Below are 57,671 nucleotides of genomic sequence, written 5' to 3'. Positions count from 1 at the left end.
GCTGGCCGCGCAGCTGCAGTAAACGCAGAGCAGGAAATGTAAAAAGGCCGGATATCCGGCCTTTTATTTTTTATCAGACGCCGTATTGCTGGCGATACGCCTCTACCGCCGCCAGATGGTTTGCCATCTCCGGTTTCTCTGACAAATAATCAATGAGGTCGTTGAGTGTAATAATGGCAATGACCTGGCAACCGTAATCCCGCTCCACTTCCTGAATCGCGGAGAGTTCGCCGCGTCCGCGCTCCTGCCTGTCCAGCGAAATCATGACGCCCGCAAGCGTCGCGCCATTCGCCTGGATTATCTCCATCGATTCACGGATCGCAGTGCCTGCGGTTATCACGTCATCCACCAGCATGACGCGCCCCTGAAGCGGGCTACCGACCAGGCTGCCGCCCTCGCCGTGATCTTTCGCTTCTTTGCGGTTAAAGCAATACGGCACGTCACGCTCATGATGCTCGGCCAGTGCGACCGCCGTGGTGGTAGCGATAGGGATGCCTTTATACGCAGGGCCGAACAGCAAATCGAAATCGATGCCGGAATCGACCAGCGCCTCAGCATAAAAACGGCCCAGCAGCGCCAGATCGCGCCCGGTATTAAACAAACCGGCGTTAAAGAAGTAAGGGCTCTGACGCCCGGATTTCAGCGTGAACTCACCAAATTTAAGCACCTGTTTGTTAAGGGCGAATTCAATAAACTGGCGCTGATACGGTTTCATGGCTTTGCTCCTCAGATAGCATATTGCAGGCATAAAAAAGGCGACTCTTCAGTCGCCTTAAAAATCAGTTTGCTAACGCCGCCTTCTGCGACGCGATGATCGATTCGATTCCCCCGCGGGCCAGCGCCAGCAAGGTGAGTAACTCCTCATGGGAGAAGGGCTCGCCTTCCGCCGTGCCCTGCACTTCAATCATACGTCCGTCTTCGGTCATAACGACGTTCATGTCGGTTTCTGCGGCAGAATCTTCGACATATTCCAGATCGCACACCGCTTCGCCCTTGACGATACCTACCGATACTGCCGCCACCATGCCTTTCATCGGATTGGTTTTCAGCTTGCCGGCAGCCACCAGCGCGTTCAGCGCGTCGGCCAACGCAACGCAGGCACCGGTAATAGAGGCGGTGCGGGTGCCGCCATCAGCCTGAATCACGTCACAGTCCAGGGTGATGGTGAATTCACCGAGCGCCTTGAGATCTACCGCCGCGCGCAGCGAGCGGGCAATCAGACGCTGGATTTCAAGCGTACGGCCGCCCTGCTTGCCTTTTGCTGCTTCACGGGCGTTACGGGTATGGGTGGAGCGCGGTAACATGCCATATTCGGCGGTGATCCAGCCCTGGCCCTGACCTTTCAAAAAGCGCGGCACGCCTTCTTCAATGGATGCGGTGCAGAGCACTTTGGTATCGCCAAACTCAACCAGCACGGAGCCTTCTGCGTGTTTAGTGTAATGACGGGTCAGGGTAACTGGGCGCACTTCAGATGCGCTACGGCCTGCTGGACGCATGGGCTTATCTCCGGCTTGTTAACGAATGTGGCTGCGCATTATACGGGCTGAAAGCGCTTATTCCTATCATGAGTGACCGGTGGTAGCTATAATCCCCTCATTCATTTCAGAAAACGGGTACTTCTATGATCCGCAGTATGACCGCCTACGCCCGGCGAGAAATTAAGGGCGACTGGGGCAGCGCCACCTGGGAGTTGCGTTCAGTGAACCAGCGCTACCTGGAAACTTATTTCCGTCTGCCGGAGCAGTTCCGCAGCCTGGAGCCCGTGGTGCGCGAACGCATCCGTACCCGTCTGACACGCGGCAAAATCGAGTGTAGCTTGCGCTTTGAACCCGACGCCAGCGCACAGGGTGAATTGATCCTTAACGAAAAACTGGCGAAACAGCTGGTTTCTGCCGCTAACTGGGTAAAACTGCAAAGCGACGAAGGCGAAATTAACCCGGTCGATATTTTGCGCTGGCCTGGCGTGATGGCCGCCCAGGAGCAGGATCTGGACACCATCGCCGCTGAGATCCTCACCGCGCTGGACGGCGCGCTCGACGATTTCATCGTGGCGCGTGAAACCGAAGGCCAGGCGCTGAAAGCGCTTATTGAGCAGCGCCTGGAAGGCGTAAGCGCAGAAGTCGCCAAAGTGCGCGCGCATATGCCGGAAATTCTCCAGTGGCAGCGCGAGCGCCTGGTTTCAAAACTCGAAGAAGCGCAGGTGCAGCTTGAAAATAACCGCCTGGAACAAGAGCTGGTAATGATGGCGCAGCGCATTGATGTCGCTGAAGAGCTCGACCGTCTGGAAGCGCATGTTAAAGAAACCTATAACATCCTGAAGAAAAAAGAAGCGGTAGGCCGCCGGCTGGACTTCATGATGCAGGAGTTTAACCGCGAATCTAACACGCTGGCGTCAAAATCTATTAATGCCGAAGTAACTAACTCCGCCATTGAACTCAAGGTATTGATTGAGCAAATGCGCGAGCAGATCCAGAACATTGAGTAATTCTTAAAGGGCCTGTCAGGGCCCTTTTTTCGCCAGTTATAGTTCCGGGATGCCCTACGCCGTAAACCTTTGCCCCAACCGAAACACGAATTCCTCCTTGCCCTTTCACCTTAGAAAAACTAATCCGAAACTCCTTACTTTAGAAAATATCAATCGTTCCGCCGTGCTCTAATCGTTACCCTTCCCGGGCTGCTACCGGAGGAAACGATGTTATTACATGTGCTGTACCTGATTGGAATTACCGCGGAAGCGATGACCGGCGCACTGGCGGCCGGGCGTCGCCGGATGGACACCTTTGGCGTCATTATTATCGCGACCGCGACCGCGCTTGGCGGCGGCTCTGTCAGAGACATTCTGCTGGGACATTACCCGCTCGGCTGGGTAAAGCACCCGGAATATGTCGTGATCGTTGCCGCGGCGGCAGTCGTTACGACCTTCGTTGCTCCTCTGATGCCTCATCTGCGACGCCTTTTCCTGATTCTGGATGCGCTGGGGCTGGTCGTTTTTTCAATTATCGGCGCGCAAATCGCACTGGATATGGGTGAAGGCCCAATCATCGCTTCCATAGCCGCTGTGGTGACAGGCGTCTTTGGCGGCGTATTGCGGGATATGTTTTGCAAACGCATTCCGCTCGTATTTCAGAAAGAGCTCTACGCCGGTATTTCTTTTGCCTCTGCGGTGTTGTATATCGCGCTGGAGCACTATATCTCCAGTCACGACGTTGTGGTGATAGCAACTCTGCTGTTCGGTTTTACCGCGCGTCTGCTGGCGCTGCGCTTTCGTCTCGGCCTGCCGGTTTTTCATTACCGTGCTGAAACGCACTGACGATTACGCCCGTCACGGTTCTTTCGCCGGTAAAATGAGCCTGAACTGACAAGCCGCATCATCATTCCCGGGCGGGGCCTGGCAGTTCAAACCCAGCGATTTTCTGCCGGGCCAGCCACTGCGCCAGTGCTGTGATATCTGGATGGTGGATATAACTGACAATCTGGCGTGCCCTTTCTGCGCCAACGCCTGGGAGCTGTTGCCAGCTATGCTCATTGCGCGTCTGAAGCTGATGCCAGTTATCGTCAGTGAGAGCCAGCCAGGCACGTGCCGGTAAGGGGAGTCCCAGCGCTTTCACCCAACGCTGAAACGGTTGTCGCCGCGTAAGGTTAAACTGATGCCAGAGCTGTGCTGCGCGACGGGCGCTAAAGCCCGGCGTCTGTTTCAACGTATCGTTACTAAGAGCAAGCCAGGAAAACAGGTGTGCGAAATGGTGGCTGCGCCACAGCTGACGCCATGTCGCCTCACCTGCTCCTTCTATCCCCAGTATGGATTCACCACTAAGCCAGACAAGACGGGCAATAAACTGTTCCTCACACATCTGTGACGCGTATAAACAGCTCAGCGCGTCAAAGCGAGCCGCCGGTAGTTCAGGCTTATTACGCTGCGCGGGCCGCCAGATGACGGCATCAAGCCGTGGGATCCCTTGCCCTGCCAGACTCACCTGTACCTGATCGCCTTCGGCAAGATCCAGTCTCTCCCAGCGCGCCAGAGACCCTATGCTCACTTTCGTGACTTGTTTGTCATCCAGCGCAACGGGCTCAAGCTGGGCTACCACACTTATCTTGCCGGTTCGACCCACGGCAAAACGTAACGCCTTCACTTCCGTAATCTGTTTCACTGGCGGATATTTCCATGCCGCTACCCAAAAACCCTCCCCCGGGCGCCAGCTTTTTCCGGGCGGCTCGTGGGACGCACGAATGACTACGCCATCGGTGACAAACGGCAGCGCCTCACTGAACCACCGTTCACGCCAGCGGGCAACGTCTGCCGCCGTATTGACCGGCTGGCTCCAGGTTTTCGCCAAAGGAAACCCACCTTCCGCCAGTATGGCAAGGCGCGCTTTCATCTCCTGCGGGCCATCCGGCCATGCCCAGATTAAGATATCCAGATCGTCAAGAACCGCAGACGCCGCGTTGCGCATCATCGCACCTGCCACGCGAGCGCGCGCATTAACGCCACCATCGTACTGCTGCCGATGCCCTTCACGCCGCAAAAAGAGCTCACCCTGCAATACGCTGTCGGCAAGCTCGCCACCAACCTGCTGAGGAATAGCAGGAATATGGCGCGCTCGCGCTGTCCAGTCTTCGCCTTGCAGCCCATTGCCACGGCTAATTACCTGCTGGAGCTGGCCATTGCGGTAAACCAGAGAAACAGCCACGCCGTCCACTTTCGGTTGTACCCAAAGATCCGTTTTTCCCTGCATCCATTGGGAAAGCGACGCGGCATCTCTGAGTTTTTGCACACCAGTATGCGCCACGGGATGTGGTGTTCGTCCCGCCGCCACAGACGCAGGGGCATCGTTGACCGTAGCCAGCGAAAAACAGCCCTGCCACTCTTTTAGCCGCTGACGCATACCGTCATACACCGCGTCGCTGACTTTATTTTCGCCCCGCAGCCAGTAGGCCTCCTCCCAGCGCGCCAACTGGCTTTGCAATGCCTTGACCTCCTGTTGCGCCTGCGCAATGGTCCAGTCAGGGCAGACAGCGTGGGCGCAACCACATGTCAGGCTCATCCAGAACAAAGTAATCGTGATGCGCACATTTCACCCCCTTCGCTTTCCTGAAGGGACGGTAATACATGGCGCTTTCCTGAGGCGACACAGACTGTTGGGTTTTACGAGAGGTTTTCCGGGGTATTTCGTCTGTTGCATAAACGAGACAATTTTTCTGGATAATGTCTCGCAAAATCGCGCAAAGAGGCGCTAACCCTGCGACAAAGACTGCGCCAGCGTAGCGCGACGTGTATAATAAGGCGGTATACGCACCTCTATTCGCATACCAACAGACGTAAATACCACATGGCTCAAGGCACGCTTTATATTGTTTCCGCTCCCAGTGGCGCGGGTAAATCCAGCCTTATTCAGGCTTTTTTAAAGACGCAACCGCTCTATGACTCACAAGTGTCGGTGTCGCATACCACCCGCGATCCGCGTCCTGGCGAAGTGCATGGGGAACACTACTTTTTCGTTAATCATGATCGTTTTCGAGCGATGATTGCCGAAGATGCGTTTCTTGAACATGCGGAAGTGTTTGGCAACTATTACGGGACGTCGCGCGCCGCGATTGAACAGGTGCTGGCGACCGGCGTAGATGTTTTCCTGGATATCGACTGGCAGGGCGCGCGGCAAATCCGTGAAAAAATGCCGCACGCGCGCAGTATTTTTATCCTGCCGCCATCAAAGGAAGAGCTTAACCGCCGCCTGCGTGGTCGTGGTCAGGATAGCGAAGAGGTGATTGCAAAGCGTATGGCGCAGGCCGTAGCGGAAATGAGCCACTATGCAGAGTACGATTACCTTATCGTTAACGACGATTTTGATACGGCGCTGTCTGACTTAAAAATCATTCTGCGCGCCGAACGTCTGCGTATGAGCCGCCAGAAGCAGCGACATGACGCTTTAATCACCAAACTATTGGCAGACTGAGCGTAGTTTCAGTATCATGCCCAGTCATTTCTTCACCTGTGGAGCTTTTTAAATATGGCACGCGTAACTGTTCAGGACGCTGTAGAGAAAATTGGTAACCGTTTTGACCTGGTACTGGTCGCCGCGCGTCGCGCTCGTCAGATGCAGGTAGGCGGCAAAGATCCGCTGGTACCGGAAGAAAACGATAAAACCACTGTTATTGCGCTGCGTGAAATTGAAGAAGGTCTGATTAACAACCAGATCCTCGACGTACGTGAGCGCCAGGAGCAGCAGGAGCAGGAAGCCGCAGAACTGCAGGCCGTTACCGCAATCGCTGAAGGCCGTCGTTAATAACTTGTGCGGGTAGCCCTTGTATCTGTTTGAAAGCCTGAATCAACTGATTCAACAATACCTGCCTGCGGACCAGATTAAGCGTCTGCAGCAGGCTTATCTCGTTGCACGTGATGCTCACGAGGGACAGACACGTTCAAGTGGCGAACCCTACATCACTCATCCAGTAGCCGTGGCCTGTATTCTGGCCGAAATGAAACTCGACTATGAAACGTTGATGGCTGCGCTACTGCATGATGTGATTGAAGACACGCCTGCTACCTACCAGGATATGGAACAGCTGTTCGGTAAAAGCGTTGCCGAACTGGTGGAAGGGGTTTCTAAGCTCGATAAGCTGAAATTCCGCGACAAAAAAGAAGCGCAAGCCGAAAACTTTCGCAAAATGATCATGGCGATGGTGCAGGATATCCGCGTCATTCTGATCAAACTCGCTGACCGTACCCATAATATGCGCACGCTGGGCTCGCTTCGCCCGGATAAGCGTCGTCGTATTGCCCGTGAAACCCTTGAGATTTATAGCCCACTGGCTCACCGCCTCGGTATTCATCATCTGAAAACCGAACTGGAAGAGCTGGGTTTCGAAGCGCTCCATCCTAACCGTTACCGCGTTATTAAAGAGGTCGTTAAGGCCGCGCGCGGGAATCGTAAAGAGATGATTCAGAAAATCCTTTCTGAAATCGAAGGACGTTTACAGGAAGCGGGTATTCCATGCCGCGTCAGCGGTCGCGAAAAACACCTCTACTCCATCTATTGCAAGATGGTGCTGAAGGAGCAGCGGTTTCACTCCATTATGGATATCTACGCGTTTCGCGTGATCGTAAAGGATGTCGATACCTGTTACCGCGTGCTTGGCCAGATGCACAGCCTTTACAAGCCTCGCCCCGGCCGAATGAAAGATTACATCGCCATTCCAAAGGCGAACGGCTATCAGTCGCTTCATACCTCCATGATTGGTCCTCATGGCGTGCCTGTCGAGGTGCAAATCCGCACCGAAGATATGGACCAGATGGCAGAAATGGGTGTCGCGGCGCACTGGGCTTATAAAGAGCATGGCGAAAGCAGCACCACTGCGCAGATCCGCGCCCAGCGCTGGATGCAAAGCCTGCTGGAGCTTCAGCAGAGTGCGGGCAGTTCCTTTGAATTTATCGAGAGCGTTAAATCCGATCTTTTCCCGGATGAGATTTACGTTTTCACGCCGGAAGGGCGCATTGTCGAGTTGCCGGCAGGCGCGACGCCGGTCGATTTCGCGTATGCGGTGCATACGGATATCGGCCACGCCTGCGTGGGCGCTCGCGTAGATCGCCAGCCCTATCCGCTCTCCCAGTCGCTTTCCAGCGGTCAGACGGTAGAAATTATCACAGCGCCAGGCGCTCGTCCGAACGCCGCCTGGCTGAACTTTGTCGTGAGCTCCAAAGCGCGTGCCAAAATCCGCCAGATGCTGAAAAACCTCAAGCGCGATGATTCGGTAAGCCTGGGTCGCCGTCTGCTGAACCATGCGCTGGGTGGCAGCCGTAAACTGGCGGAAATCCCGCCGGAACACATCCAGCGTGAACTGGAGCGCATGAAGCTCGCCACGCTTGACGATCTGCTGGCGGAAATCGGCCTTGGCAACGCGATGAGCGTCGTGGTTGCGAAAAACCTGCTGCAGGGCGAAGCGGCCACCAGCAATCAGCCGAGCGTGCCGGCATCAGGTCACAGTCATCTGCCGATTAAAGGCGCGGACGGCGTGTTGATTACCTTCGCTAAATGCTGTCGCCCGATTCCGGGCGACCCGATCGTCGCGCACGTCAGCCCTGGCAAAGGTCTCGTTATCCATCATGAATCCTGTCGAAATATTCGTGGCTACCAGAAAGAGCCTGAGAAATTTATGGCGGTGGAATGGGATAAAGAGACCGAGCAAGAGTTCATCACCGAAATTAAGGTAGATATGTTTAACCACCAGGGCGCACTGGCGAACCTCACTGCGGCAATCAATACCGCAGGTTCTAATATTCAGAGCCTGAACACTGAAGAGAAAGATGGCCGCGTTTACAGCGCCTTCATTCGCCTCACGGCGCGCGATCGCGTTCATCTGGCGAATATCATGCGTAAAATTCGCGTGATGCCGGACGTGATTAAAGTCACTCGTAACAGAAACTAACTTTATGAATTCTCAGCGTTACGCGCGTATCTGCGAGATGCTGGCCCGGCGTCAGCCTGATCTGACCGTCTGCATGGAGCAGGTTCATAAGCCTCATAACGTCTCGGCTATTATCCGTACCGCAGACGCGGTGGGCGTCCATGAAGTCCACGCCGTCTGGCCGGGAAACCGGATGCGTACGATGGCCTCTTCCGCCGCAGGCAGCAACAGCTGGGTGGAAGTCAAAACGCACCGCACTATTAGCGAAGCTGTGGGCCATCTGAAAGCGCGCGGCATGCAGATCCTCGCAACACATCTCTCTGATAAAGCTGTAGATTTTCGCGAAATCGACTATACGCGGCCGACCTGCATCCTGATGGGGCAGGAAAAAACCGGTATCACTGAGGAAGCGCTACGCCTTGCCGACCAGGACATCATCATTCCGATGATCGGCATGGTGCAGTCGCTCAACGTTTCTGTCGCTTCGGCGTTGATCCTTTACGAAGCGCAGCGTCAGCGGCAAAACGCGGGCATGTACCAGCGTGCCAACAGCGCGTTGCCTGAAGATGAGCAGCAACGTCTGCTGTTTGAAGGCGGCTACCCGGTGCTGGCAAACGTGGCGAAGCGTAAAGGCCTGCCCTACCCTCGCGTGAATGAGCAGGGCGAGATCGATGCGCCACAGTCCTGGTGGGCCACCATGCAGGCCGCGGAGTAAGCGATGCGCGGCCGTCTGCTGGATGCCGTACCGTTAAGCTCACTGACCGGCGTGGGCGCCAGCCAGAGCGCAAAGCTCGCAAAAATCGGTCTGCATACCGTACAGGATCTGCTGTTGCATTTTCCTCTGCGCTATGAAGACCGCACCCATCTTTATCCCATCAACGATCTTCTGCCCGGCGTATATGCCACGGTGGAAGGCGAAGTGCTGAACTGCAATATCACGTTTGGTGGCCGTCGTATGATGACCTGCCAGATCAGCGACGGCACCGGTATCCTGACGATGCGCTTTTTCAATTTCAACGCAGCGATGAAAAACAGCCTGTCGGCTGGTCGCCGGGTACTGGCGTATGGCGAAGCGAAACGTGGCAAATTCGGCGCGGAGATGATTCACCCTGAATACCGTATTCAGGGCGATTTGAGTACGCCGGAAATGCAGGAGACCCTGACGCCGGTTTATCCGACCACCGAAGGCGTTCGCCAGGCAACGTTGCGTAAGCTTACCGAGCAGGCGCTGGAGCTGCTGGATACCTGCGCTATCGCTGAGCTGCTGCCGCCAGAGCTATCGCAGGGGCTGATGAGTCTGCCGGAGGCGCTGCGCACACTACACCGCCCGCCGCCGGATATGAAGCTCGAAGATTTAGAAAGCGGTCAACACCCGGCGCAGCGCAGGCTGATTCTTGAAGAACTGTTGGCGCACAACCTGAGCATGCTGGCACTACGCGCCGGTGCACAGCGTTATCATGCGCTGGCGCTCACTGCGAAAGACTCGCTCAAAAACCAGCTGCTCGCCTCGCTGCCCTTCAAACCGACGAACGCTCAGGCGCGCGTAGTGGCGGAAGTCGAACGCGATATGGCGCTGGATATCCCGATGATGCGGCTGGTGCAGGGCGATGTCGGTTCCGGTAAAACGTTAGTGGCCGCGCTTGCCGCGCTGCGCGCGATTGCCAACGGCAAACAGGTGGCGCTGATGGCACCGACAGAGCTCCTGGCCGAGCAGCACGCTAATAACTTTCGCAACTGGTTCGCACCGCTCGGCATTGAAGTCGGCTGGCTGGCGGGTAAGCAGAAAGGGAAAACGCGCCAGGCTCAGCAAGACGCTATCGCAAGCGGTAAGGTATCGATGGTTGTCGGCACTCATGCGATTTTTCAGGAACAGGTGCAGTTCAACGGTCTGGCGCTGGTCATCATTGACGAACAGCATCGCTTTGGCGTGCATCAGCGCCTGGCGCTCTGGGAAAAGGGCCAACAGCAAGGCTTTCATCCCCATCAGCTTATAATGACAGCGACGCCAATTCCCCGAACGCTGGCGATGACTGCGTACGCGGATCTCGACACCTCTGTGATTGATGAACTTCCGCCAGGGCGCACACCGGTCACGACCGTTGCCATCGCGGACACCCGCCGTAGCGAGATTATTGAGCGCGTACGCAGCGCCTGTCAGGAAGGCCGTCAGGCTTACTGGGTCTGTACACTGATAGAAGAGTCGGACCTCCTGGAAGCGCAAGCGGCAGAGGCGACATGGGAAGAGCTTAAAGCCACGTTGCCTAATCTTAATGTGGGGCTGGTGCATGGGCGTATGAAACCTGCAGAAAAGCAGGCGGTGATGCAAGCGTTTAAGCAAGGGGAGATGCATCTTCTTGTGGCGACGACCGTGATTGAAGTTGGTGTGGATGTCCCTAATGCCAGCCTGATGATTATCGAAAATCCGGAGCGTCTCGGTCTCGCGCAGTTACATCAGTTACGTGGACGTGTCGGACGCGGTGCCGTGGCTTCCCACTGCGTACTCCTTTATAAATCTCCATTGTCGAAAACCGCACAACTGCGCCTGCAGGTGCTGCGCGACAGTAATGACGGCTTTGTGATTGCGCAAAAAGATCTGGAAATCCGCGGGCCCGGCGAGCTGCTCGGTACACGCCAGACGGGCAATGCTGAATTTAAAGTTGCGGATTTGTTGCGTGATCAGGCGGTTATCCCGCAAGTGCAGCGTATCGCCCGCCATATCCATGAGCAATATCCGGAACACGCACAAGCGCTGATTGAACGCTGGATGCCGGAAACGGAAAAATACTCGAATGCGTAAACAATGCTTCCTGTTTTGACTCCGAAGCAACATATTTACACCGCAAATAATCTATTCCTTTTTTAGAACATCACCAATCAATCTCATCAATTAAACGCCGTCATTTATTTTTAAAATAAATAAAAGCAGCTACTCCTCCGAAAAACAAGTTTCGATGCGCAGGTTATACATTAATAAACAATCCCATCAAGATAAAAAAGAGAAAAACACATTCAAGAAAATAATATATTTACTTTTTAAGGGGCGCTACGTTACAGGCGGAGTTTGACTAATTTTACGGGCCCATACTATGATCGAAACAGCCTGGTAATCGTAGAGCTGAGCAAGACGAAGTTTGTCATCTGGATTAAATAACTCACGTACAGGGCAGTCGTTATTCAATTACAGGACTCCATGATGAAAAAATTACTGTTAATCGTTGCAGTAGGCAGCGTACTGGCTTCTGCTACAGCTACTGCCGCGGATGATATTCCAGCAACACTAAATATTAGTGGTTCAGTACAGGACAGTACCGGCAGTTGCGCTATAGAGTTGAGCCGATCACTCGTGCATTTACCAAATCAGGATGTTGCCTCTTTACCTGAACAGGGCACTTTCCTCCCGGATGCTGTTGCTCGTGATGCGGTATCTGCCATGTTGACAGGTAGCAACTGCAGTGGTGTTGCGCTTAATTTCATAGGTAATGCTGCCGGAGATGGCTCTGCGCTTAGTAACGCCGATGAAGGGAGTGCCGCTGCCAAAGGTGTTGGCGTAGGTATTTATGATGCAGCAGGCGAAATTATTACGCCGAACGTCAGCTCTCGATATGTCATGCCGGGTGTTAGCAGCTATCCTTTCCACCTGGCGATGGTAAAGCTAAAAAATCAATCCCCCGCTCCCGGTTCAGTGCAAAGCTCATTGACAATTCAAATTGACCGCATGTAAACAGCACAGGCAATACAGTATTGTGCCGTGTTTGTGCAGCAGCAGGATGTCGTAATGAGAGAGTTAACGTTAATTTCCCATAAGGTATAAAAATTCCACTATTATAATTTCCCTTGCGCTGGAATGAAAATTACGGAAAATATCAATAAACCTAACGCCGCTTGCTAATAAAGCGTAAAACAACATTGGAGCATCCCATGTTGTACTTATGCACTGTATGGAAAGTGTACGGTTGTTTATAACGTTTTTCGTAAAGCCAGCGCAAGAGGGCGCGTTACTCTTTTATGTAGAAGTGGAATTTAAACACAAAGTAAATGGTGTTAGTTCAGTACGATTGTTATTAACGGAACAAAATAAAAGGCTCTACTTTTATTTTTATAAACATATACCTGTGAGTTAAATCTTTGATGATGCAATCCACAGGTCTCTCTCAATTTTTATGGATTGAAAATGAAAAAACTGCTGCTGACAACTTTTTTAACTGCGGCTTTCTGGTCAGGAATGTCCAGTGCTGCATTAACCTTAAATGCTGATCGACTGATTTACAATGAAAAAGATGGAGACGCATCTGTTACTGTTCATAGTAATGAAGAGCGAGCCTATCTTATTCAATCGTGGCTGGATGCTGGCGACAGCACGGTTAAAAAAAACCTGCCGTTTGTTGTAACGCCTCCTTTATTTCGCTTAGCGCCTAAAAGCGATAACGTTATACGCATTGTTTATCTGGGCAACGGTTTACCTGCTGACCGTGAGAGCTTGTTCTGGTTGGACGTCAAAGGCGTACCTGGTTTAAATGATGAAGAGTCGAAAGTTGAAAACCGTATGGTGCTGGCGATTAACAACCGCATTAAATTCTTCTTCCGTCCTGAAGGTCTGAAGGGCGATCCGGGTGATGCGGTTAAAAACCTGAGCTGGTCCGTTTCAGGTAATACAGCAAAAGTTGATAATACTTCAGCGTTTTACGTGGTTTTGGACAATATATCTGTAGATAAAGAGTCGATACCGGTTTCCGTTATTGACAATAATACGGTTATCCCACCTTTTGGAAACAAGACTTACCACCTTAAACACACCCCAGCTGCCGGCGCAAATGTCGAGTGGAGTGCTGTTAACGATTTTGGCGTTGCATCCAAAAAATTTACACAACGTCTCAAATAAAAGGGCGTTATGTGCAGCACAAGGATTAAGTGGCTTGCCGCTTTTGTAGCAACGGCAATATTTTCCAGGTCAGTATTAGCAAGTGAATATTTTGACCCGGGCCTGTTACAAGCAGTGAATGGTAACGCAGCTATTAGCGATACCAGCTTGCTGAGCCAAGGTTATCAACCGCCCGGGACTTACCGGGTACACATTAGTGTAAATGGCAGTGTAGCCATGGTCAGTAGCATTCGGTTTGAGTTGAATAAAGAGAAGCAACTTGTTCCATGCCTCTCTTTTAAAACTTATCAGAAGCTGGGGGTGGATATGAGCAAAGTGGATTCCAAAGCACAGGATAATGAAGTTAAAAACACCTGTGAACCGATGGAAGAACAATTGCCGGGTACAAAAACCAGTTTTGATTTCTCAAAAATGGCGCTTGAGATTGCTATCCCCCAAACGGTACTACGTGATGAATCGCTCATGGGCATTCCGGAGGAGGAATGGGACGATGGTATTCCTGCGCTGACCACAATGTACCAACTTTCCGGGCAGCAATATTTATCGCGTAATGACGGCGTTTCAAACTCAGTCTTCGCTAACCTGACTAATGGCGTAAACATAGGACGCTGGCGTTATCGTAATAACTCAACGGTCAGTAATGAGGAAAGCTGGAAGAGCATCAGTAATTATGTTGAAACAGCTATCCACACCTTAAAAGGTGAATTGACTCTGGGCGATGACAGCACAACTGGAGATGTATTTGATAGCTTACTAATTCGAGGTGTACAGCTAAGTTCGGATGATGACATGATCCCGGATCAGCTTACAGGCTTTGCGCCGATTATTCGTGGTATTGCTAAAAGTAATGCGCGTGTAACGGTGCGCGAAAACGGTAACGTTGTTTATCAACGTTCTGTGCCGCCTGGGCCTTTTGTGATTAGCGATCTATCGTCGGTTTCAAATGGCGGAAAACTTGAAGTCGTCGTGACTGAAGCTGACGGCTCTGAGTCACGCAGCACTGTTGCCTATTCCAGCGTCCCACAGCTTCTGCGTACCTGGCAGGTAAAATATAACCTGGCCGTAGGCCACTATCTTTCGTCTTCCGAATCCGGAAATAAAAAACCGGAAATTCTGCAGGCGTCTCTGTCCTGGGGCTTACCGCTTAATACTACTGTGTATGGCGGTAGTCAGTACCATGAAAAATATAAAGCGTTCAGCCTGGGTTTGGGTTTTGATTTTAAGAGCCTGGGCGGTATTGCCGTGGATGTTACGCGTAGCAGAGCGCGCCGTGAAAATACGCCGGAATATACAGGCGACATGGTACGCCTGACTTATCGTAACGATATCCCGGAAACGGATACCCAGATACAACTGGACAGCCGCTATTACCTGCATGACTACTTGTCATTCAGCGACTGGGCAGATTCTGAAACGTTATTTGACGACAAACGCACACGGCGTGAGTACAACCTGACGGTTAACCAGTCGGTAACGGATGCGCATAGTTTCTTTACCACACTGAACCGTAGCGAGAATAAAGATAATTCTGTATCCCGGATGTGGCAGGTTGGCTGGAACGGTTCATACAAAATGCTCAGTTTTTCGCTGGCTTACAGCATGACGCGTAACGAAGGCGATCCGCAATGGGATAAACAGCTGGCGCTGACGCTTTCGCTGCCACTTAGCGAAGTATTCCCGCGCGCTCAGCCAATGGTGAACTATACGGCGACATCAGGTTTGCAGGGCGACTTGTCGAATCAGGTAGGCATCACCGGTAAAGTAGGCGATCGCCAGGATCTGAGCTGGAATACACAACTTTCTTATGCCTCGCAGCATGAGCAGAGTGATACCCAGAGCGGTTCGGCAGGCATCGACTACCAGGGCCAGTATGGCGAGATGAACGTAACCTATAACGCTGATGAAAATCAGTACGTTACCTGGAACGCATCGGGCAGCCTTGTCGCTCATCGTCATGGTATTACCGCTGGCCGTTACTCAAATAACAGCATGGCACTGGTTGCCATTCCAGACACACCAAATGTCGCGCTGGAAGGTGGTCAAAATATCATGACCGATTCGCGAGGTTATGCGCTGGTACCAGATTTACGTGCCTATCACCGCAACTCATTAAGTATCGATACGCGGGCCAGTAAAGAGGTTGATTTTACCAGTACTTCTACTCAGGTCGTGCCAACGAAGGACGCCATTGTAATGGCCCAGTTTGTGGCGATAAGTGGTCGTAAAGCTGTGCTTACCGTTAAATACAACGGTAACTATCTGCCATTTGGTGCGCGCGCGCGCATCGAAGGTAGTGACGAAACTTATTATGTTGGTGACGCAGGTCAGGTGTATTTGAATACCGCGCCCGATAAAGGCGTCGTTCGTTTTACCTGGGGTGATAAGAAACAGTGCACAGCGCCCCTGGAATTACCGGCGAAAAGTGGTGCCAAACTACCGGTCGCCTTATTGAATATCGAGTGCCATTAATGACGATGAAAAAGACAATTTCTCGCTTTGCTAAGGCAGCGATTCTGGCGGCGCTTTTTCATAGCGACCTGACCATGGCGGCAGGGTGCCAAACAGAAAAACGAACCGAGCCGCTTAATTTAACCGTACCGGTTACGGTACAGTTGCCAGCACGTATTGCAACGGAGCCAACCGGCACTGTGCTCTACAGAAAAGAAGCATCCCTGGCACAATTAACCGGCTCGCATCGTGCTATTACCAGCGAATGCCGCGAACAAATCCGTAAGGTATTGAACGGAAGGATAACGGCTTCCCGGAGCGGTTTTAATACATTCTCCACAACCCTGACTGGTTTAGGGCTGCGTCTGACGGTGATTTATGACAAACCAGGCGCTACGCGCAAAGAATGGGTATTACCTTTCAGCGCACCGATTGCTGATTTATCGCACGCCGCTATCACAACCGATGATATTAAGCTTCGCATCGAGGCGGTAAAAACAGGTGAAATCCAGAGTGGTACGCTGAATCTTCGACTGCCGTCGCTGTTATTCCTGAATGATAACTCGCTGGTAGTGAATATGGCGGTAAAAGTATTAGCGGCAAAGGCACACTGTGCTATTCAGGTGTTAAACCCACAGATTGATTTGCCGCCTATTGATGCAACCGCACTGGAAAACAACGGAGCCAGAAAAAGTCATCCTGTAAACGTTAATTTATTATGCCTGAATACTATAAAAGCCAGCATTAATATTGAAGGCGCGAATGATCCAAAACTGCCGTCGGTATTTAAAAATGTAGCTCCAGAAAACCCATCGTCAGGCGTAGGGATAGAAATGCTTTATAACAGCAGCGTGCTATTTCCTGGGAAACCGATGGAAATCCTGTTTCCACAGAAGCAAAGTGGGTTTGATTTACCTCTTTTCGTACGATATGCCAGAACGGGCGAAAAAATCACGAAGGGAAACGTTAAAGCACAAATAACGTTGCACATCAATTACCTTTAAATAATTTTTAAGGAAAAAGAAATATGGAAGTGTAATTACCCTCCTATATAAATAGGATATTGCGCTTCGCCTATTTCACATTCAAGGAAAATATAAGGATATTTATTATGAAAAAGACTGTTTTAGGTTTAGCTATTTCTACACTGTTTATGGTTGGCGCAGCTCAGGCAACAATAAATCCAAATGATGTTTCTGCCACCCTGGCTGTTACTGGTAGCGTTACCGCAACCGAGTCTACGTGCTCTGTAACCCTGTCGGATGCAACAGTAAACCTGACCGAAGATATTTCTACAATGGTTGAAGCTGGGCAAAAACCTAACACGCTGAAAGGCGTTAATTTAAGTGTCAGCGGTGATAATAACTGCACTGATATGCTGGCTCAAGGCAAGCTGGGTTATAAATTCATCGGTACCCCTGACAACGTCGATGGCACTACCCTTGCAAACAGTGCCAGCCAGGAAACAGCTGCAAAAGGTGTTGGCATCGGGATTTACAACATGACTGGCGAAGCGATGAGTATTAATGAAGATACTGTAACTGCAACCACTTCGGCTTACACACTTCAACTGGGCCTGGTGAAGCTGGCAGGCCAGGAACCAACCGTAGGCGCCGTTCAGGGCTCTCTGACCGTTCAGATCGAACGTCTGTAAGCATAACTCAAGCCTTCATGGTTTCATGGAGGCTTTTTGCTTTACATAAGGATAGTGAAAATGAAAAAAGCATTAATGGCATTGGTGCTCTCTTCTTTATTCGCCACTGGCGCTGCCTGTGCTGAAGATAATTCAGCCTCGCTGCAGATTAGTGGCGCCGTTATGAAAGGTAATTCTGACTGCTATATTTATGTTGAATCCTCTGTCTCTCTGACTGGTCAAACTGACCAGCTTATTACGCAAGGGACCAACGCTACCGCACCCAAAAATTTACCTATATCTATCGGTAATGTGGGCGGCTTTTGCCCGGCGCCAGAAAAACTTTCTATCCAATTGCATGCCGTTGCGGATGATGCTGATGGTACGGTAATCGCTAATAATGATGTAAGCGAAAATGGCGCCAAAGGCGTTGGTATCGGTGTGTTTGATAAAAATAAAACACCGCTGAATATCAATGGCGGCGTGATCCCTGTTAACGGGGCGATCGGTGAAATTAATCTCCAACTGGTTAAATTAAATGGGCAAACTCCGACTGAAGGAGGCGTCCATGGCACCCTGACCCTCGATCTTGTGCGTCTGTAAGTCGGTGTCCTACAGGATTAATTCACTTTTATCCAATTTATATATAAAGGGATATTAAAATGAAAAAAGCGATACTTGGTTTATTACTTTCTTCTTGTTTCGTTGTCAGCGCAACGCACGCCGAAGATCGCTCCGCTGTGGTAGATATTAGCGGTGTGTTAAGCGCGCCAAGCGAAGGGGATTGTACAGTTTTTCCTTCAACCACCTCCATCGCACTTGACGATTCAATCGATAAACTCCCGTTACAGGGTAGCAGTGCAGCTCATCTCAAAAGCACTTTTACCGTGACGGTTGGCGGTGATCTGACTTGCATCGATAAAATTGAATCGGGTCGGGTCGGGATTAAATTCACGGGCGCGGTTGATAATGCCAATGGAACAGTGCTTGCCAATATGGCTACCAGCGAAGGCGCTGCGAAAGGTGTAGGGGTTGGTCTCTATAACCCTGACGGCAGTCCGCTCAATATTACTACTTACCGTCCAATTATAAATCCTACTACGCCAATTGGTCTGGGCTTACAAATAGTGCAGCTTGATGGCCAGATGCCGGAAGCAGGCAGTATTCAAAGTGCCATGACAATTGAGGTCGTGCGCCTCTGAAATAAAAACCGACTAAGTAAGCTTATCAGTTTTTTTGAATGAGAAAACTATTATGAAAAAAATGGCATTAAGCCTCGCTCTGGGTGCTACGCTTATTGCCGGTTCAATCCCGGCAGAAGCGCAGGACGACGGGCACGATATGGTTATCTACGGCCGGCTGCAAACCGCTGCAAGCGGCTGCACCGTATTAATGAGTAAATATGTACTCACTCTTCATCATGATGATGAAGCCTTACCTGTTCAGGGGAGCAATATTAACCCTTTCGATGCAGACGATCATGTTTATGTACAATTGGGTGGAAAAAACTGCGATGCCGATGAAGGCTATAAAAATATTGGCCTGAAATTCCTTGGGACTGCGGATAGCATTGAAGGAAACACTCTGGCGAATACGGATACAAGCAGTACTGCCGCACAGGGCGTTGGTATTCAACTCACCGATATGAAACATAATCTTATTACACCCAATGTGACGGTTGCAACTTTCCCGAGTGCAGATGAGAACGGAAAGGCAACCGATTTATCGGCTTCTTTCCCACTCTACCTCTCACTGGTGAACCTGAAAGGCCAGGAAGCTACGCCTGGTAATATTCAGACCAACCTGACAGTGCAGATCGAACGTCTTTAAAGCACGGTTTGGATTACTCAGTTAATCCAGGTTCTCTATCACTTATTAATAAGGATATAATAAATGAAAAAAGTATTATCAGGTCTGATAAGCGCGACGTTGCTTATGGCCAGCGCAGCACAGGCTACAGATATCGCCGCGAATATCGCAATTTCAGGCACGCTGAGACCGGCTGAGTTTTCCTGCAGCGTGGCGCTGAGCGAAAGCTCTGTTTCTATTCTGGAAAACTCAGATACGCTGATTAAGCAGGGTGATAATGCCACTTCCCCCGTTATTGTTCGTGCCAGCGTTTATGGCGGAGCCGAATGCGACAAACTGGTTGAAGAAGGTAAAATTGCCTATAAATTCACCGGCGCTGCCGATGATGCTGATGGCACTGTGCTCACAAACTCTCTTAATGATGAAACGGCGGCAAAAGGCGTCGGGATCGGCATTTTTAACGAGCAGAATGAGCTTGTACCAGTAAATACAGGTCGAATTTCTGCGCAAGGAGGAGGCACCTTTGGCCTGCAAATGGTGCAGTTAAAAAATCAAGAGGCGGTTGCGGGTAATATTAACAGTACAGTTACGGTACAAATTGAAAGACTGTAAACACACTATGCCTGTCTCTGACAGGCATTTTTTTACTGAGGATAGCCGGGCAAACAGGTTATTAACCCCAGCCGAAATTATAGTTTTTTACAACAAGCGTTGTTATCGGTGCGTAATAAAAAACCACCTTATCTGTTAGCTATAACCTGGCCACCAACTGATTTATATTCCCATAAATAAAACGCGCAATCTCTTTTTTATAGAATTGAAACTGAAAAACAGGCAATTAACAAGGAGGTGGCTGGCATAACTAAGCAGAGTGGCATTTGTTATTTTTTTCATCCATTTTTAAGGTGAGTAAAATGAAAAACAAACTTGTCGGTTTCGCGTTAATATCGTTTATTACTCTAAGTACGGCACATGCTGAAGATTCGAGTGCTGTCCTTTCTGTATCAGGGACAGTGACCTCAAGCACGACAGCGTGTCAGGTCACATTGAATAAAAGCAGCGTCAATCTTACTTCTGATATCAGTAATATGATTAAACAAGGGGATAAATCCACCTCTGTTACCCTACTTTCAATGTCGGTTCAGGGTGTAGATAATAACTCCACCTGCGCCCAAAACCTTTGGGATGGCAAAGTGGCGGTCAGGTTCATTGGCACACACGATAATGCTGACGGCACTACATTTGCTAATACCACCACCGGCGAAGACGCCGCCCGTGGTGTCGGTATCGGTTTCTTTGAAACTAACAACACGCCTATTGATATTAATCAGCCCTATTTGCTGGGTGACAGATCTAACGTTGCTGTGAAATATTTAGGGTTACAGCTCGTTAAACTAAATGGTCAGACGGCGACACAAGGCAAAGTAACAGGTGATGTAACTTTCCAGATTGAACGGCTTTAATCAGCGCGGTACGCCCATCATTAAGGTGGGCGTTTTTGATGCTATGCATTTATGCAAACCATAAAGGTAGTCATAAACCGCAGGCTCAGCGTTGCGAAAAGCCATTTCACCACACACGCCCCCAGGCTTTAACCATTTTACCTCATCCCCCCAGCCATAATCCCTGCTATGAATGGATCATGCCAGTAGCCAGCCAGGTTTACGTCAGACAAAACCCTTTTTAATGTTTTTAATGATAGTGGCCTTAACCATGCAATCGTTTGCTTTTAGCAGGCAGTCCGATAAAATGTCCGCTTTGCCACCGTGGGAATGCCGTTAATGTCCGTTAATACTCTGGAATCTGAGAAAGCGCAATCGGTTGCGCCCGCTCACAACAGTGAACTAATTTATCGTCTGGAAGACAGACCGCCATTGCCGCAAACGCTGTTCGCCGCCTGCCAGCATTTGCTGGCGATGTTCGTGGCGGTCATCACACCCGCGCTGTTGATTTGCCAGGCCCTCGGCTTACCGGCACAGGACACGCAGCATATCATCAGCATGTCGCTCTTCGCCTCCGGCGTGGCATCGATTATTCAGATTAAAGCCTGGGGGCCGGTGGGCTCCGGGCTGCTGTCCATTCAGGGCACCAGCTTTAACTTCGTCGCCCCGCTGATTATGGGCGGCACCGCTCTGAAAACCGGCGGAGCCGACGTACCGACGATGATGGCTGCGTTATTCGGCACACTCATGCTGGCAAGCTGCACTGAAATGGTCATCTCCCGTGTCCTGCATCTGGCGCGCCGTATTATTACACCGCTGGTGTCGGGCGTAGTGGTGATGATCATTGGTCTGTCGCTGATCCAGGTCGGTCTGACGTCCATCGGTGGCGGCTATGCGGCGATGAGCGATCACACCTTCGGCGCACCGAAAAACCTGCTGCTGGCAGGCACGGTGCTGGCGGTAATCATTTTGCTCAATCGTCAGCGCAACCCGTACCTGCGCGTCGCGTCTCTGGTGATCGCCATGGCCGTGGGCTATTTGCTGGCGTGGGGCATGGATATGCTGCCTGCGAACAGCACGCCCGCCAACAATGCGCTGATTATGGTGCCAACGCCGCTCTACTATGGCCTCGGCATCGACTGGAGTCTCCTGGTGCCGCTGATGCTGGTCTTTATGATCACCTCGCTGGAAACTATCGGTGATATCACGGCCACCTCTGACGTGTCCGAACAGCCTGTCTCCGGCCCGCTGTATATGAAACGCCTCAAGGGCGGCGTGCTGGCGAACGGCCTGAACTCATTTGTCTCCGCCGTGTTTAACACCTTCCCGAACTCCTGTTTCGGGCAGAACAACGGCGTCATCCAGCTCACCGGCGTTGCCAGCCGCTATGTCGGTTTTGTAGTGGCGCTGATGCTGATTGTGCTGGGCCTGTTCCCGGCGGTCAGCGGTTTTGTGCAGCATATTCCGGAGCCGGTGCTGGGCGGTGCGACCATCGTGATGTTCGGCACCATCGCCGCGTCCGGCGTGCGTATCGTCTCCCGCGAGCCGTTAAACCGCCGGGCTATCATGATTATCGCGCTGTCGCTGGCGGTCGGTCTTGGCGTCTCGCAGCAGCCCCTGATCCTGCAATTTGCCCCGGACTGGGTGAAAAACCTGCTCTCCTCCGGTATCGCCGCGGGCGGCATCACCGCCATTGTGCTGAATCTGATTTTTCCGCCGGAAAAACAGACCGACGCCTGATCCCTTGCCGATGGCGGCGCCCCGCCGCCATCGCAGACACCTTCGTTGACAATCCCCGCCTTGAGCAATTCGCCTGAATAGTGCATAAATCCATCATCGGAAGTTCACAGGATGGAAGACAATGAAATTTCTCGGAAAGCTCATCATTGCGCTGATCGTTGCCGTTCTGCTGATTCTGCTCGCGCTGTACGCGCTGTTGCAAACGCGCTGGGGCGCGGGCTGGCTCACCGGCTGGGTGAACCAGCACAGCGGCTATCACATCACCTTTGATGAAATGGACCACAGCTTTTCCGCGCCTTCGCATCTGGTGCTGAAAAACGTCACGTTCGGGCGCAGCGGGCAGCCCGCCACGCTGGTGGCGCAAAAGGTGGATATCGGCCTGAGCAGCCGTCAGGTCACCGAGCCAATGCATGTCGATACCATTTTGCTCTATAAGGGCACGCTGAATTTATCGCCGTCCACCGCACCGCTACCCTTTCGCGCCGACCGCCTCCAGCTAAGCGATATGGCGTTTAACAGCCCGAAAACGGGCTGGGATCTCAGCGCGCAGCGCGTGAATGGCGGTATCAGTCCGTGGCTGCCTGAAGCCGGGAAAATTCTTGGCAGCAAAGCGGACATCGCACTGAGCGCAGGCTCGCTGACGCTCAACGGCATGCCCGCCAGCAATGTGCTGGTGCAGGGCGAAATCAATAATAATGAAGTGGCTATCACCAATCTCGGTGCCGATATCGCTCGCGGCGCGCTCACCGGCAACGCCCGACGTCTGGCCAACGGCGGCTGGATAGTGGATACCCTGCGCTTGAGCGAAATCCGCCTGCAAACCGATAAATCGGTCAGCGATTTTTTAAAACCGCTGACGACGCTGCCCTCGCTGGCGCTGGGACGTGTCGATATCACCGACGCGCGGCTCGAAGGGCCCGGTTGGGCAGCGACCGATCTGGATATCAGCCTGCGTAACCTGACGCTTGCCAACGGCAGCTGGCAGAGCGACGAGGGGCGGGTGTCGATGAACGCCAGCGAAGTGGTTTATGGCTCGCTGCATTTTCTCGATCCTATCGTTAACGCCGATCTGTCAGCGCAGGGCGTGGCGCTGCGTCAGTTCAGCTCGCGCTGGGAGGGCGGCATGGTGAGAACGTCCGGCAACTGGCTGCGTGCAGGCAACGCGCTGACGCTTGACGAGCTGGCGCTGGCCGGGCTGGAATACACGCTGCCCGCCGACTGGAAAAAACGCTGGCAGGAGAAATTACCCGCGTGGCTACAGACCGTGACGGTGAAAAAGCTCTCTGGCAGCCGCAACCTGATTATCGATATCGATCCGCAGTGGCCCTTTCAGCTCACTGCGCTGGACGCATGGGGCAATAATCTGCAACTGGCGCGTAACGGTGAATGGGGGATCTGGGGCGGCAACGTCACGCTGAACGCCGCCGCCGCGACGTTTAACCGCGTTGACGTGCGCCGTCCGTCACTGACGCTGAATGCGAACCCGTCCACCATTGCGATTAGCGAGCTGAGCGCCTTTGCAGGCCAGGGGATGTTGCAGGCCACCGCGACGATCTCTCAGTTGCCGCAGCGTATGACGACGCTCAGTCTGAATGGCCGCGCAGTGCCGGTAAACGTTTTGCATCAATGGGGATGGCCGCAGCTACCGCTGGAGGGTGACGGTAATATCCAGCTTACCGCAAGCGGCAGCCTGGCCGCAGATGCGCCGCTGCGCCCGAGCGTCAACGGCCAGCTCCAGGCGACAGGCGCCAACGGGCAGCAGGTGCAGCAAACGATGCAAAACGGCGTCGTGCCCGGGACGTAATGCCGTGGTAAAACGGGCAGGTGCGCTTCATGACCTGCCCGACTAAACATACCTCAACGCAATCGCAGGATGGGGCAATCCGCGCGCCCCTATTCCTCCTCGTTACCGCCCTCTTCCAGCGGCCCGAAGGGTTTGGCGGGCAATACGATGTAAATACCTTCAAACACCGCGCCGGGAGTATCGTCGCCCGACAGCTCTACCTGCAACTGCACGCGCGCTTTACGGCCCCGCGCGAGACGATCCAGATCGCCGCTCAACGAACCTAAATCGGCCACGGCGCCCGGCTTGCCGGTGATCGGTCGGCTATAGCGAATATGCGCGTCGGCCAGAATAATGGTGCCGCCGAGGTGGCGCTCACGCAGCATCAGCCAGATAAGCCCCCAGCCGGTCAGCGTCGCCAGCGAAAACAGGCTGCCGGCAAACAGCGTATGGTGCGGGTTCTGGTTGCCGGTCTCCGGCATCGTAGTGATAAATTTCTGCCCGGTATATTGCAGGATACGCACGCCCATCTTCTCGCTGAGCGGAATATGCTGATACCACGCCTGTTGCAGCTGGGCGCACCAGTCGGCGCGATGCAGGATGTCATCCAGCGAGGCTATCGGTTTAATCATCAGGAAGTGACGCAGCGGGGTGGTTTGCGGCGTGGTGATCTCGCCCTCGTTCACAAAACCCAGTTTCGCGAAAAACTCCACCGCGTCCTCGCGCGCGCTACAGACCACGCGTTTCACTCCCTCCTGCCGCGCGACCGACTCCAGCGTCATTGCCACCAGCGTGCCGAGGCCTTTTTCCTGCACCGCCGGGTCGACCGCCATAAAGCGAATCGATCCTTCGTTATCGGCGTTGATATAGAGGCGTCCGATGGCGACCGGATTACCCTCTTCATCCACCACCATCTGATGATGGGCCATCGCATCGTAAGCGTCGCGCTCGGAGCCTTTCGGCTGATGCAGCGGCTTACGCAGCATCTCCCAGCGGAACTGGTAGTAACGCTCAAGTTCTTCTTCTGTTTCGGGTACACGAAGGTGATACATAGCGGTACTCTCTCTTGTTGTCCGCGGCCATGCGGGCATCTGGTTCATATCTGCAACCAGAAGGTCACGGGGCCGTCATTGGTCAGCGAGACCTGCATATCAGCGGCGAAACGCCCGGTTTCGGTCGTGATGCCCGTCGCCCGGCAGCGGCTGACGAAATGCTCGTAAAGGGCTTCTGCCTGCTCAGGCGGCGCGCCGCGCGAAAAGCTCGGGCGCAGCCCTTTTTCCGTATCCGCAGGCAGCGTAAATTGCGACACCACCAGCACGCTGCCGCCCGCCTGCTGCACGTTCAGGTTCATTTTGCCCTGCTCATCGCTGAAGATACGATAACCCAGCACGCGCTCGCTCAGTCGGTTCGCTTTCTGCTCGTCGTCTTCTTTTTCGACACCCAACAGTACTAAAAGTCCCGGCCCGATTTCACCCGTCACTTCTTCCCCTACGCGCACGCTGGCGTGGGTCACACGTTGAATTAATGCAATCATACTGGTTCAGCTTCTTCTCTGGCGGCTTGTCGTAATTTGCGGTAATCCCCGAGAGTGACAGTAATTTCTGCCCCAAGCAAGACTATGCACCAGGTCCAGTAGACCCAGACAAAGAGGATAGGGATCACCGCCAGCACGCCATAAATCAGCTGATAAGAAGGGAACATGGTGATGTAAAGCGCGAACCCTTTTTTTCCGAGTTCAAACAGCAGCGCCGCCACCAGCGAACCTGCCAGCGCGTCACGGCCCGGCACGCGTGTCGTGGGCACCACGCTGTAAAGCAGCCAGAACGACAGCCACGACAGCAGCAGCGGAAAAATACGTAGTACTTCGTCGATCATCGTCGTAAAGCCGCTCGCCCAGCGCAGCGACAGCAGATAGGAGCTTATCACCAGACTCGCGCCCGCCAGCAACGGACCGAGGGTCAAAATCATCCAGTAAACGGCGAAAGAATAGACCTTCGGGCGTTTGCGCGTGCTGCGCCAGATGGTATTAAGCGCGCTGTCGATGGCGTACATCAGCAGCAGCGAGGTGACAATCAGCCCAAGCGCGCCGACGGCCGTCATCTTGCTGGAGTTAGCAACAAACTGCTCGATATAGCGCTGAATAATATCACCCGTGGCGGGCATAAAATTGGCAAACACAAAATGGCGCAACTGAAGGCTGACGTCAGAAAACATCGGAAATGCGGCGAACAGCGCAAAGATCACCGCCACAAACGGCACAAGCGACAGCAGCGACACATACGCCAGGTTACCGGCGAGCGTCGTCATATTGTCTTCGTCGATCCGGCTCCACAGCAACTTAAGCCAGGCGATCAGCGGCCCGGTACGGCGGGCCGCTTTTTGATGAACGGATTTTAACATGCAGACTTCGCGAAATAGTTCGGTACGGTTTTACGGTCAGTCACCAAAATACTGGTAATGCCCGCTTTACGCGCGCCATCGATGTTCGCCTCGTTATCATCGAAAAACACGGCGTCGCGGGCGCTAAAGCCTTCCTGCTCCAGCACTTTCTGGAAGATTTCCGGCTCCGGCTTACGCATGCCCATCTCCTGGGAGAGATAAATCGTGTCGGCGGCGGCGCGCACTTCCGGATACTGTTCCGGCCAGTACGTGGTATGCAGCCGGTTAGTGTTGGAGAGCACCACCACGCGATGCCCCTGCTCGCGCAGTTGCTGCATGATGGTTATGACTTCCGGGCGCAGCCCGACGAATACCGCCTGCCAGCCGGTGGAGAACTGTTCGAAGCTTAACGGTAAGGCCATCTCTTCGCATAACGCCTTCGCGAAATCCTCGTCGCTCAGCTCGCCACGCTCGTGCTGATAAAAAGGTTCGCCCATGGAGAAACTTTGCCGCAGGTTCGCCAGCGGCACGCGGCTGAAATCACTCCAGACGCCCAGCACACGGTTAAAGTCGATATCTACAATGACATTACCTAAATCAAAGATATACAGCATGACTCTCTCTCCTTTTGGGCCATGGAAAGTTAACTGTAGCGAGAAAGGAGAACTTTGACTATGTGCGAACGCGCGGCTTTTGCATCGCACGCGCGTTGCGGTGAGCAATCAACGGTCGGTTTCGTCGTCGCTGTGCGGTAACTCCGCCTGCACCAGCTCGACCTGGTGCGCTTTTAAAATCCCGTTCAGCGAGGCGCCAGGTTGTTTATCGGTAAACAGCGCCGTGGCCTGCGACAGGTTGCCAATACTGACCGCCGCCGAGGCGTGATACTTCGTATGATCGGCCGCCAGTAAGATATGGCGCGAATGGGCCATCATGGCTTTCACCACGCTCGCCTCATTCACGTCAAATTCCAGCAGCTCGCCGTCGCTCTCAATAGCGCCCACGCTGGTTATCAGATAATCCGCACGAAACCCTTCGACAAACGATGCCGCGACGGGGCCGATGATGCCGCCATTGTGCGGGCGCAGCGTGCCGCCGGGCACCATTACTTCGAAGCGGCTGTTTTTATAGAGAATATGCGCCACGCGCAGGCTGTTGGTGATAATACGCAGATGGTTATGGTTCAGCAGCGCGCGTGCAATCTGCTCCACCGTGGTGCCGATGGTGATAAACAGTGTCGAGCCGTCCGGCACGTAATCGGCGATCGCCTGAGCGATCGCGATTTTCTCGTCGGTCATGGAGATTTCACGCTGCTCAAAGGCGGTATTCACCACGCTGGAGGCGCGCCCCGCGCCGCCGTGATGCCGGGTAATGAGGCCCTGATCGCTTAGCTTGCGAATATCGCGCCGCACCGTCTGGGTGGAAACCTCCAGCAACTGCGCCAGCTCGTCGATATTCATATACCCCCGCTCGGCGATAAGCCCAATCAACTGATCGTGGCGCGGGTTGCCCGTCACTCCGGTAAGGCTCATGAACGATCCCCTTAAAATCATTGCTCGCCCGGCATTTTATACAAAAAGTGACAAAAAAGAGCGGGTTTGATCACAGTCAGGGATGCCAGCGCGCCCGCCGGGGCGAGTGCATTTCAGCGCGGCGGCAGCGCTCGCAAAACGCACCGCCTCCTGCGGTGACGCGCGCTGCGCGAGCATGACCGTCAGCGCGCCGTGAAACACATCGCCCGCGCCGGTGGTATCCATCACCTCAACCGTAAACCCCGGCTGGTGGCGCAGCGTTGCGTTTTCTTCCAGCCACAGGCAACCCTCTTTACCGAGCGTGACGTAAACCTGTCCGTTTGTGAGCGTTTTTGTCATTTTCAGCCCATCTTCAGGGCCGACGCCGGGCGCGAGACGCGCAAGGCCCGGCGCGGAAAATGCCGCGTGATCGCTTAAGGCCACCAGAGGACGGATATCCTGCGGCGTGACATCGGCGTCCAGCAGCGTCATGACGCCTGCGCGGCGCGCCTGCGTTAACGCCCGCAGCGCGCCGTCGTGCCAGCGTACATCCGCCAGAACGGCATCGTACTGGCTGAAATCGATAGCCCCCAGCCAGGCGGCGTCATCAGGTAAATCAGGGCTCGGATAGTTCACAATCACCCGCTCGCCTGCGGCATCCACCAGAATCGCCGACTGCGACGAACGCGCGCCCGCCACCTGACGCACCTGCGCGGTATTTACGCCAAAGGATGCCAGCTCCGCCAGCAGTTGCCCGCCCGTCGCGTCATCCCCTACACGGCCAATAAAGTCCACCTGCGCGCCGAGGCGCGCTGCCGCTACGGCCGCCGTCGCCGCCGGACCGCCCCCCACTTCTCGGTAGTGCTGCGCCACATATTTGCCGCCCTCGTGCGGCAGGGCGTCCAGCGTATAAATGCGATCCTGTACGGCGATACCCACACACGCGATGCGAACCATAGCGTCCTCTCTGTTAGCGCTTAAGGCGGGCCGACGCCCGCCGCTGTTCCTGCCATTCACCATAGCGGCATTTTAATTTTCCCGGATCGTAAAAAAGTGATAGCTGTCAATTTTTTGACTTTAAATTACAAATACGCTCATAAACAGACAGAAATAATCCATTATATATGACAAAACTGACACACCAGAGTTTACTCTCACAGGAGCATGTTATGGCGACGATTGCGTTTATCGGACTGGGGCAAATGGGCGCGCCGATGGCGGCGAACCTGCTGCGTCACGGCCACCGATTGCAGGTTTGCGATGTGAATCAATCAGCGGTGGAGACGCTGACCGCCAAGGGCGCGGTGGCATGCGCCACACCCGCAGCCGCTACCGAAAAGGCGGAATTTGTCATCACCATGCTCCCAAACGGCGATCTGGTGCGTGATGTGCTCCTGGGCGAACAAGGCGTCTGCAAGACGCTTGCCCGCGACGCGCTGGTAATAGACATGTCCACTATCCACCCGTTGCAGACCGACAGGCTGATTCACGATCTCGCCGCCCGCGGCTTCAGCATGATGGACGTACCGGTGGGCCGCACGTCGGATCACGCGAAATCCGGCACGCTGTTATTACTGGCAGGCGGTACGCCGGAGCAAGTAACACGCGCCGAGCCGGTGCTGATGGCTATGGGCTCGGAGCTTATCCGTGCAGGCGGGCCGGGTATGGGCATTCGCGTCAAACTTATCAACAACTACATGAGCATTGCGCTCAACGCCCTCTCTGCGGAAGCCGCCGTGCTGTGTGAGGCGCTGGGCCTCTCCTTCGACGTGGCCCTTCAGGTAATGAGCGGCACACCCGCCGGCAAAGGCCATTTCACTACGTCCTGGCCGAACAAAGTGCTTAAAGGCGATCTGTCGCCCGCCTTCATGATTGACCTTGCCCATAAAGATTTAGGCATCGCGCTGGACGTGGCGAATCAACTCCACGTGCCGATGCCGCTGGGCGCCGCGTCGCGCGAAGTCTACAACCAGGCGCGCGCCTGCGGACGCGGGCGTCAGGACTGGTCCGCCATTTTAGAACAGGTGCGCGTCAGCGCCGGGCTGACGCCCCGCCAGGCCACGCTTTGATATCTCCCTTTAAGGAAACCCCGATGGAAAATGACATCCTGAAAGACATTGCCCGCCCGTCCGGCGGCTTCGCCATGCTGGCGGTGGATCAACGCGAAGCGATGCGGCTGATGTTCGCGGCCGCAGGCGCCGCCTCGCCGGTGGCGGATTCGGTACTCACCGATTTTAAGATCAACGCGGCGCGCATACTTTCGCCTTACGCCTCCGCCATTCTGGTAGACCGACAGTTTTGCTACCCGCAGGTGGTGGAGCAGAACGCCATCGCTGACAGTTGCGCGATGATCGTCGCCGCCGACCACTTTATCCCGGGCAACGGTATTCCCGTCGACAGCGTGACCCTTGATGAGAGCATCGACGCGCAGGCGGTGCGCCAGCATGGCGGTAAAGCGCTAAAACTGCTGGTGCTCTGGCGCAGCGATGAAGATCCCGGGCAACGTCTCGCGATGGTGAAAGCCTTCAATGAGAAATGTCACGCCCAGGGGCTGCTGAGCATTATCGAGCCGGTGGTACGCCCGCCACGCCGCGGCGATAAATTCGACCGCGAGCAGGCGATTGTCGAAGCGGCCAAAGAATTAGGCGACAGCGGGGCCGATCTTTATAAAGTCGAAATGCCGCTTGGCGGTCGCGGCGATGCGCAGGCGTTGCTCGGCGCGTCGCAGAAGCTAAACGACCAGATCAATATGCCGTGGGTGATCCTCTCCTCCGGCGTGGATGAAAAACTCTTTCCGCGCGCCGTGCGGATAGCGATGAGCGCGGGCGCCAGCGGTTTTCTTGCCGGGCGCGCCGTCTGGTCGTCAGTCGTCGGCCTGCCGGATAGCGAAATGATGCTGCGCGACATCGCCCTGCCGAAACTGCGCCGTTTAGGCGAAGTGGTTGATGAAATGATGGCTCGCCGCTGACAGGAGAAGAAATCATGAAATGGTTTAACACGCTGAGCCATCATCGCTGGCTGGAACAGGAAACCGACCGTATTTTCGCGTTTGGCCGTAACGCCGCCGTACCCACCGGGTTCGGCTGGCTCGGTAATAACGGTCAGGTGAAAGAAGAGATGGGCACGCATCTGTGGATAACCGCCCGCATGCTGCATGTCTATTCCGTCGCCGCCCTGATGGGCCGCCCCGGCGCATACGCGCTGGTGGAGCACGGCATCAACGCCCTTAACGGGCCGCTTCGCGACAAACAGCACGGCGGCTGGTACGCCTGCGTTAACGATAACGGCGTGATGGACGCCACCAAGCAGGGCTATCAGCATTTTTTCGTGCTGCTCGGCGCGGCCAGCGCCGTCACTACCGGTCACCCTGCCGCCCGCGCGCTACTTGATGACGCCATCGCCGTGATTGAGAAATATTTCTGGAGCGAAGAAGAGCGGATGTGCCTGGAGTCGTGGGACGAAGCCTTCACCGAAACGGAAAACTACCGCGGCGGCAACGCCAATATGCACGCCGTCGAGGCGTTCCTGATTGTCTATGACGTGACGCAGGATCGTAAATGGCTGGAACGCGCGCAACGCATCGCCTCGGTCATCATTCACGACGTCGCCCGCAAAGGCGACTACCGCGTCAACGAGCATTTCGATACCCGCTGGAACCCAATTCGCGATTACAACAAGGAGAACCCGGCTCACCGGTTCCGCGCCTATGGCGGCACGCCGGGTCACTGGATCGAATGGGCGCGTCTGATGCTGCATCTGCGCGCCGCGCTGGAAGCGCGCGGCGAGGCGGCGCCGGAATGGCTGCTGGAAGATGCCAAAGGGTTGTTCCACGCCACTATTCGCGACGCCTGGGCGCCGGACGGCGCGGATGGATTTGTTTATTCCGTGGACTGGGACGGCACGCCTATCGTTCGCGAACGCGTGCGCTGGCCGATTGTAGAAGCGATGGGCACCGCGTACGCGCTCTACAGCGTGACGCACGAGGCGCAGTACGAAACCTGGTATCAGACATGGTGGGACTATTGCATGAAGTACCTGATGGATTACGAAAACGGCTCATGGTGGCAGGAGCTCGATGAGAACAATCTGGTCACCACCAAAGTCTGGGATGGCAAACAGGATATCTACCATCTGCTGCACTGCCTGGTTATTCCTCGCCTGCCGCTCGCGCCGGGCTTAGCGCCTGCGGTCGCCGCCGGGCTGCTGGATGTCAACGCCCGCCAGTAAGGTTTAGCCGGAAAAGCGAAGCGCCATCCGGCAAACAACATTAAGGACTGACTTTTATGCGTACCCTACAAAATATAACGCTGATAACAACAGAACACGGCTTTTCACTGACGTACCAGGACCGCCAAATCTTACGCCACTCTCCTGACGCGCCCTGCCTGTGGGCGGGCGCGGGTGAAGCGGATATCGAGATGTTTCGCGGCAACTTCAGCATTAAAGACAAGCTGAACGAGAAAATTGCCCTTACCGGGGCAGAAATAAGTGAATCCACCGACGGCTGGCGCGTGCATTTCAGCCGCGGCGATGCCGTGCGCGCTACTCTGCATATCGGTGCGGATGACAGCGGTCGCCTGACGCTCCGTTTGCAAAACGACGATAGTCGCCATAACCGCCTTTGGTTGCGACTGGCGGCGAAGCCGGAGGATCATATTTATGGCTGCGGCGAGCAGTTTTCTTATTTCGATCTGCGCGGCAAACCGTTTCCGCTGTGGACCAGCGAACAGGGTGTGGGCCGCAACAAGCAGAGCCACGTTACCTGGCTTGCCGACTGCAAAGAAAACGCGGGCGGCGATTATTACTGGACCTTCTTTCCGCAGCCAACTTTTGTCAGTACCCAGAAGTACTACTGCCACGTCGATAACAGCGGCTATATGAATTTCGATTTCAGCGCGCCGGATTATCACGAACTGGCGTTCTGGGAAGATAACGCGACAATCCGCTTCGAATGCGCGCCATCTTATATCGAACTGCTGGAAAAACTGACCGCGCTGCTGGGTCGACAGCCGGAGCTGCCGGACTGGATCTACGATGGCGTGACGCTCGGTATTCAGGGCGGCACTGAGGTGTGCCAGCAGAAGCTTGATGTGATGCGCCGCGGCGGCGTCAAAGTCAACGGCATCTGGGCGCAGGACTGGTCTGGCATTCGCATGACCTCGTTCGGCAAGCGCGTGATGTGGAACTGGAAATGGAATCAGGAACTCTACCCGCAACTGGACACGCGCATTCAGCAGTGGAAACGCGAAGGCGTGAAGTTTCTCTCCTACATCAACCCGTACGTGGCAAGCGATCGCGATCTGTGCGAAGAGGCGGCGGCGCGTGGCTATCTCACCAAAGATGCGCAGGGCCAGGATTATCACGTCGAGTTCGGCGAGTTTTACGCGGGCGTGGTCGACCTGACCAACCCGGAGGCGTACGCCTGGTATAAAGACGTCATTAAAAAACAGCTGATCGAGCTGGGTTGCGGCGGCTGGATGGCGGATTTCGGCGAATATTTGCCAACCGACACGCACCTGCATAACGGCGTCAGCGCTGAGATTATGCATAACGCCTGGCCCGCGCTGTGGGCAAAGTGTAACTACGAAGCGCTGCAGGAGACGGGCAAACTCGGCGAGGTGCTGTTCTTTATGCGCGCCGGTTATACCGGCAGCCAGAAATATTCGACGATGATGTGGGCGGGCGATCAGAACGTCGACTGGAGCCTCGACGACGGGCTTGCCTCCGTGGTGCCGGCGGCGCTGTCGCTGGCGATGTCCGGTCATGGCCTGCACCACAGCGACATCGGCGGCTATACCACGCTGTTTGATATGAAGCGCAGCAAAGAACTGCTGCTGCGCTGGTGCGATTTCAGCGCCTTCACGCCGATGATGCGCACCCATGAGGGCAACCGTCCGGGCGATAACTGGCAATTCGACGGTGATGCCGAAACGATTGCGCATTTTGCCCGAATGACGACCATCTTCACCACGCTCAAGCCATACATCAGGCAGGCGGTGGCGCAGAACGCCAGCAGCGGCCTGCCGGTGATGCGTCCGCTATTTCTGCATTACGAACACGAGCCGCGGGCTTACAGCCTTAAATACCAGTATCTGTTTGGCCGCGATCTGCTGGTGGCGCCTGTTTATGAAGAGGGACGACACGACTGGACGCTCTGGCTGCCGGAAGACAGCTGGATCAACGCGTGGACCGGGGAGGCGTGCGGCGGCGGTGACGTAACCGTGGATGCGCCGCTCGGCAAGCCGCCGGTGTTCTACCGCGCACAAAGCGAATGGGCGTCGCTGTTCGCCACGCTGCGTCACATCTGATGAGGCTCGCCCGCAGGGCCTCTGCGGGCGCAAGGAGAACCGTGATGAGTCACACCACAACCGCGCCGGGCGGCGATCCGGCGACCCTGCGTTTGCCGTTTAAAGAGAAAGTCGCGTATGGCATGGGCGACCTGGGCTCGAATATTCTGCTGGATATCGGCACGCTGTATCTTCTGAAGTTTTACACCGATGTGCTGGGGCTGCCGGGCACTTATGGCGGTATTATCTTTCTGATCGCCAAGTTTTTTACTGCCTTTACCGATATGGGCACCGGCGTGATGCTTGACTCCCGCCGCCGTATCGGGCCGAAGGGAAAATTCCGGCCGTTTGTGCTGTACGCCGCCTTCCCGGTGACGCTGCTGGCTATCGCGAATTTTGTCGGCACGCCGTTTGAGATGACCGGCAAAGCAGTCATGGCGACGGTGCTGTTTATGCTCTACGGGCTGTTTTTCAGCATGATGAACTGCTCGTACGGCGCGATGGTGCCCGCCATTACCAAAAACCCGAACGAGCGCGCGTCGCTTGCCGCGTGGCGCCAGGGCGGCGCGACGCTCGGGCTGCTGCTCTGCACCGTGGGTTTTGTACCCGTGATGAACCTCATTGAGGGCAACCCGCAGCTCAGTTATGTTTTCGCCGCCACGCTGTTCTCGCTGTTCGGCCTGCTGTTTATGTGGTGGTGCTATGCGGGTACGCGCGAGCGGTATGTCGAAACCGGCGCTGCCAGCCCGGCGCAAAAGCCGGGGCTGTTGCAGTCGTTTCGCGCCATCGCTGGCAACCGCCCGCTGTTTGTACTGTGCATGGCTAATCTCTGCACGCTCGGCGCATTTAACATCAAGCTCGCCATTCAGGTCTATTACACCCAGTACGTACTCAACGATCCGATTCTGCTGTCGTATATGGGCTTTTTCAGCATGGGCTGCATTTTTATCGGCGTGTTCCTGATGCCGGGCGCGGTGCGCCGTTTCGGCAAGAAAAAGGTCTATCTCGGCGGGCTGCTTCTCTGGGCGGTGGGCGATGTGCTCAACTACGCCTTCGGCAGCGGATCGGTGAGCTTTGTGGCGTTTTCCTGCCTGGCGTTTTTCGGCTCCGCATTTGTGAATAGCCTGAACTGGGCGCTGGTCTCCGACACGGTGGAATATGGCGAGTGGCGCACCGGCGTACGCTCGGAAGGCACGGTCTACACCGGCTTTACGTTCTTTCGCAAAGTCTCCCAGGCGCTGGCCGGGTTTTTCCCTGGCCTGATGCTGACGCAGATTGGCTATGTCCCGAACGTGGCGCAGTCCGTTACGACGATTGAGGGCCTGCGCGAGCTGATTTTTATCTGGCCGTGCGTGCTGGCGGTAATAACGATTATCGCGATGGGCTGCTTCTACAACCTTAACGAGAAGATGTACGTGCGGATTGTGGATGAACTGGAAAACCGTAAGCGGGCGTTTTCGCCTGGCGCGTAACCCTGACGGCGCTCGCGTCGTTCGGCGCGGGCCTGTGCTTTGAGGATCGGCTATGACGGCATTCACGAATCAGGACCCGCTGACGCTCCGCCTGAGCCTGCGGGAAAAATTGTCTTACGGCATGGGCGATTTCGGCTCCAACCTGATGCTGTGTATCGGGACGCTGTATCTTCTGAAGTTTTATACCGATGAACTGCATCTGCCCGCCTTTTACGGCGGCGTGATTTTCCTGGTGGCGAAGTTTTTCACGGCGCTGACCGATATGCTGACCGGCGTGCTGGTGGACTCACGACGCGCGCCCGGCCCGCGCGGCAAATTCCGGCCCTTTATTCTGTTCGCCTCGTTTCCGGTGGCGCTGGTGGCGACGGCGCAATTTGTCGCCAACGATCTGCCGCTGACCATGAAAACCGCGCTCGCTACGGTGCTGTTTATGCTCTTCGGCCTGTTTTACAGCCTGATGAACTGCGCTTATGGCGCGATGGTGCCCGCCATCACTAAAAACCCGCAGGAGCGCGCGCATCTCGCCGCCTGGCGGCAGGGCGGCGCGACGCTTGGACTGCTGCTCTGCACGGTCGGCTTTATGCCGATCCAGTCGCTGTTTACGGCGCGTCCGGCGACGGGCTACCTGGTCGCGGCGCTGCTTTTCGCCGGCGTCGGGCTTATCAGCATGGGGTGCTGTTACCGCGGCGTGCGCGAGCGTTATGTAGAAGTGGTGCCCGCCGGGCATAAGCCGGGCATGCTGAAATCCTTTTGCGCGATTTTCCAGAACCCGCCGCTGCTGGTGCTGTGTATCGCCAATCTCTGTACGCTGGCGGCGTTTAATATCAAGCTCGCCATCCAGGTCTATTACACGCAATACGTGCTCAACGATGTGCATCTGCTGTCGTGGATGGGATTGTTCAGTATGGGCTGCATTCTGGTCGGCGTCTTTTTGGTGCCGGGCGCGGTGAAACGCTTTGGTAAGAAACGGGTCTATCTCGGCGGGCTCGCGCTCTGGGCCGCTGGCGATATTTTTAACTACCTGTGGGGCGCGACGTCGCTGAGCTTCGTGCTGTTTTCGTGCATGGCGTTTTTTGGCACCGCGTTTGTGAACAGTCTGAACTGGGCGCTGGTGCCGGATACGGTGGATTACGGCGAGTGGAAAACCGGCATCCGCGCCGAAGGCTCGGTCTACACCGGTTATACGTTTTCGCGCAAGATTTCCGCGGCGCTGGCAGGGTTCCTGCCCGGCATTATGCTGACGCAAATCGGTTACGTGCCAAACGCGCTGCAAACCGCCGCGACGCTCGACGGGCTACGCCAGCTGATTTTCCTCTGGCCGTGCGGGCTGGCCATTATCGCCGCCCTGATTATGGGCCTGTTTTATAAGCTCAATGAAGCCCGCTTTGCGGTCATCATTGATGAGATAGCGAAGCGGAAAACAACGCCGCGCTACACGCCTGAAGCTGACCGTAAACCACCAGCGTCGGTAGCCCGCGCGCAACCATAAAAAAAGCCGCTGAAATTCAGCGGCTTTTTAGTCACACAGGCGGCGTTAACGCCGGCCCGGTTTACGGATGCACCGTATTAGTCTTCTTTCGCACCGCGCATTGCGCGTTTACGATCGTTTTCCGTCAGGTGACGCTTACGGATACGTACAGACAGCGGAGTCACTTCGACCAGTTCGTCATCATCGATGAACTCGAGCGCCTGCTCCAGGGTCATCTTGATAGGCGGAACCAGAACCGTCGCTTCGTCCGTACCGGACGCACGCATGTTGGTCAGTTTCTTACCGGTCAGACAGTTAACCGTCAGGTCGTTAGAACGGCTGTGAATACCGATGATCTGGCCTTCATACACTTCCGCACCGTGACCCAGGAACAGCTTACCGCGATCCTGCAGACCGAACAGCGCGAACGCGACCGCTTTACCCTGACCGTTAGAGATCAGTACGCCGTTGTTACGCTGGCCTACTTCGCCCGGACGAATATCGTCGTAGTGGCTGAAGGTGGAGTACAGCAGACCGGTACCGGAGGTCATGGTCATGAACTCAGAACGGAAGCCAATCAGGCCACGGCTTGGGATCACGTAGTCGAGACGTACGCGGCCTTTGCCGTCCGGATTCATGTTTTTCAGGTCGCCTTTACGCTCACCCAGCGCCTGCATCACAGAACCCTGGTGCTGTTCTTCGACGTCCAGCGTGACGTTTTCGAACGGCTCTTGTTTACGACCGTCGATTTCGCGGAAGATAACTTTCGGACGGGAAACCGCCAGTTCGAAACCTTCACGACGCATATTCTCGATAAGCACAGACAGGTGCAGTTCACCACGGCCAGAAACGCGGAACGCATCAGCGTCTTCGGTCTCTTCAACGCGCAGCGCAACGTTATGCACCAGCTCTTTGTTCAGACGGTCAAGGATCTGACGAGAGGTAACGTATTTACCTTCTTTACCGCAGAACGGCGACGTGTTGACGTTGAAGTACATAGAAACGGTCGGTTCGTCAACGGACAGCGCCGGCAGCGCTTCGACGTTCTGCGGGTCGCAGATGGTGTCGGAGATGTTCAGCTCGCCAAGACCGGTGATCGCGATGATATCGCCAGCTTCAGCCAGATCGGTATCGATACGCTCCAGGCCCAGGTGGCCCAGTACTTTACCGACTTTACCGTTACGGGTTTTGCCTTCGCTATCAATGATAGTGACCTGCTGGTTCGGCTTCACTTTACCGCGTTTGATGCGGCCGATGCCGATGACGCCAACGTAGTTGTTGTAGTCGAGCTGGGAGATCTGCATCTGCAGCGGGCCGTCGAGATCGACGTCCGGTGCCGGTACATGGTCAACAATCGCCTGATACAGCGGGGTCATGTCTTCCGCCATGTCAGAGTGATCCAGACCCGCGATACCGTTCAGCGCGGAGGCGTAAACGATAGGGAAGTCCAGCTGCTCGTCAGTCGCGTCGAGGTTGACGAACAGGTCGAACACCTGATCCACAACCCAGTCAGGACGCGCGCCCGGACGGTCAACCTTGTTGATAACCACGATAGGTTTCAGGCCATGGGCAAATGCTTTCTTGGTCACGAAGCGCGTCTGCGGCATCGGGCCGTCAAAAGCATCAACCACCAGCAGCACGGAATCAACCATGGACATGACACGTTCAACTTCACCACCGAAGTCAGCGTGCCCAGGGGTATCAACGATGTTGATACGGTAATCATTCCATTTGATCGCGGTGTTTTTAGCGAGGATGGTAATCCCACGCTCTTTCTCCAAATCGTTGGAGTCCATCACGCGCTCTTGAGTTTCAGCACGTTCGTCGAACGTACCGGATTGCTGCAGCAGCTTGTCAACCAGGGTCGTTTTACCATGGTCAACGTGCGCAATGATGGCGATGTTACGCAATTTTTCGATCACAACTTTGCCTCAGGCATTAGAAATAGCGCGTTATTGTACACGTATTAATCGAAGGACTAAACAGGATCACAATCATCTGACGCAAACAAGTGTTGTCGCCAGGCTTTGTGATCCTTTTCACGCAGCGGTAAAAGGGCTATTAAACGTAAATTGCACCAACACAGTGCTTGTTTTTTACACACAGGCACTATATTGGTGCAATCTCTCCATCGTGGTGCAGCCCTTTTGCACTATGACGCGCATCATAGCGCCTTTTTGGGGGAATTTGAAAGTTGGCACAGATTTCGCTTTAAAGATTTCAGGGCGGCGACGCCAATTTTAATAAGTACTGAAGACCTCGTTACCACGACGACAATGACAAATCCGGGAGAGTTAAGTATGTCCGCTGAACACGTTCTGACGATGCTGAATGAACATGAAGTGAAGTTTGTGGATCTGCGCTTCACTGACACTAAAGGTAAAGAACAGCACGTCACCATCCCAGCCCACCAGGTGAACGCCGACTTCTTCGAAGAAGGTAAAATGTTCGATGGTTCCTCCATCGGTGGCTGGAAAGGCATCAATGAATCTGACATGGTGCTGATGCCGGACGCCTCCACCGCTGTCATTGACCCGTTCTACGAAGAACCGACCCTGATTATTCGTTGCGATATCCTCGAGCCGGGCACCATGCAGGGCTACGATCGCGACCCGCGTTCCATCGCCAAACGTGCGGAAGAGTACCTGCGCTCCACCGGCATCGCCGACACCGTACTGTTCGGGCCAGAGCCTGAATTCTTCCTGTTTGACGATATCCGTTTCGGCAGCTCCATTTCCGGCTCTCATGTCGCTATCGACGACATCGAAGGCGCATGGAACTCCTCCACCAAATACGAAGGCGGCAACAAAGGCCACCGTCCGGGCGTGAAAGGCGGTTACTTCCCGGTTCCGCCGGTCGACTCCTCGCAGGATATCCGTTCCGTAATGTGCCTGACGATGGAAGAGATGGGCCTGGTGGTTGAAGCTCACCACCACGAAGTGGCCACCGCCGGTCAGAACGAAGTGGCAACCCGCTTCAACACCATGACCAAAAAAGCGGACGAAATTCAGATCTACAAATATGTCGTGCATAACGTCGCGCACCGCTTCGGCAAAACCGCGACCTTTATGCCGAAACCGATGTTCGGCGATAACGGCTCCGGCATGCACTGCCATATGTCCCTGTCCAAGAACGGCACCAACCTGTTCTCTGGCGACAAATACGCAGGTCTGTCTGAGCAGGCGCTGTACTACATCGGCGGCGTTATCAAGCACGCGAAAGCCATCAACGCCCTGTCCAACCCGACCACCAACTCTTACAAGCGTCTGGTCCCGGGCTACGAAGCGCCAGTAATGCTGGCTTACTCCGCGCGTAACCGCTCCGCGTCCATCCGTATTCCGGTTGTCGCCTCTCCGAAAGCGCGTCGTATCGAAGTACGCTTCCCGGACCCGGCGGCTAACCCGTACCTGTGCTTCGCCGCTCTGTTGATGGCGGGTCTTGACGGTATCAAGAATAAGATCCACCCGGGCGAAGCGATGGACAAAAACCTGTATGACCTGCCGCCGGAAGAAGCGAAAGAGATCCCGCAGGTTGCCGGCTCTCTGGAAGAAGCCCTACAGGCGCTGGATCAGGACCGCGAGTTCCTGACCGCAGGCGGCGTGTTCACCGACGACGCGATCGATGCTTACATCGCGCTGCGTATCGAAGAGAACGACCGTGTTCGCATGACGCCGCACCCGGTAGAGTTCGAACTGTACTACAGCGTTTAATGCTTTTTTGAAGTTGATAGCCAACGGATTTCAGGTTGTCGCCACTGCGTGAAATCCGTCACTGTTTTTTTGTTGCCGTGGAAACTTTAGCCCATCTTCGGATGGGCTTTTTTCACCACCCGAAACCGGTTTTAACGTCTTTTTCATCGTTAAAACGCTATACTGCACTAAAATGGTGCAAAACCTGGGGGACTGCTGGATGGCAACAGGCACGCTGCCCGATGCTGGGCAGATCCTTAACGCATTAATCAATAGCATTCTGCTGGTCGACGACGACCTGGCAGTGCATTACGCCAATCCGGCGGCGCAGCAGTTGCTCGCGCAAAGTTCACGTAAGCTCTACGGCACGCCGTTACCGGAGCTGCTGAGTTATTTTTCCCTCAATATCAACCTGATGCAGGAGAGCCTGAACGCAGGCCAGGGATTTACAGATAACGAAGTCACGCTGGTGATCGACGGTCGCTCACACATTCTTTCCCTGACGGCGCAACGTCTGCCGGATGGCCTGATCCTGCTGGAAATGGCCCCGATGGATAATCAGCGGCGTTTAAGCCAGGAACAACTCCAGCATGCCCAGCAGGTCGCGGCGCGCGATCTGGTGCGCGGGCTGGCGCATGAAATTAAGAACCCGCTCGGCGGCCTGCGTGGCGCGGCACAGTTGCTCACCCGCGCGCTGCCCGATCCGTCGCTGACCGAGTACACCAAAGTCATTATCGAACAGGCCGACCGCCTGCGTAATCTGGTGGACCGCCTGTTAGGGCCGCAGCAGCCGGGTATGCACGTTACCGAGAGCATTCATAAAGTGGCCGAACGCGTGGTGAAGCTGGTGTCGATGGAGCTGCCGGAAAACGTTCGGCTTCTGCGCGATTACGACCCAAGCCTGCCGGAATTTACTCATGATCCGGACCAGATAGAACAGGTGTTGCTGAATATCGTCCGTAATGCCCTCCAGGCGCTGGGCGAAGAAGGCGGTGAGATCACCTTGCGCACCCGCACCGCGTTTCAGCTGACGCTGCACGGCGTGCGTTACCGCCTGGCGGCGCGCATCGATGTGGAAGACAACGGGCCGGGCATCCCGGCGCATCTGCAGGATACGCTGTTTTACCCGATGGTCAGCGGCCGCGAAGGCGGCACCGGGCTGGGGCTTTCTATCGCCCGGAACCTTATCGATCAGCATTCGGGAAAAATCGAATTTAACAGTTGGCCAGGCCATACCGAATTTTCGGTTTTCCTGCCTATTCGGAAATAGAGGTGATTATGCAACGAGGGATTGTCTGGATCGTCGATGACGATAGCTCCATTCGCTGGGTGCTTGAGCGCGCGCTCACCGGAGCAGGCTTAAGCTGCACCACCTTTGAGAGCGGCAACGAAGTGCTGGACGCACTGAGTACCAAAACCCCGGACGTGCTGCTGTCGGATATCCGTATGCCGGGTATGGACGGCCTGACGCTGCTCAAACAGATTAAACAGCGCCACCCGATGCTTCCGGTCATCATTATGACGGCGCATTCCGATCTCGACGCTGCCGTCAGCGCGTATCAGCAGGGCGCGTTTGATTATCTGCCGAAGCCGTTTGATATCGATGAGGCGGTGGCGCTGGTTGAGCGCGCCATCAGCCATTATCAGGAGCAACAACAACCGCGTAGCGCGCAGGTGTTCGGCCCGACGACGGACATCATCGGCGAAGCGCCGGCGATGCAGGATGTGTTTCGCATTATCGGGCGTCTTTCCCGCTCGTCCATCAGCGTGCTGATTAACGGCGAGTCAGGCACCGGTAAAGAGCTGGTGGCACATGCGCTCCACCGTCACAGCCCGCGCGTCAAAGCGCCATTTATCGCGCTGAATATGGCGGCTATTCCCAAAGACCTTATCGAATCGGAGCTGTTCGGGCATGAGAAAGGCGCGTTTACCGGCGCTAACCAGATTCGTCAGGGCCGTTTTGAACAGGCAGACGGCGGCACGCTGTTTCTCGATGAAATCGGCGATATGCCGCTTGATGTGCAAACCCGTCTGCTGCGCGTGCTGGCGGACGGCCAGTTTTACCGCGTCGGCGGCTATGCGCCGGTCAAAGTGGACGTGCGCATTATCGCCGCGACGCACCAGAACCTGGAGCTGCGCGTTCAGGAGGGGAAATTCCGTGAGGATTTATTCCACCGCCTGAATGTGATCCGCGTGCATCTGCCGCCGCTGCGCGAGCGCCGCGAGGATATTCCGCGCCTGGCGCGTCATTTCCTGCAGGTAGCGGCGCGCGAGCTGGGCGTTGAAGCCAAACTGTTGCACCCGGAAACCGAAGCGGCGCTGACGCGTCTCGCATGGCCCGGCAACGTGCGTCAGCTGGAAAACACCTGCCGCTGGCTGACCGTCATGGCCGCAGGCCAGGAAGTGTTGATTCAGGATTTGCCTGCCGAACTGTTTGAAACCAGCGTGCCGGACGCGCCTTCGCAGACGCTCCCGGAAAGCTGGGCGACGCTGCTGGCGCAATGGGCCGACCGGGCGCTGCGCTCCGGTCATCAAAACCTGCTTTCCGAAGCGCAGCCGGAGATGGAGCGTACGCTTCTTACCACGGCGCTGCGACATACGCAGGGACACAAACAGGAAGCGGCCCGCCTGCTGGGCTGGGGGCGCAACACCCTGACGCGTAAGCTGAAAGAGCTGGGTATGGAGTAACAGGACGTACTGTGTAAAAAAGCGTTGTCGCGTACAAATTGCTCTAATTTTATACTTTACTGTCCGCCAGGCTTGAGTATGATCGGGCGCGTTTATGGGGGGAGTTGTTATGCTGGAATCACTGATCCATATCGCCACGCAAAGCGCAGAGGCGGGCGCCGCCGCAGGCCATACGCCCCAGACGGCGATTGCCGCCCTGCTGTGCGCAGCGCTGGTAAACTTCTTTAGTTAAAAAAAGCGGGCCTGTGCCCGCTTTTTTATATCACGCGAGAGAACTGCTGTAGCCGCGCCTTCTGGCGCAGGTAGACGTCAAAGCACATGCAGATGTTACGAATAAGCAGCCGCCCTTTCGCCGTAACGTTAATTTCACGCGCGTTAACCTCCACCAGCCCGTCTTTCGCCAGCGGCGTCAGCAGTTGCAGATCCTCAGCGAAGTAGTCGGCAAAACGAAGCCCCCACGCCTTTTCGATCGCGGCGAAATCGAGCCGGAAATTACAGATCAGCGCTTTGATGACGTCGCGGCGGATGCAGTCGTCGCGCGTCAGCGCAAGCCCGCGCCACAGCGCATTGCCCTGTTCGTCCACCGCCTGATAGTAACGCTTAAGCTCTTTCTGGTTCTGCGCATAGCAATCGCCAATCATGCTGATGGCCGACACGCCCAGCCCCAGCAGGTCAGTGTCGCCCTGCGTGGTGTAACCCTGAAAGTTGCGATGCAGCACACCGTCGCGCTGGGCGATAGCCAGCTCGTCATCCGGCTTTGCGAAGTGATCCATGCCGATAAACTGATAACCTGCCTGGGTAAGCGACTGGATCGTCTGCTGCAGGATATCCAGCTTCTGCTGCGCGGAAGGCAGATCGGCCTCTTTGATTTTGCGCTGCGCGGCAAACAGGGTCGGCAAATGGGCGTAATTAAAGACGCTCAGGCGGTCCGGGTTGAGTTCCGCCACGCGTTGCAGCGTAAAGGCGAAGCTTTCAGGGGTCTGCTTCGGCAGGCCGTAGATTAAATCGATATTGGCTGATGTGAAGCCGACGTCGCGCGCGCGCTTAATGAGCGCAAAGATGAATGCTTCATCCTGCTCGCGGTTAACCAGCCGCTGTACCTCTTTATTGAAATCCTGCACGCCCATGCTGAGGCGGCGAAAACCTTCAGCGTAGAGGTGATCCAGCACGTCGAGTTCAATTTCGCGCGGGTCGACTTCAATCGAGATTTCGGCATCGTCGTTAAAGTGAAAATTTGCGCGTAACAGGTTCATCAGACGGCTGATTTGCGCCTTGCTGAGGTAAGTCGGCGTGCCGCCGCCCCAGTGGAGCTGACTGACGCGACGTCCGGCGAAAATCGGCGCGCGATGTACTATCTCCTGCTCCAGCACATCGAGGTACTGATCGGCCTTATGCTGCTGGCGGGTGACGATTTTATTGCAGCCGCAGAAGTAGCAGAGCTTGTGGCAGAAAGGGATATGGACGTAGAGCGAGAGCGGCCTGTCAGGATAGCGCGCGACCGCGCGGCTAAAATCGGCCTCGCCAAACGCCTCGGAAAACTCCAGCGCGGTGGGATACGAAGTATAGCGCGGTCCGGAATAGTTATATTTCTGGATAAGGGCCAGATCCCAGTCAATCACCTGCTCAGACATACTCACTCCTCCCGACGGTTTCGCCGACGCGTTCGGCGAACTGGCCCACCCGGATGGCGGGTGATAAGCCGGCTGCGCAGCCACTTCTGGCGCCGCGACAGCCGGTGTAGTTTAACGAATAACCACACCAGATAACATACTATCGGAAGGAGTATAAGCAGGACGGTTGGGCCCATCGGAAGGGTTAGTTACCGCCCTTGAGCAGACGCATCATATCTTCCTGCTGCTCTTCCTCTTCTTCGTCATCGTCGTAAGAGAGGCCGAGCTGCTGCATCAGTTCATCAATACGATCGAGACGGGAATCGACCCAGGCCTGATCCTCGGCGCTCAGGGTTTCGCCGCCTTCCAGGCGCTCCAGCAGCGCGTCCAGGCGCTCATCATTCTCCAGCATGTCCAGCTCTTCCTGCGGTGACAACATAGGTTTCTCACTTTTAGGTTGTTGGTGCTTCTGAGGCCTGGTGTCCTGAGCGTCGCTGACGCCAAGCGGAATCGGTTTTTTGCTGCCGATGCGCGGATCGTGCTGTTTTGACTGACCGGAGGATTTTCCGGACGCGCTGGCGCCCGTCGCGCGGCTGCCCGGCGCATGCCCGCGGTGCTTTTTATCGCGCTTACGGTCGCGCGCTTCCTGATTTAATTCTTCACGCGTTTTACGGCGAGCTTTAGCGGGGCCTTTGCCACGCACAGAGGATGAGGGTTGCTTCATGATTTATCGTCTTGGGCCGTTTTAAACAGTATAGAATTGCGGCGGAATCTAGCAGAAAGCAAGTAAAGAAAAAAGGCGACAGGTAAACCTGTCGCCTTTTTTCCTGACTTTTTAACCGGTCACCGGTATCCACCGTCCTGGTGCGCTTACAACCAACCCTGTTTTTCCTTCAGCCGACAACGCTCCGTGTCGTATTTCCTTATCCCTGTTAACGTCTCCGACGTTTACCGTCCTGGTATGCTGTGTGCTTCGTCACCCTGACGCTCCAGACCCCTCATCCTGAGTTATTATCCGTTGCGACACTCCGTTGTCCGTGAGGCTTACTTTACCAGCCTGAACGGTGGGCTCAAGCCGTTAACGGCCTCAAATGCCCATTTTCGGACATTTCTGCAAGGTTAACCCACTGTTTTTACTTAAGTAAAACTTAAGGGTCGCTTTTTCAGGCAGTCAAAATCTCAACGCAGAACGGGCGGATCTCTTACACAACTCCCGGGCATTTTGTAAGCCAGCGGAGAGAACAACAGCCTTTTAGCCCTGTTCAGGTATAATCGCGTCTATTGCTTAAGCTTATCCTGACGGAGACGACCGTTTTGACTCAGTTGAACTATCAACAGACACACTTTGTAACCAGCGCGCCGGATATTCGCCATCTTCCCGCCGACACTGGCATCGAAGTGGCTTTCGCTGGCCGCTCCAACGCCGGGAAATCGAGCGCGCTGAATACGCTCACCAATCAGAAAAGCCTGGCGCGTACCAGTAAAACGCCGGGACGCACGCAGCTTATCAACCTGTTCGAAGTGGCCGACGGCAAGCGCCTGGTAGACCTGCCCGGCTACGGCTATGCCGAAGTGCCGGAAGAGATGAAGCGCAAATGGCAGCGCGCGCTGGGGGAGTACCTGGAAAAACGCCTGTGCCTGAAAGGTCTGGTGGTGCTGATGGATATCCGTCACCCGCTAAAAGATCTCGACCAGCAGATGATCGAATGGGCAGTGGACAGCGATATTCCCGTTCTGGTGCTGCTGACCAAAGCCGATAAGCTGGCGAGCGGCGCGCGTAAAGCGCAACTGAATCTGGTACGTGAAGCGGTCACCGCCTTTAACGGCGACGTGCAGGTAGAGGTGTTTTCTTCACTTAAGAAGATGGGCGTGGATAAACTGCGCGACAAGCTGGACAGCTGGTTTAACGGCCTGCCGCCGATGACCGAAGATAACGCTGCGCAAGAATAACCTTTCACCGGCGCGGGCCTGGCTCGCGCGTCTTTGTTCGAAATCTTTTTTAGACGCAATAAAAAACGCCCCAGTCATTTCTGACTGGGGCGGCTAAAATATTCAGCCAAATCCGATTACGTGAAGTAAAAGGTCTGAAAGATAGAACATCTTACCTCTGTACCCTACATCGCTAACTTTACCCTTTTTTTATGACGGGAAAAAGCACTTTTTGTAATTTCTTTTCATTCTTTACATAGCAATTTCTAATGATTATCACAAAAATCTATTAGTTATGTTGCTAAGTTACAAAAGCGCGTTCTCACCGTTCAGGGGTTAATGCGCCTGATCCCAGTTCTCGCCACTACCGACTTCCACCAGCAACGGCACGTCCAGTTTCATGCTGTTTTCCATCAGTTCATGAATTTTCTGCGACACCGCCTCGACATCATCTTTATGCACTTCAAACACCAGTTCATCATGCACCTGCATGATCATTTTCACGCGCGGCTGCTCTTTTTGCAGCCAGCCGTCGACCGCAATCATGGCGCGTTTGATGATATCCGCTGCGGTGCCCTGCATCGGCGCGTTAATCGCCGCGCGTTCCGCGCCTGCGCGCCTTGCTGCATTGCTGGCGTTGATATCCGGCAGATAGAGACGACGTCCATCCAGCGTTTCCACATAGCCCTGCTCTTTCGCCTGCTTGCGGGTGCGCTCCATATACTCCAGCACGCCGGGGTAGCGCTCGAAGTAGAGATCCATGTACTTCTGCGACTCTTTACGCGGGATATTCAGCTGGCGCGACAGCCCGAACGCGCTCATGCCGTAGATGAGACCAAAGTTAATCGCCTTGGCGCTGCGGCGCTGCTCGTTAGAGACGCTGTCCAGCGGCAGGCCAAAGACTTCCGCCGCAGTTGCGCGGTGGATATCCTTGCCCTCGGCAAAAGCGCTAAGCAGCCCTTTGTCGCGCGACAGATGCGCCATAATGCGCAGCTCAATTTGCGAGTAGTCCGCAGAGACAATCACGTAATCCTCCGGCGCGATAAACGCCTGGCGAATGCGACGGCCTTCATCGTTACGCACCGGGATGTTTTGCAGGTTCGGGTCGGTAGAAGAGAGACGCCCGGTTGCGGTGACCGCCTGGTGATACGAGGTATGCACGCGGCCGGTTTTCGGGTTGATCATCTGCGGTAGCTTGTCGGTGTAGGTCGATTTCAGCTTCGCGAGCCCGCGGTATTGCAGAATGACTTTCGGCAAGGGGTAATCGAGCGCCAGCTCCTCCAGCACCTCTTCTGACGTGGACGGCGCGCCGCCCGGCGTTTTCTTCAGCGGCTTGATACCCTGTTTTTCAAACAGAATGGTTTGCAGCTGTTTGGTAGAGGAGAGATTAAACGGCTCGCCGGCGATCTCATGGGCTTTTTGCTCAAGTTCAGCAAGCTTATGGGCAATCTCCTGCGAATGCGCGTGCAGCACCGCCGGATCGATTTTTACGCCATTACGCTCAATACGCGACAGCACCGGCACCAGCGGCATTTCGATATGTTCAAAGATATTCAGCGGGCCTTTGTGTTGCTGGAGTTTCGGCCACATTTTCAGGTGCAGCTGGAGCGTGACGTCCGCATCTTCCGCCGCATAGCGTCCGGCCTGTTCGAGATCTATCTGGTTGAACGTGAGCTGATTTTTGCCCTTGCCGGCAATCTGCTCAAACGTGATGGTGGTGTGCTTAAGCCAGCGGCTGGAGAGGCTGTCCATATCGTGGCGGCCAGAGACGCTGTCCAGCATGTAGGATTCCAGCATCGTGTCGAAGACGATACCGCGCAGCTCAATGCCGTAGTTCTGCAAAATGCCGCGGTCGAACTTCAGATTCTGGCCCACTTTCACCAGCTTTTCATCTTCGAGCAGCGGTTTTAGTAATTCGAGTACGCGATCGCGGGCGAGCTGGTCCGGCGCGTCCAGATAGTCATGCGCGACCGGAATGTAAGCCGCAAGGCCCGGCTCGGTGGCAAAGGAAATGCCGACCAGGTTGGCTGTCAGGTTATCAAGGCTGTCGGTTTCGGTATCAACCGCCACTACCGGCGCTTTTCTGATGCGTGCAATCCACTCCACCAGCGTTTCTTCATCAAGGATAGTGACGTAGCGCTCCGCAGAGAGCGCGACGGCCTCTTCTTCCGGCTCCGCCTCAACAACAATGGTTTCTGTTGGTTTCGCCGCGGGTTTGCCTCGCGACTGCAGCCATTTGCCGGCTTCCAGGTCGGACGTCCAGCGTTTGAATTCGTACTGTCTGAAGAGGGTAAGCAGTTCATCGGCCAGCGGCGGCTGAACTTCAAGGCGGTCGTGGCTCAGCTCCAGCTCCACGTCGGTTTTAATGGTCGCCAGCTGATACGAGAGGTATGCCACCTCTTTGTTCTGCTCAAGCTTCGCCGCCATGGTTTTGGCGCCGCGGAAGGAAAGCTCCGCGATTTTCTCCGGGTTCGCATAGAGCGCGTCCAGACCGCCGAGCCCCTGCAGCAGCGCCTGGGCGGTTTTTTCGCCGACGCCCGGCACGCCCGGAATGTTATCGGATGAGTCGCCCATCAGCGCCAGGAAATCGATAATCAGCTCCGGCGGCACGCCATATTTCGCACACACTTCTTCCGGCCCCAGCACCGTGTTGGTCATGGTATTGATAAGCGTGACGTCTGGCGTCACAAGCTGGGCCATATCTTTATCGCCGGTACTGATAAGCACCGCGCGGCCCGCCGCCGCCGCTTCTTTCGCGAGCGTACCGATAACGTCGTCCGCTTCCACGCCTGACACCGCCAGCAGCGGTAACCCCATCGCTTTCACCATCGCGTGCAGCGGCTCAATCTGCGCGCGCAGATCGTCGGGCATCGGCGGACGATGGGATTTATAGTGCTCGAACAGTTCGTCACGGAAGGTTTTCCCTTTGGCGTCAAACACCACGGCAGCATGGGTGGGCTGGTACTGCAGTATCAGGCTGCGCAGCATATTCAGCACGCCATACATCGCGCCTGTGGGCTCGCCCGCGCTGTTAGTCAGGGGCGGAAACGCGTGATACGCCCGATACAGATAAGAAGAGCCATCGACGAGAATAAGGGGATTTTCTGGGATCTGAACCATAATGTCCGTGCCTGATAATGAAGTTATGGATAAAGGATGCCATAGCCTGGCGCAAAACATGAAACCCAAAGGGCCGATCGGCCAGAAAGTTTTGTCGATCCGCGCGATCGCTCGCAACCCGCCCTGTGGATAACTTTGTGCACAAAAACCTAAGCTATTAATAACGCGACATAAAAATGTAGCGAAGCGCTACAAATCATCTAAAAAATCAGACAGTTATAAAATTCCTGTCGCTGCTAATTATTTTTTAGCGGAAAAGTTTTATTGTGGATATAAAAAATGGCGTTTGCCGGTTCGCTTTTTTAGCGCATAAAACCCACTGTTATTCATTCCGCGTTACGTTCAGCCACATCACGGCTGAACGTTTTCTGTTAGAATCTGCGCCCTCTGCCGACCCCGGCATTTTATCTGACTGCCTGAAAACTATGATGTTGAGATTACGCGCCGCGGCGACGCTACTGTTGAGCGTTGTGCTGGCTATTGTGGTTACCATTTTATGCTCCGTACCGATTATCCTTGCCGGAATAATTAAACTGCTGCTGCCTTTTCCTGCCGTCTGGCGCTCTGTTTCCAGCTTCTGTAATTTTATGATGTATTGCTGGTGCGAAGGGCTGGCGTTACTGCTGCACCTGAATCCCCATCTCAAATGGGATGTGGAAGGACTGGAAGGTCTGAATAAAAAGAGCTGGTATTTGCTTATCAGTAATCATCATAGCTGGGCCGATATTGTGGTGCTGTGCGTGTTGTTTCGTAAGCATATTCCAATGAATAAATACTTTCTTAAACAACAACTTGCCTGGGTGCCGTTTATTGGCCTCGCCTGCTGGGCACTGGATATGCCTTTTATGCGACGTTATTCCCGCAGCTATTTATTGCGCCATCCGGAACGCCGCGGTAAAGATGTCGAAACCACACGTCGCTCTTGCGAGAAATTCCGGCACAATCCCACCACGATTGTAAATTTCGTTGAAGGCTCACGTTTTACCGAAGAAAAACAGCGACAGCTGCGCTCGCCATTTATGCATTTGCTTGCGCCGAAAGCCGCAGGCATTGCCATGGCGCTGAATGTGCTGGGAAAGCAATTCGACAAAATGTTAAACGTGACGCTCTGCTATCCGGAAAATAACCGCACGCCGTTTTACGACATGCTGAGCGGAAAGCTGACGCGTATTGTGGTGCGAATTCATTTATTACCGCTGGATGCGTCACTGCATGGTGATTACGTTAACGATAAAAGTTTTAAACGACATTTTCAGCAGTGGCTGAACGGGCTGTGGAGCGAAAAAGACGCCGAGCTTGACGCACTGTATCAGGTGCACAAAAAAGCCGGTCATTGACCGGCTTTTCTTTTACCAGGCGTGCCGATTATTTCTTGCTGAGCAGGAAGTTTACGGTATCCGCATATTGCTGAACGAATACGTCCATATTGCTGGTATCCATGCCCTGCGGGTTCAGCTGGTATTTGCCGTTCACGTACATGGCAGGTACTCCCTGCAGACCGACATCCGCCGCCGCTTTTTCCTGCTGGGCGACCAGCGATTTCACGACAAAGCTGTTCCAGGCCGCGTCATATTCTTCCGGTTTCACGCCCGCATCGATAAAGACTTTACGGATATCGGCTGGCGTTTGTACGGTCTGGGTTTTCTGTACGGCTTCAAACATCGGCGCCGTGATTTTATCTTCGATGCCCATCGCCATCGCCACAGCCCACGCCTGCGTCAGGTCTTTACCCAGCGGGCCCAGGAATTCAACGTGGTATTTGGTCATTTTGGTGCCTGCCGGCAGCTTTTTCTTCACGTTGTCAGAAACGTGCAGCACTTCTTCAAACTGGTAGCAGTGCGGGCAGTAGAAGGAAAAGAACTCCATGACCTGCGGCGCGCCAGCGACCGGTTTTTCCAGCGTGTTGTATTGCTTACCGTCAGTGTAGTCGGCAGCGGATACGCTGAATGCCATCACCATACCGGCCAGCGCCAGCCAAATCTTCTTCATCATTTACTCTCTCCTGAATATTACTGATCAATACATTGGCGTTAATTGTAGAGGAGGCGCATTGAGCGCCCGAATTTGCTCGTTAAAGGTCGCCGTCTGACGGCGCCAGAAATCTTCTTCAGCAAGCCAGGGGAAATTGCGCGGAAACGCGGGATCTTCCCAGCGACGGATAAGCCAGGCCAGATAGTAGACCTGGCGCATCGCGCGCAGCGGCTCTATCAGCTCCAGCTCTTTAATATTAAAGGACGTGAATTCTTCATAGGCTTCGAGGATAGTTTCCATCTGCATACGCTGCTCGGCGGCGTCGCCGTTCAGTAGCATCCAGAGATCCTGAATGGCCGGGCCGTTACGGGCATCATCAAGATCGACAAAGAGTGGGCCGTCGCGCCAGAGAATATTACCCGGATGGCAGTCGCCATGCAGGCGCAGCGCGTCATAACCGGGCTGCCAGCGCGCGGTAACGGCCGCCGTAAGCGCATCAGTCGCCTGTAAAAACGCGGCTTTAAGCGAGGCAGGGATTAGCGTGCTTGTCTCATAAGCCGCGCGCGGCTCCAGCAGGTATTCGTTAATGCCGATGGTGGGACGATGTAAGAAGAGGCGCTGCTTGCCGGTCTGATGGATACGACCCAGATAGCGCCCGACCCACTCCATATGATCGAGGTTATCCGTTTCATATTGACGGCCGCCGAGGCCCGGGAAAACGGCAAACATAAAGCCGTCATGCGTTAACAGCGTATCGCCATTAAGACGCAGCGGCGCCGCCACGGGCACTTCGTCGGTTTCCAGCTCAAGCGCGAAATGATGCTCTTCACGGATTTGGTCAGAGCTCCAGCGGTGCGGGCGGTAAAATTTCACGACGAAACGTTTACGATCTTCATCCTGAAAAAGATAAACGCGGTTTTCAAAGCTATTGAGCGCGGTTAAACCAGAATCCACACGAATGCCCTGTTCAAACAGGGCATCCATTATGGTATCTGGCTGAAGCGTCTGGAAAGTAAAAGCGTTATCTGTCATCCCGATATCCGGAAAACACAAGCAATGCTTCAGGATATCATTTCGCAGCGCGAGCGAGAGCTTCTCTTACAAGCTTTTACTCTTTAATCACGCCGCGGGCACGCAGCAACGCCGTTTTGAAATCATCTTCGTAATCCTTCTGGATGCCAGGGATCACGGCGTCTTTATCGGCATCGCGCATTTTTAACTGATAAATCAGAATATCATCGGTAAGATCGGCCAGTTCGCCGGTGAAACCAGACTCGGCGGCCAGCTTTTGCAGAAATTCCAGCAGGTTGAGATCCGGTTCTTTTTCCCAGGCGGGATGAAGCAACTCAATAACTTCATTAAGACGTTTGCATTTCATGATGGGCTCCTTTTATCTGGCTGACACGTTATCAGGGACAAAACCGTATGAAAAGAGGTGATATTCTTGGATAAGCTTAGCGCGATTACCGGCGTGGTGCTGGCAGGTGGCCGGGCGACGCGAATGGGTGGGCAAAATAAAGGGCTGATGTTACTGAACGGCAAACCGCTATGGCGACATGTGGCGGAGCGTCTGGCCGCGCAGGTGGAGCATGTCGCAATAAGCGCTAACCGGGACCTGGAGGCTTACGGCGCCAGCGGATACCCGGTTATCACCGATACGCTACCGAATTTTCCGGGGCCGCTGGCGGGCATGCTCTCCGTAATGCAGCAGCTTCAAAGCGAGTGGTATCTGTTTTGCCCGTGCGACACGCCTTACATTCCGCCCATTCTGGCGCGGCGCCTGTGGGCCGCTAAAGAAGCGCGTCCTGCGGTGTGGGTGAGCGACGGCGTGCGCGATCATCCCGCTATCGCGCTGATTCACCATTCAGTAAAAACGCCGCTTGCAGCATATCTTGCGCGTGATGAGCGGCGCGTGATGGCTTTTCTGCGTGAAATTAACGGTGATGCCGTGACGTTTTCCAATAAAGACGATTTTGCTAACGTAAATACGCTGGCCGACCTTGAACGCTGGCAGGAGAAATAATGGTTCCGTTATTGGGTATCGCGGCGTGGAGCGGCACGGGAAAAACGACGCTTCTGAAGACGCTCATCCCGCTGTTGCGTGAAAGAGGCATCCGGCCGGGCCTGATTAAACATACGCATCATGATATGGATGTAGACACGCCAGGCAAAGACAGTTATGAACTTCGCAAAGCGGGTGCTGCGCAAACGTTAGTCGCCAGCACGAAACGCTGGGCACTGATGACCGAAACGCCAGATGAGAAGGATCCCGATCTCTATTATCTGGCAAGCCGAATGGATAGCACGCAGCTGGATGTGATTCTGGTCGAAGGCTTTAAACACGACGCGATTGCGAAAATTATACTTTTTCGAAAAGCGGCAGGAAGAGAGGTCGCAGAGCTAAAGCCAGATCGGCATGTTATCGCGGTCGCGAGCGACATACCGTTGTCGGGCATTGATTTACCAGTACTGAATCTCAACGATCCGGCACAGATCGCGGCCTTTATTGCCGGGTGGCTGGCTGGACAGGGATGATTCTGTTCAACGGTGTCGGTGCGGGGAAAGGCCTGAAGAGTAAAGCAATTCGAGAAAAGCGCCAGATAATAAAATCCGGGCCGCAAAAAGCAAAAACCCCTCAGCACGGCTGAGGGGTTCTTAATTTGATGCCTGGCAGTTCCCTACTCTCGCATGGGGAGGCCCCACACTACCATCGGCGCTACGGCGTTTCACTTCTGAGTTCGGCATGGGGTCAGGTGGGACCACCGCGCTACAGCCGCCAGGCAAATTCTGTCCGTCCACCGCATACCGCCATGAACGTTTATCCGTCACAAGCTGAATATCATCTCTCAACACGCCAGACTTCTTTGGCGTTGTAAGGTTAAGCCTCACGGTTCATTAGTACCGGTTAGCTCAACGCATCGCTGCGCTTACACACCCGGCCTATCAACGTCGTCGTCTTCAACGTTCCTTCAGGAGACTTAAAGTCTCAGGGAGAACTCATCTCGGGGCAAGTTTCGTGCTTAGATGCTTTCAGCACTTATCTCTTCCGCATTTAGCTACCGGGCAGTGCCATTGGCATGACAACCCGAACACCAGTGATGCGTCCACTCCGGTCCTCTCGTACTGGGAGCAGCCCCCCTCAATTCTCCAGCGCCCACGGCAGATAGGGACCGAACTGTCTCACGACGTTCTAAACCCAGCTCGCGTACCACTTTAAATGGCGAACAGCCATACCCTTGGGACCTACTTCAGCCCCAGGATGTGATGAGCCGACATCGAGGTGCCAAACACCGCCGTCGATATGAACTCTTGGGCGGTATCAGCCTGTTATCCCCGGAGTACCTTTTATCCGTTGAGCGATGGCCCTTCCATACAGAACCACCGGATCACTATGACCTGCTTTCGCACCTGCTCGAGCCGTCACTCTCGCAGTCAAGCCAGCTTATGCCATTGCACTAACCTCCTGATGTCCGACCAGGATTAGCTGACCTTCGTGCTCCTCCGTTACACTTTGGGAGGAGACCGCCCCAGTCAAACTACCCACCAGACACTGTCCCCACGCCAGATTATGGCGCCAGGTTAGAACATCAAACATTAAAGGGTGGTATTTCAAGGTTGGCTCCACGCAGACTGGCGTCCACGCTTCAAAGCCTCCCACCTATCCTACACATCAAGGCTCAATGTTCAGTGTCAAGCTGTAGTAAAGGTTCACGGGGTCTTTCCGTCTTGCCGCGGGTACACTGCATCTTCACAGCGAGTTCAATTTCACTGAGTCTCGGGTGGAGACAGCCTGGCCATCATTACGCCATTCGTGCAGGTCGGAACTTACCCGACAAGGAATTTCGCTACCTTAGGACCGTTATAGTTACGGCCGCCGTTTACCGGGGCTTCGATCAGGAGCTTCTCTTGCGATAACCCCATCAATTAACCTTCCGGCACCGGGCAGGCGTCACACCGTATACGTCCACTTTCGTGTTTGCACAGTGCTGTGTTTTTAATAAACAGTTGCAGCCAGCTGGTATCTTCGACTGACTTCAGCTCCACCCGCAGGGGCTTCACCTACATGTCAGCGTGCCTTCTCCCGAAGTTACGGCACCATTTTGCCTAGTTCCTTCACCCGAGTTCTCTCAAGCGCCTTGGTATTCTCTACCTGACCACCTGTGTCGGTTTGGGGTACGATTTCGTGTTACCTGATGCTTAGAGGCTTTTCCTGGAAGCAGGGCATTTATTGCTTCAGCACCGTAGTGCCTCGTCATCACGCCTCAGTGTTAAAGATAACCGGATTTGCCTGGTCATCACACCTACACGCTTAAACCGGGACAACCGTCGCCCGGCCAACATAGCCTTCTCCGTCCCCCCTTCGCAGTAACACCAAGTACAGGAATATTAACCTGTTTCCCATCGACTACGCCTTTCGGCCTCGCCTTAGGGGTCGACTCACCCTGCCCCGATTAACGTTGGACAGGAACCCTTGGTCTTCCGGCGAGCGGGCTTTTCACCCGCTTTATCGTTACTTATGTCAGCATTCGCACTTCTGATACCTCCAGCATGCCTCACAGCACACCTTCGCAGGCTTACAGAACGCTCCCCTACCCAACAACACACAGTGTCGCTGCCGCAGCTTCGGTGCATGGTTTAGCCCCGTTACATCTTCCGCGCAGGCCGACTCGACCAGTGAGCTATTACGCTTTCTTTAAATGATGGCTGCTTCTAAGCCAACATCCTGGCTGTCTGGGCCTTCCCACATCGTTTCCCACTTAACCATGACTTTGGGACCTTAGCTGGCGGTCTGGGTTGTTTCCCTCTTCACGACGGACGTTAGCACCCGCCGTGTGTCTCCCGTGATAACATTCTTCGGTATTCGCAGTTTGCATCGGGTTGGTAAGCCGGGATGGCCCCCTAGCCGAAACAGTGCTCTACCCCGAAGATGAGTTCACGAGGCGCTACCTAAATAGCTTTCGGGGAGAACCAGCTATCTCCCGGTTTGATTGGCCTTTCACCCCCAGCCACAGGTCATCCGCTAATTTTTCAACATTAGTCGGTTCGGTCCTCCAGTTAGTGTTACCCAACCTTCAACCTGCCCATGGCTAGATCACCGGGTTTCGGGTCTATACCCTGCAACTTAACGCCCAATTAAGACTCGGTTTCCCTTCGGCTCCCCTATGCGGTTAACCTTGCTACAGAATATAAGTCGCTGACCCATTATACAAAAGGTACGCAGTCACCCTCTTACGAAGGCTCCCACTGCTTGTACGTACACGGTTTCAGGTTCTGTTTCACTCCCCTCGCCGGGGTTCTTTTCGCCTTTCCCTCACGGTACTGGTTCACTATCGGTCAGTCAGGAGTATTTAGCCTTGGAGGATGGTCCCCCCATCTTCAGACAGGATATCACGTGTCCCGCCCTACTCATCGA

General features: G+C 54.7%; 50 protein-coding genes and 2 rRNA genes (2 of these 52 running past the window's edge). 34 read left to right on the top strand and 18 right to left on the bottom strand.

Features of this window, described 5'->3' with window-relative positions; translation table 11 throughout:
- Positions 1-22, top strand: partial view of a nucleoid occlusion factor SlmA gene (slmA, locus tag BJP61_RS01565; protein ID WP_038866546.1) — the 3' end only. The gene continues 575 nt to the left of window position 1, outside the view; the window shows 22 of its 597 coding nt (coding positions 576-597); the start codon falls outside the window, past its left edge; its stop codon occupies positions 20-22.
- Positions 23-73: 51 nt separating this feature from the next.
- On the opposite strand, the gene pyrE is transcribed toward slmA, so the two are convergent.
- Positions 74-715 carry an orotate phosphoribosyltransferase gene (pyrE, locus tag BJP61_RS01560; protein ID WP_038866543.1) on the bottom strand — a complete coding sequence of 214 codons (642 nt, stop codon included), beginning with the start codon at positions 713-715 and terminating at the stop codon, positions 74-76.
- 64 nt (positions 716-779) lie between these two features.
- Positions 780-1,496 carry a ribonuclease PH gene (gene rph / locus BJP61_RS01555; protein WP_038866542.1) on the bottom strand — a complete coding sequence of 239 codons (717 nt, stop codon included), beginning with the start codon at positions 1,494-1,496 and terminating at the stop codon, positions 780-782.
- Between the two features lie 125 nt (positions 1,497-1,621).
- Here rph and BJP61_RS01550 point away from each other — a divergent pair, with 125 nt between their 5' ends.
- Complete coding sequence (locus tag BJP61_RS01550; RefSeq protein WP_075192761.1) at positions 1,622-2,485, top strand: YicC/YloC family endoribonuclease; 864 nt, start codon at positions 1,622-1,624, stop codon at positions 2,483-2,485.
- Between the two features lie 207 nt (positions 2,486-2,692).
- A complete protein-coding gene (locus BJP61_RS01545) occupies positions 2,693-3,310 on the top strand; it encodes a trimeric intracellular cation channel family protein (RefSeq protein WP_161580114.1) in 618 nt (205 codons plus the stop codon).
- A 61-nt stretch (positions 3,311-3,371) separates the two neighbouring features.
- Here BJP61_RS01545 and ligB read toward each other — a convergent pair whose 3' ends face one another.
- Positions 3,372-5,072, bottom strand: coding sequence for an NAD-dependent DNA ligase LigB (ligB, locus tag BJP61_RS01540; protein ID WP_171997706.1), 1,701 nt, complete (start codon positions 5,070-5,072; stop codon positions 3,372-3,374).
- 258 nt (positions 5,073-5,330) lie between these two features.
- On the opposite strand from ligB, the gene gmk reads away from it, so the two are divergent.
- The 17 genes from gmk to BJP61_RS01455 all read left to right on the top strand — a co-directional run bounded on the left by gmk (position 5,331) and on the right by BJP61_RS01455 (position 24,158).
- Complete coding sequence (gmk, locus tag BJP61_RS01535; protein WP_075192763.1) at positions 5,331-5,954, top strand: guanylate kinase; 624 nt, start codon at positions 5,331-5,333, stop codon at positions 5,952-5,954.
- Between the two features lie 54 nt (positions 5,955-6,008).
- Positions 6,009-6,284 carry a DNA-directed RNA polymerase subunit omega gene (gene rpoZ, locus BJP61_RS01530; RefSeq protein ID WP_000135058.1) on the top strand — a complete coding sequence of 92 codons (276 nt, stop codon included), beginning with the start codon at positions 6,009-6,011 and terminating at the stop codon, positions 6,282-6,284.
- Between the two features lie 19 nt (positions 6,285-6,303).
- On the top strand, positions 6,304-8,424 hold the full coding sequence (gene spoT, locus BJP61_RS01525) for a bifunctional GTP diphosphokinase/guanosine-3',5'-bis pyrophosphate 3'-pyrophosphohydrolase (protein WP_038866530.1): 2,121 nt from the start codon (positions 6,304-6,306) through the stop codon (positions 8,422-8,424).
- A gap of 4 nt (positions 8,425-8,428) precedes the next feature.
- A complete protein-coding gene (trmH, locus tag BJP61_RS01520; protein ID WP_038866528.1) occupies positions 8,429-9,118 on the top strand; it encodes a tRNA (guanosine(18)-2'-O)-methyltransferase TrmH in 690 nt (229 codons plus the stop codon).
- Positions 9,119-9,121: 3 nt separating this feature from the next.
- Complete coding sequence (recG, locus tag BJP61_RS01515) at positions 9,122-11,200, top strand: ATP-dependent DNA helicase RecG (RefSeq protein ID WP_171997704.1); 2,079 nt, start codon at positions 9,122-9,124, stop codon at positions 11,198-11,200.
- Positions 11,201-11,593: 393 nt separating this feature from the next.
- The gene (locus BJP61_RS01510) at positions 11,594-12,124 is read left to right on the top strand and encodes a fimbrial protein (RefSeq protein ID WP_171997702.1); all 531 of its coding nucleotides are present in this window, start codon (positions 11,594-11,596) and stop codon (positions 12,122-12,124) included.
- Between the two features lie 450 nt (positions 12,125-12,574).
- Entirely contained in the window at positions 12,575-13,282 is a 708-nt protein-coding gene (locus tag BJP61_RS01505) for a molecular chaperone (protein WP_161580118.1), read from the top strand.
- A 9-nt stretch (positions 13,283-13,291) separates the two neighbouring features.
- Entirely contained in the window at positions 13,292-15,751 is a 2,460-nt protein-coding gene (locus tag BJP61_RS01500) for a fimbria/pilus outer membrane usher protein (RefSeq protein ID WP_161581964.1), read from the top strand.
- 5 nt (positions 15,752-15,756) lie between these two features.
- Complete coding sequence (locus tag BJP61_RS01495) at positions 15,757-16,734, top strand: fimbrial protein (RefSeq protein WP_255485449.1); 978 nt, start codon at positions 15,757-15,759, stop codon at positions 16,732-16,734.
- A gap of 107 nt (positions 16,735-16,841) precedes the next feature.
- A complete protein-coding gene (locus BJP61_RS01490) occupies positions 16,842-17,384 on the top strand; it encodes a fimbrial protein (RefSeq protein WP_171997698.1) in 543 nt (180 codons plus the stop codon).
- Between the two features lie 60 nt (positions 17,385-17,444).
- Positions 17,445-17,966 carry a fimbrial protein gene (locus BJP61_RS01485; protein ID WP_161580122.1) on the top strand — a complete coding sequence of 174 codons (522 nt, stop codon included), beginning with the start codon at positions 17,445-17,447 and terminating at the stop codon, positions 17,964-17,966.
- Positions 17,967-18,025: 59 nt separating this feature from the next.
- Positions 18,026-18,565 carry a fimbrial protein gene (locus tag BJP61_RS01480; RefSeq protein WP_161580123.1) on the top strand — a complete coding sequence of 180 codons (540 nt, stop codon included), beginning with the start codon at positions 18,026-18,028 and terminating at the stop codon, positions 18,563-18,565.
- 52 nt (positions 18,566-18,617) lie between these two features.
- Complete coding sequence (locus BJP61_RS01475) at positions 18,618-19,193, top strand: fimbrial protein (RefSeq protein ID WP_171997696.1); 576 nt, start codon at positions 18,618-18,620, stop codon at positions 19,191-19,193.
- 63 nt (positions 19,194-19,256) lie between these two features.
- Entirely contained in the window at positions 19,257-19,784 is a 528-nt protein-coding gene (locus tag BJP61_RS01470) for a fimbrial protein (RefSeq protein WP_171997694.1), read from the top strand.
- 302 nt (positions 19,785-20,086) lie between these two features.
- A complete protein-coding gene (locus BJP61_RS01465) occupies positions 20,087-20,635 on the top strand; it encodes a fimbrial protein (RefSeq protein WP_161581969.1) in 549 nt (182 codons plus the stop codon).
- 318 nt (positions 20,636-20,953) lie between these two features.
- Positions 20,954-22,354, top strand: coding sequence for a xanthine/proton symporter XanP (gene xanP / locus BJP61_RS01460; protein ID WP_171997692.1), 1,401 nt, complete (start codon positions 20,954-20,956; stop codon positions 22,352-22,354).
- A gap of 121 nt (positions 22,355-22,475) precedes the next feature.
- On the top strand, positions 22,476-24,158 hold the full coding sequence (locus BJP61_RS01455) for an AsmA family protein (protein WP_171997690.1): 1,683 nt from the start codon (positions 22,476-22,478) through the stop codon (positions 24,156-24,158).
- 89 nt (positions 24,159-24,247) lie between these two features.
- On the opposite strand, the gene fabY is transcribed toward BJP61_RS01455, so the two are convergent.
- The 6 genes from fabY to BJP61_RS01425 form a co-directional block, all read right to left on the bottom strand.
- Positions 24,248-25,189: a fatty acid biosynthesis protein FabY gene (gene fabY / locus BJP61_RS01450; RefSeq protein WP_038866506.1), complete on the bottom strand. Its 942-nt coding sequence runs from the start codon at positions 25,187-25,189 to the stop codon at positions 24,248-24,250.
- 44 nt (positions 25,190-25,233) lie between these two features.
- A complete protein-coding gene (gene dtd / locus BJP61_RS01445; RefSeq protein WP_171997688.1) occupies positions 25,234-25,671 on the bottom strand; it encodes a D-aminoacyl-tRNA deacylase in 438 nt (145 codons plus the stop codon).
- Positions 25,668-26,537 carry a virulence factor BrkB family protein gene (locus BJP61_RS01440; RefSeq protein WP_038866501.1) on the bottom strand — a complete coding sequence of 290 codons (870 nt, stop codon included), beginning with the start codon at positions 26,535-26,537 and terminating at the stop codon, positions 25,668-25,670. The genes dtd and BJP61_RS01440 overlap by 4 nt, the downstream gene beginning before the upstream one ends.
- Entirely contained in the window at positions 26,531-27,130 is a 600-nt protein-coding gene (gene yihX / locus BJP61_RS01435) for a glucose-1-phosphatase (RefSeq protein ID WP_161580127.1), read from the bottom strand. Before yihX ends, BJP61_RS01440 begins: the two co-directional genes overlap by 7 nt.
- Before the next feature lie 108 nt (positions 27,131-27,238).
- Positions 27,239-28,045 carry a DeoR/GlpR family DNA-binding transcription regulator gene (locus tag BJP61_RS01430; RefSeq protein WP_075192777.1) on the bottom strand — a complete coding sequence of 269 codons (807 nt, stop codon included), beginning with the start codon at positions 28,043-28,045 and terminating at the stop codon, positions 27,239-27,241.
- A 36-nt stretch (positions 28,046-28,081) separates the two neighbouring features.
- Positions 28,082-28,981 carry a sugar kinase gene (locus BJP61_RS01425; protein ID WP_171997687.1) on the bottom strand — a complete coding sequence of 300 codons (900 nt, stop codon included), beginning with the start codon at positions 28,979-28,981 and terminating at the stop codon, positions 28,082-28,084.
- A 212-nt stretch (positions 28,982-29,193) separates the two neighbouring features.
- On the opposite strand from BJP61_RS01425, the gene yihU reads away from it, so the two are divergent.
- The 6 genes from yihU to BJP61_RS01395 are packed head-to-tail and all read left to right on the top strand — an operon-like array spanning position 29,194 to position 37,272.
- Complete coding sequence (yihU, locus tag BJP61_RS01420) at positions 29,194-30,093, top strand: sulfolactaldehyde 3-reductase (RefSeq protein WP_171997686.1); 900 nt, start codon at positions 29,194-29,196, stop codon at positions 30,091-30,093.
- Between the two features lie 23 nt (positions 30,094-30,116).
- Complete coding sequence (yihT, locus tag BJP61_RS01415; protein ID WP_171997684.1) at positions 30,117-30,992, top strand: sulfofructosephosphate aldolase; 876 nt, start codon at positions 30,117-30,119, stop codon at positions 30,990-30,992.
- 14 nt (positions 30,993-31,006) lie between these two features.
- On the top strand, positions 31,007-32,251 hold the full coding sequence (gene yihS / locus BJP61_RS01410) for a sulfoquinovose isomerase (RefSeq protein WP_161580640.1): 1,245 nt from the start codon (positions 31,007-31,009) through the stop codon (positions 32,249-32,251).
- A gap of 56 nt (positions 32,252-32,307) precedes the next feature.
- Entirely contained in the window at positions 32,308-34,332 is a 2,025-nt protein-coding gene (locus BJP61_RS01405) for an alpha-glucosidase (protein WP_161580129.1), read from the top strand.
- A gap of 44 nt (positions 34,333-34,376) precedes the next feature.
- The gene (locus tag BJP61_RS01400; RefSeq protein ID WP_171997683.1) at positions 34,377-35,783 is read left to right on the top strand and encodes an MFS transporter; all 1,407 of its coding nucleotides are present in this window, start codon (positions 34,377-34,379) and stop codon (positions 35,781-35,783) included.
- Between the two features lie 52 nt (positions 35,784-35,835).
- Positions 35,836-37,272 carry an MFS transporter gene (locus BJP61_RS01395; RefSeq protein WP_050568190.1) on the top strand — a complete coding sequence of 479 codons (1,437 nt, stop codon included), beginning with the start codon at positions 35,836-35,838 and terminating at the stop codon, positions 37,270-37,272.
- Positions 37,273-37,349: 77 nt separating this feature from the next.
- Here BJP61_RS01395 and typA read toward each other — a convergent pair whose 3' ends face one another.
- Entirely contained in the window at positions 37,350-39,173 is a 1,824-nt protein-coding gene (gene typA / locus BJP61_RS01390; protein WP_004387692.1) for a ribosome-dependent GTPase TypA, read from the bottom strand.
- 378 nt (positions 39,174-39,551) lie between these two features.
- Between typA and glnA the strand changes: the two genes are divergently transcribed.
- The 4 genes from glnA to BJP61_RS01370 all read left to right on the top strand — a co-directional run bounded on the left by glnA (position 39,552) and on the right by BJP61_RS01370 (position 43,860).
- Positions 39,552-40,961, top strand: coding sequence for a glutamate--ammonia ligase (glnA, locus tag BJP61_RS01385; RefSeq protein ID WP_007682051.1), 1,410 nt, complete (start codon positions 39,552-39,554; stop codon positions 40,959-40,961).
- A 199-nt stretch (positions 40,962-41,160) separates the two neighbouring features.
- Positions 41,161-42,210, top strand: a complete 1,050-nt coding sequence (gene glnL, locus BJP61_RS01380) for a nitrogen regulation protein NR(II) (RefSeq protein ID WP_171997681.1) — start codon at positions 41,161-41,163, stop codon at positions 42,208-42,210.
- Between the two features lie 8 nt (positions 42,211-42,218).
- The gene (gene glnG / locus BJP61_RS01375; RefSeq protein WP_007729495.1) at positions 42,219-43,628 is read left to right on the top strand and encodes a nitrogen regulation protein NR(I); all 1,410 of its coding nucleotides are present in this window, start codon (positions 42,219-42,221) and stop codon (positions 43,626-43,628) included.
- A 109-nt stretch (positions 43,629-43,737) separates the two neighbouring features.
- Positions 43,738-43,860, top strand: coding sequence for a YshB family small membrane protein (locus BJP61_RS01370; RefSeq protein ID WP_004387688.1), 123 nt, complete (start codon positions 43,738-43,740; stop codon positions 43,858-43,860).
- A 25-nt stretch (positions 43,861-43,885) separates the two neighbouring features.
- Here the strand turns inward: BJP61_RS01370 and hemN are convergent, their stop codons facing one another.
- Together hemN and yihI are read right to left on the bottom strand one after the other, a co-directional pair.
- Positions 43,886-45,259 carry an oxygen-independent coproporphyrinogen III oxidase gene (gene hemN, locus BJP61_RS01365; RefSeq protein ID WP_171997680.1) on the bottom strand — a complete coding sequence of 458 codons (1,374 nt, stop codon included), beginning with the start codon at positions 45,257-45,259 and terminating at the stop codon, positions 43,886-43,888.
- A gap of 184 nt (positions 45,260-45,443) precedes the next feature.
- Complete coding sequence (gene yihI, locus BJP61_RS01360) at positions 45,444-45,962, bottom strand: Der GTPase-activating protein YihI (protein WP_075192785.1); 519 nt, start codon at positions 45,960-45,962, stop codon at positions 45,444-45,446.
- Between the two features lie 590 nt (positions 45,963-46,552).
- Here yihI and yihA point away from each other — a divergent pair.
- Positions 46,553-47,188 (top strand): ribosome biogenesis GTP-binding protein YihA/YsxC, encoded by a 636-nt coding sequence (gene yihA, locus BJP61_RS01355; RefSeq protein ID WP_038866795.1) that lies wholly within the window; start codon positions 46,553-46,555, stop codon positions 47,186-47,188.
- A gap of 315 nt (positions 47,189-47,503) precedes the next feature.
- Here the strand turns inward: yihA and polA are convergent, their stop codons facing one another.
- On the bottom strand, positions 47,504-50,287 hold the full coding sequence (gene polA, locus BJP61_RS01350) for a DNA polymerase I (RefSeq protein WP_171997678.1): 2,784 nt from the start codon (positions 50,285-50,287) through the stop codon (positions 47,504-47,506).
- Between the two features lie 428 nt (positions 50,288-50,715).
- On the opposite strand from polA, the gene BJP61_RS01345 reads away from it, so the two are divergent.
- Positions 50,716-51,624: an acyltransferase gene (locus tag BJP61_RS01345; protein ID WP_171999218.1), complete on the top strand. Its 909-nt coding sequence runs from the start codon at positions 50,716-50,718 to the stop codon at positions 51,622-51,624.
- A gap of 28 nt (positions 51,625-51,652) precedes the next feature.
- On the opposite strand, the gene dsbA is transcribed toward BJP61_RS01345, so the two are convergent.
- The 3 genes from dsbA to BJP61_RS01330 all read right to left on the bottom strand — a co-directional run bounded on the left by dsbA (position 51,653) and on the right by BJP61_RS01330 (position 53,636).
- The gene (dsbA, locus tag BJP61_RS01340; protein ID WP_038866786.1) at positions 51,653-52,276 is read right to left on the bottom strand and encodes a thiol:disulfide interchange protein DsbA; all 624 of its coding nucleotides are present in this window, start codon (positions 52,274-52,276) and stop codon (positions 51,653-51,655) included.
- 27 nt (positions 52,277-52,303) lie between these two features.
- Complete coding sequence (locus BJP61_RS01335; RefSeq protein WP_171997676.1) at positions 52,304-53,290, bottom strand: serine/threonine protein kinase; 987 nt, start codon at positions 53,288-53,290, stop codon at positions 52,304-52,306.
- 76 nt (positions 53,291-53,366) lie between these two features.
- Complete coding sequence (locus BJP61_RS01330; RefSeq protein ID WP_038866469.1) at positions 53,367-53,636, bottom strand: YihD family protein; 270 nt, start codon at positions 53,634-53,636, stop codon at positions 53,367-53,369.
- Positions 53,637-53,702: 66 nt separating this feature from the next.
- On the opposite strand from BJP61_RS01330, the gene mobA reads away from it, so the two are divergent.
- A complete protein-coding gene (gene mobA / locus BJP61_RS01325) occupies positions 53,703-54,281 on the top strand; it encodes a molybdenum cofactor guanylyltransferase MobA (RefSeq protein ID WP_038866465.1) in 579 nt (192 codons plus the stop codon).
- Positions 54,281-54,793 (top strand): molybdopterin-guanine dinucleotide biosynthesis protein MobB, encoded by a 513-nt coding sequence (gene mobB, locus BJP61_RS01320; RefSeq protein ID WP_161580133.1) that lies wholly within the window; start codon positions 54,281-54,283, stop codon positions 54,791-54,793. Before mobA ends, mobB begins: the two co-directional genes overlap by 1 nt.
- Before the next feature lie 130 nt (positions 54,794-54,923).
- On the opposite strand, the gene rrf is transcribed toward mobB, so the two are convergent.
- Together rrf and BJP61_RS01310 are read right to left on the bottom strand one after the other, a co-directional pair.
- A 5S ribosomal RNA gene (gene rrf / locus BJP61_RS01315) occupies positions 54,924-55,039 on the bottom strand.
- Between the two features lie 93 nt (positions 55,040-55,132).
- Positions 55,133-57,671, bottom strand: a 23S ribosomal RNA gene (locus BJP61_RS01310) (it continues 364 nt past the right edge of the window).

Source organism: Cronobacter sp. JZ38, assembly GCF_008932145.1.
GTDB classification, from domain to species: Bacteria; Pseudomonadota; Gammaproteobacteria; order Enterobacterales; family Enterobacteriaceae; genus Cronobacter; species Cronobacter muytjensii.
This window is presented reverse-complemented; position numbering and strand designations above follow the sequence as displayed.

Excerpts from the sequence above, each read along its gene's own strand:
- glnL (WP_171997681.1), top strand. The coding sequence starts at position 41,161 with ATGGCAACAGGCACGCTGCCCGATGCTGGGCAGATCCTTAACGCATTA.
- BJP61_RS01505 (WP_161580118.1), top strand. The coding sequence starts at position 12,575 with ATGAAAAAACTGCTGCTGACAACTTTTTTAACTGCGGCTTTCTGGTCA.
- rph (WP_038866542.1), bottom strand. The coding sequence starts at position 1,496 with ATGCGTCCAGCAGGCCGTAGCGCATCTGAAGTGCGCCCAGTTACCCTG.
- BJP61_RS01495 (WP_255485449.1), top strand. The coding sequence starts at position 15,757 with ATGAAAAAGACAATTTCTCGCTTTGCTAAGGCAGCGATTCTGGCGGCG.
- BJP61_RS01440 (WP_038866501.1), bottom strand. The coding sequence starts at position 26,537 with ATGTTAAAATCCGTTCATCAAAAAGCGGCCCGCCGTACCGGGCCGCTG.
- BJP61_RS01370 (WP_004387688.1), top strand. The coding sequence starts at position 43,738 with ATGCTGGAATCACTGATCCATATCGCCACGCAAAGCGCAGAGGCGGGC.
- BJP61_RS01470 (WP_171997694.1), top strand. The coding sequence starts at position 19,257 with ATGAAAAAAGTATTATCAGGTCTGATAAGCGCGACGTTGCTTATGGCC.
- glnG (WP_007729495.1), top strand. The coding sequence starts at position 42,219 with ATGCAACGAGGGATTGTCTGGATCGTCGATGACGATAGCTCCATTCGC.
- BJP61_RS01465 (WP_161581969.1), top strand. The coding sequence starts at position 20,087 with ATGAAAAACAAACTTGTCGGTTTCGCGTTAATATCGTTTATTACTCTA.
- yihX (WP_161580127.1), bottom strand. The coding sequence starts at position 27,130 with ATGCTGTATATCTTTGATTTAGGTAATGTCATTGTAGATATCGACTTT.
- BJP61_RS01500 (WP_161581964.1), top strand. The coding sequence starts at position 13,292 with ATGTGCAGCACAAGGATTAAGTGGCTTGCCGCTTTTGTAGCAACGGCA.
- BJP61_RS01475 (WP_171997696.1), top strand. The coding sequence starts at position 18,618 with ATGAAAAAAATGGCATTAAGCCTCGCTCTGGGTGCTACGCTTATTGCC.
- pyrE (WP_038866543.1), bottom strand. The coding sequence starts at position 715 with ATGAAACCGTATCAGCGCCAGTTTATTGAATTCGCCCTTAACAAACAG.
- BJP61_RS01345 (WP_171999218.1), top strand. The coding sequence starts at position 50,716 with ATGTTGAGATTACGCGCCGCGGCGACGCTACTGTTGAGCGTTGTGCTG.
- hemN (WP_171997680.1), bottom strand. The coding sequence starts at position 45,259 with ATGTCTGAGCAGGTGATTGACTGGGATCTGGCCCTTATCCAGAAATAT.
- yihT (WP_171997684.1), top strand. The coding sequence starts at position 30,117 with ATGGAAAATGACATCCTGAAAGACATTGCCCGCCCGTCCGGCGGCTTC.
- BJP61_RS01510 (WP_171997702.1), top strand. The coding sequence starts at position 11,594 with ATGATGAAAAAATTACTGTTAATCGTTGCAGTAGGCAGCGTACTGGCT.
- BJP61_RS01335 (WP_171997676.1), bottom strand. The coding sequence starts at position 53,290 with ATGACAGATAACGCTTTTACTTTCCAGACGCTTCAGCCAGATACCATA.
- trmH (WP_038866528.1), top strand. The coding sequence starts at position 8,429 with ATGAATTCTCAGCGTTACGCGCGTATCTGCGAGATGCTGGCCCGGCGT.
- dtd (WP_171997688.1), bottom strand. The coding sequence starts at position 25,671 with ATGATTGCATTAATTCAACGTGTGACCCACGCCAGCGTGCGCGTAGGG.
- gmk (WP_075192763.1), top strand. The coding sequence starts at position 5,331 with ATGGCTCAAGGCACGCTTTATATTGTTTCCGCTCCCAGTGGCGCGGGT.
- xanP (WP_171997692.1), top strand. The coding sequence starts at position 20,954 with ATGTCCGTTAATACTCTGGAATCTGAGAAAGCGCAATCGGTTGCGCCC.
- yihI (WP_075192785.1), bottom strand. The coding sequence starts at position 45,962 with ATGAAGCAACCCTCATCCTCTGTGCGTGGCAAAGGCCCCGCTAAAGCT.
- mobB (WP_161580133.1), top strand. The coding sequence starts at position 54,281 with ATGGTTCCGTTATTGGGTATCGCGGCGTGGAGCGGCACGGGAAAAACG.
- yihS (WP_161580640.1), top strand. The coding sequence starts at position 31,007 with ATGAAATGGTTTAACACGCTGAGCCATCATCGCTGGCTGGAACAGGAA.
- BJP61_RS01490 (WP_171997698.1), top strand. The coding sequence starts at position 16,842 with ATGAAAAAGACTGTTTTAGGTTTAGCTATTTCTACACTGTTTATGGTT.
- fabY (WP_038866506.1), bottom strand. The coding sequence starts at position 25,189 with ATGTATCACCTTCGTGTACCCGAAACAGAAGAAGAACTTGAGCGTTAC.
- BJP61_RS01430 (WP_075192777.1), bottom strand. The coding sequence starts at position 28,045 with ATGAGCCTTACCGGAGTGACGGGCAACCCGCGCCACGATCAGTTGATT.
- BJP61_RS01395 (WP_050568190.1), top strand. The coding sequence starts at position 35,836 with ATGACGGCATTCACGAATCAGGACCCGCTGACGCTCCGCCTGAGCCTG.
- BJP61_RS01425 (WP_171997687.1), bottom strand. The coding sequence starts at position 28,981 with ATGGTTCGCATCGCGTGTGTGGGTATCGCCGTACAGGATCGCATTTAT.
- polA (WP_171997678.1), bottom strand. The coding sequence starts at position 50,287 with ATGGTTCAGATCCCAGAAAATCCCCTTATTCTCGTCGATGGCTCTTCT.
- BJP61_RS01405 (WP_161580129.1), top strand. The coding sequence starts at position 32,308 with ATGCGTACCCTACAAAATATAACGCTGATAACAACAGAACACGGCTTT.
- BJP61_RS01480 (WP_161580123.1), top strand. The coding sequence starts at position 18,026 with ATGAAAAAAGCGATACTTGGTTTATTACTTTCTTCTTGTTTCGTTGTC.
- BJP61_RS01330 (WP_038866469.1), bottom strand. The coding sequence starts at position 53,636 with ATGAAATGCAAACGTCTTAATGAAGTTATTGAGTTGCTTCATCCCGCC.
- BJP61_RS01550 (WP_075192761.1), top strand. The coding sequence starts at position 1,622 with ATGATCCGCAGTATGACCGCCTACGCCCGGCGAGAAATTAAGGGCGAC.
- BJP61_RS01485 (WP_161580122.1), top strand. The coding sequence starts at position 17,445 with ATGAAAAAAGCATTAATGGCATTGGTGCTCTCTTCTTTATTCGCCACT.
- recG (WP_171997704.1), top strand. The coding sequence starts at position 9,122 with ATGCGCGGCCGTCTGCTGGATGCCGTACCGTTAAGCTCACTGACCGGC.
- yihU (WP_171997686.1), top strand. The coding sequence starts at position 29,194 with ATGGCGACGATTGCGTTTATCGGACTGGGGCAAATGGGCGCGCCGATG.
- rpoZ (WP_000135058.1), top strand. The coding sequence starts at position 6,009 with ATGGCACGCGTAACTGTTCAGGACGCTGTAGAGAAAATTGGTAACCGT.
- BJP61_RS01400 (WP_171997683.1), top strand. The coding sequence starts at position 34,377 with ATGAGTCACACCACAACCGCGCCGGGCGGCGATCCGGCGACCCTGCGT.
- BJP61_RS01545 (WP_161580114.1), top strand. The coding sequence starts at position 2,693 with ATGTTATTACATGTGCTGTACCTGATTGGAATTACCGCGGAAGCGATG.
- dsbA (WP_038866786.1), bottom strand. The coding sequence starts at position 52,276 with ATGAAGAAGATTTGGCTGGCGCTGGCCGGTATGGTGATGGCATTCAGC.
- glnA (WP_007682051.1), top strand. The coding sequence starts at position 39,552 with ATGTCCGCTGAACACGTTCTGACGATGCTGAATGAACATGAAGTGAAG.
- BJP61_RS01455 (WP_171997690.1), top strand. The coding sequence starts at position 22,476 with ATGAAATTTCTCGGAAAGCTCATCATTGCGCTGATCGTTGCCGTTCTG.